Genomic DNA, 55,342 nt, shown 5'->3' with positions numbered 1-55,342 from the left:
CAGGCCGGATGCCTGCCCGTCCTGCCGAGCGTCCCGCCTCGCGCTGGACGGTTGCCGGGCAGGCGCTGGGCGGGCCTTCCCATCGGTCTCCCATCGGCTGCCAAGGGCCGCCGGCTCACCCTCTCCGCGGGACCGCTCAGCCGGGCGCCACGGGCCGTTCCACCGCCGGAAGGCTCGGACGGCAGAGCGCCGGATCACCATCGCGGAGAAAGCCGAGCGCGGTCTGGAGCAAGGTCGCCGAGTCACCCCGCCACGGCAGGTGGTCCTTGCCGTCCAAGGCTATGAACGACGCGCCGGGGATCCGCCGCGCCACGTCCTGGCCGAGCGTGAACGGTATGGCGCGGTCTTCGCGACGATGCAGGACGAGCGTCGGCGCGCGCACGCCGCCGAGCCGATCGCGGACGTCGTAGCCGTAGACCATGCGCAGCGAGGTCTCCAGGATGGCCGGTGTCACGGACGCCCGGAGGAACGCGGCGAACTCGTCGCGTTCCCCGGTGGTCCCGTCCGGGACGAAGACGTCGGCGAGCAGCCTGGAGCCGACACCCGCGTGGGCGCCGACGATCGAGAGGAGCGACTCCCGCGCCTGGCGTTCGGTTATCTCCGCGCCGTAGGCGTAGCAGCCGTACAGGACGAGCCGCTCAACCCTGTCCGGGCGCATCGCCGCATAGCCCGCCGACACGCATCCTCCGGACGAGCCGCCGAACAGCGCCACCCCGTCGTCGGGCCCGGCGACGTCGTCGACCACGGCCGCCAGGACGGCGATCTCATCGTCCAGGTCGGTGCTGGGCAACGCGTCCCGGTCGGACAGGCCGCTGCCAGGGCTGTCGTACCGGACCACGGTGAAACGCTCCGCGAGCGCGGTGACGAACCGCCGGAAGCGCGGGTTGCGCCATTCCAGCTCCAGGTGGCTGCAAAACCAGCCGCCGATCACCAGGAGGGGCCCCGACCCGACGGCGGACCATGCGGCCCGGCGACCGTTCACGGCGGTGAAGCGCACCAGCTGCTCGGCCGGACGCGCCGGTCCGCGATGGCGCGCGTGGCCCCGGCCGGCCCGGCTCCTGCCGTCGGGACGCGAGGTGCCGGCGGGGCCCCCGGGGCTCCGGCGCGGCGGCCGCGCCGGATCGGCGAGCGACCCGGCGTTCCGTCCGGGCGCAGGGTCGCCGTTGATCGAGGCGGCGATGTCGCTCGCGGCGGTGGGCGCCTCGGTTCCGGACAGGATCTGCCGGTGCAGCGCCTGCAGCGAGGCCGACGGCTCGACGCCCAGCTCGTCCACGAGAGTCTCGCGGAGCCGCCGGAACGCGGCCAGCGCGTCGCTCTGGCGTCCGGCCCGCGCCAAGGCGGTCATAAGCGACGCCCAGAAGCGCTCGCGCAGCGGATGGAGGCGTACGTAGGACCGCAGCTCACCGACGACGTCGGCGTGCCGGCCCAACCGCAGATCGATCTCGACGCGGTCCTCGAGTGCCGCGAGCCTGTCCTCCTCCAGGCGCAGGGCCTCCGGCCCGCACGCGTCCAGCGAGAGCCCGTCCAGGACGGGACCGCGCCACAGCGCGAGAGCCTGCGTCAGCAGTGCCGAACGCTCGTCCAGCGCGGTCATGGAACCGTCGCCCGCGAGCGCGTGCGCGGCCGTGGTCAGCTCCTCGAACCGATCCCGGTCGAGCTCGCCCGGCCGGGCCTCCAGCACATAGCCGGGCGCACGCGTGAGGATCGGCGGCGGCCGGCCGTCCGCGGACAGAACCCGGCGGAGCCGCGCGACACATCCCTGCAACAACTCGCGCGCCGCGGAAGGAGGCTGATCCGCCCACAAATGCTCGATCAACCGATCGGTGGAAACGACCCGGTTGGCGTGTAACAGAAGCACGGCCAGCAACGCCTGCTGCTGCGGTCCGCCAATCGCGAGACGCGCTTCACCGTCCGTCACCTCAAGTGGGCCGAGAATCCGAAACCGCACAACGCCCCCCAGAAAAGCGCTCGCCCGCATTTCGAGGCTACAGGCGCAAACCGGGCACGATCCCGCACTGGCTTAATGCGGACTTCGGCGCCGCGCGGCGGCGGTGGCGCGGCTCGAATATCCCGCTCCCCGGACGATCCCGGCCTCGGATCGGCCGGACCGATCGCGTCGCCGCCTGAGCGGTCTTGATAGCTTGACCGGCGTGAAGGTGGCATTGATCGACTCGGGACTCGGACTCCTCTCCACCGCCGGCTGGCTGCGGCATCTGGCCCCGCAGCTCGATCTGCTCCTCCTCATGGACCCCGAAGGCGCGCCCTGGGGCCCGCGGACCACGTCCTTCATCACCGACCGCCTGTTCAGCGCCGCCCGCACCGCGATCGACCGGGACGCGGAGGCGATCGTGGTGCCCTGCAACACCGCCACGGTCACCGCGATCGACGTCCTGCGGCGGGAGATCGAGCCCGCGGTGCCGGTGATCGGGACCGTTCCCGCCGTGAAACCGGCCGCGGCGGCGGGACGGAGCATCGCGGTGTGGGCGACCGTCCGGACGACGGCGAGCAGCTACCAGGCGCGCCTGATCGCCGAGTTCGCGAACGGCAAGCCGGTCGAGCAGGTCGCCTGCCCCGGCCTGGCCGAGGCGATCGACCACGGGGACGTGGCCGCCGCGTCCAAGGCGATCGACGACGCGGCCGAGCGAACCCCGGATCACTGCGACGCCGTGGTCCTGGGCTGCACGCACTATCCGCTGGTGGCGCCAGAGATTCTGCAGCGGTTGCCCGCAGGCACGACCCTCTACGACAGCGCGGAGGCGGTCGCCCGCCAGACGCTGCGGCGTCTCCCCCGGCCCACCGTCCCGGACGGCACAGTCGGCGGCGTCGACGTGATGCTCAGCGGCCGGAGCGGAGATCTCCCGGCGAGCGCCCATGCCTACCCCGTGGGCCGCGCTCTCGCTGCCGCAGGAGAGGTATCCAGGGAGACCCTCCTCCCCGAGTCGTCTCAGGCCCCGCCCGTGGAGGAACGGGCCTAGCCGGGTTCTGCGAGCAGGGTGATCGCGGCGTTCAGGGCCATCCCGATGCCGATTCCGCCGACCGTCCAGCCGACGGCTTTGGCGCTGTTGCGGGTGAACCAGTCGTTGATCCGCCGCAGCACCGGCTCGGCCCGGTCGTGCGCGGCGATCCGGACGGCGCCGAGCAGCACGGCCGGGAGGATCATCACGACGCAGTAGCCCGCCAGCGCCCCGCCGGTGACCTGCCACGTCACGTCGGCGTTGGCGATGAGCCCGACGGCCGCCAGGTAGGGCACCATCGTGGCGACCTCCAGCGTGGTGGCCACCAACGCGAGGCTCATCAGCCCGCGCACGCCCCGTCCGCCCACGCCCTCGCCTTCCGGGGCGGTCATGGCCGCCGTCCGCCAGCGTTGCAGCCGGCCCGGCTCGCCCGCCCGGCTGCGGGCACGCGCCTCCAGCCGGTAGCTCCACGCGATGACGGCGACACCGGCGACGAGCTGCGCGATCCGCAGGTGCGTCGGCGGGACGTCGGCGAACGCCTCCCGGACCGCCTCCAGCGCGGCACCGGCCCCCAGCACCAGCAGGACGCCGACGCAGAAGTAGAACGCCGCGACCGTGGCCAGGTAGATCGCGATCCGGCCGGTGCGCACGCGGCCCGGGGTGAGCAGCAGCCAGATGGGGATCAGGAGGGTGCCGAAGCTGGTGCTGTCCAGCAGCGCCAGCCCGGTCAGTGCGAGCGCGAGCGTCGTGCTCATCGGTCGAACAGCCGGTCGACGTAGGCGCTCAACGCGGCGCTCATGCTGGACGCGTCGAACCCGTCCCCGGTCGCCGCGTGGTGCAGGCACAGGCCGTCCACGAATGCGACGAGTGCCATCGCCTCTGCTTCGACGTCAGCGTCCGTGGCCAGTTCGCCGGCGCGCTGCGCGCCCCGAAGCGCCTCCTCGACGCCCCGCAGGAGCCGCGCGGTGGCGTCCCGGTGGATGGCGGCCATGCCGGGGTCGGTGAGCGACGCCTGCACGAAGCTCAGCCAGACCCGCAGTTCGGCGCGCCGCTCGTCCGTCAGCGGCAGGAACGTCTCCATCAGCCGCATGACGAACTCGCGGATCGGCGGCTGGACCGGCACGGCGGCGGTGCGCTCCTCGGCGCGCCGGTAGACGTACTCGATGCCGAACCTGAGCAGCTCGTCCTTCGAGCGGAAGTAGCGCTGGACGAGGCCCACGGAGACACCGGCCGTCCGCGCCACGTCGGCGAGCGTGGTCCGCGCGAGCCCCCGTTCGGCGACCACGCTCACCAGCGCGGAGGCGACCTCACTGCGCCTGGTGTCGGCGTCGGCATGGCGCGTCATACAGAAAATAATACCGCAATATTTTACTGCCCGGCGAGGTCGGCGAACGGCAGCGGGCAACCCTCTTCGGCGGCGCAGGCGACCAGATCGTCGCACCCGGCCTCCAGGGCCTGGCGCAGCGTGCCCGCGATGACCTGCAAATCAGCGATCTTGGCTTCGACCTCGGCCAGCTTGACCTGGGCGCTCTCCCGCAGCCCGGCATCCGGACGCCGCCGACGGTGCCGATGTCCATGACCCGCCTCCAGGAGTTCGGCGACCTCCTCCAGAGTGAAGCCCAGCCGCTGCGCGGTCTTGATCACCCGCAGCAGCGTCACCGCCTCGGCCGGATACAACCGGTGCCCGCCCGGCGTCCGCTCCGGCGCGCGCAGCAGGCCGCGCCGCTCGTAGTAGCGCAGCGTCTGCTGGTTCACCCCGGCCGCGGCCGCGACCTGCCCGCTGCGCAACGGGCCGCCATCAGCGGTGGTCACGGCCGCGTCCCGCCACTGATGCGGGTGGCGCGGGCGGCCAGCGCGTCCAGCACCTCGACGTGGCGCTCGTCGACGCCGACCTGCAATGCCAGTGCGCCACCGGTCGCGGTCAGCGTGAAGGTGAAGAACGAGCAGCACCCGGTCTCCCGGGCCGCCAGCTCGGCGGCCCGTCCGGCCACCAGCGGGTCGGCGCGCAACTCCAGCCGCACCCGGCCGGGCCCCTCCGGCTGGACGGTGGTCACGGCGTCGGCGAACAGGGCATCGAACTCGGCCACCCGCAAGGGCCGCTCGGCGGTCGGCAGACTGCACGCCTGCGGCGTCCACCCATCACCGTCCGGCCCCGTCGATACTTGCGTCAGCTCCATGTCTTCACGGTAAGCCTGTACCCCGGTACCGGATTCAACCGCCGAGGAGAACCGATGACCGGCCACCGCGTTCGGTGCGCACGGCATCGCCGCGAACCTCGGCGGTTCTCCGACCACGCCGTGACCTCGCTGCTCGCCCTGTACGACCGCGCCTTCGGCGGCTACGGGCCGGGCTCCTCGTCGCACTCCTCCCACTGGCGGACGCCCTGTGCCGCCTTGTCCCGGCCGCGTCCGACACCACCACTTGATGTCAGGCCCGCACATAGCGCAGGAACATGGTCCCCGAGGCGAACGAACGGTGCTCGACCAGGCGCAGCGGCAGTTCCTTCCCCACGGGCAGGAACGGCTTGCCGCCCCCGATCATCACGGGGAACGCGTACACCCAGAACTCGTCGATCAGGTCCACCATGGACGCGGCCAGCTCCGGGCCGCCGATCTCCAGGTTGCCGTCGACCTCCTGCTTGAGGCGCGTCACCGTCGACCGGGCGTCCTCGCGGCGGACGAGCGTGCACCCTTCAGGGACGCTCTGGAGGGTGTCGGAGAAGACGTAGCGCGGCGTCTCCTTGTACAGCCCGGCGAACTCGCGCTCGACGGCCGGGGCGCCTTCCTTGCCGAGCTGCCGCGTCCAGGGCTCCTCCATCATCTCGTACAGCCGCCGCCCGAACAGGAGCGCCGAGGCCCGCCGGATCTGGTCGTTCGCCGCCTGGTGGACGTCCTCGGCCGGCGTCAGGAACCCGAAACCGCCGCCGGAATCCTCGACGTAGCCGTCGGCCGACGTGTGCATCCCGTAGATGACCTTCCCCATGAACCTCTCCTAGCTCGTAGAACCCGTCTAGAGAGTGAGACCCGGCAACCCCCCGAAACTCATCACACCCAGGGACTGCCCGCCCGGCCACCCGACCACGGCCCTCCCCTGTCCCGGCCTCGGAGGCTCGGACCCCGCGATGGGTGACCGTGAGACTGACCCCCACCAAGGTCACCACCGGCTGACGACGCGATCAGTGAAGGTCACACGCGGGGCGCCACCTCTAGGTGCTCCCACAGGATCTCGATCGGGAACGGGTCCGTCGCGGTGACGGCGACCGGGCCCATGTCCCGGTGCGTGGTCGCGATGTGCGTGTACCGGTGCGAGCCGTCCGTCAAGGCATAGCGCTCGATGGAGAGTGCGCCCACCTTGTCGAAGGCCACCAGCCAGTAATGCGGAATGCCCGCATCGGCGTAGTCGCCCATCTTGTGCACGCGGTCACGCCGTCCCGACCACGTCGACAGCACCTCGGCCGCGATCAGGACGTGCTCGGCCGCGAGCTGCTCGAACTCAGGAATGCAGCGATGCAGAACCGCATCCGGCTTGCGCGCTGTGGGTGGCACGTCCCATAGAAGGGCATCGACCTCGGTGTTCGTCTCATAGCACTCTGCCCGGCCGCTCCGCCGGATCTGCTCCACCGCCGCTTGTTCGAGAGCCATGGAGAGCCGGGTGCCAACCTTCTGATGATCGCGGCCACGTTGTTCGCGCGGCACGACGTAGCCATCGACGACCTCCATGTCCCGCCGGATGTCTTCGTCGATCTCGAGGAACATCTCCCAGGTGATCGGCTCATGTTGCTGCTCATGCCAGACGGTCATGGTCACGCTTTCCAACTCGGCGGACGGCGTCACCGATCCTACGGGCCGTGACCTGCGCTCACCTTCGCATCACCGGCGACACGTTCGCTGGAGCGGGCCGCGGGGTGGATGTCGGTGGTCTCGGGCGTCTCGGCCATGGGTCCCTCCCCGGGTCCTGCCTTGACGATCGGCGTTCGCGGTGGGAATTCGACCGGGCCTGAGGTCAAGGGACGATCGCGAAACCCCGTGGAGACAGGGCGTTGACGGGGGTGGGCTTCCGCTGGATGCTGGCGATCATGAACGTGTTACGCGGGAGAGTGGTCCGGGGCGGCATGGGTGAGCACCTCTACGTCCTCGACAAGGACGCGGACGGCTACTCCGTGCACGCCAAGCTCCAGCGCTGGACGAAGATCAACATCGGTGACATCTGGGACTGGCGGGACTTCCGCACCGGCTGCTACGACACGACCGGCATTGGCAGCCCGGACCGGCACTGCAACTACTCGTTCGGCGAGAACCGGGGAATCCGCGTCTGCGTCGTGCGGAAGAAGAACGGTGACCGCTACGGCTCCTGGCAGTGCAGTCCCCGCACCAATTCCTGAAACCGGGGTCGGTGATCGGCGGCGGCCGGGGGACGCTCGCCGCCGTCGAGCTGAGGAGGGCGTCCCATGAGGGTGTGCGTGTTCGGGCTGGGTGCGGTCGGCGGGCTGATCGCGGCGCGGCTGGGCCGGGCCGGTGTCGACGTGGTCGCGGTCGCGCGCGGGGAGACGTTGAAGGCCGTCCGGAAGCGGGGCGGGCTGCTGCTCCTGGACGAGGCCGGACGGTCCGAGCCCATCCCGGTGGAGGTAGTCGAGGACCCCGCCGAGCTGGGCCCGCAGGACGTGGTGGTCACCGCGGTCAAGGCGACCGCGCTGCCCCGGGCGGCCGGTGCGATCGCGCGGCTCGTCGGGGAGTGGAGCGTGATCGTGCCCGTCATGAACGGGATCCCGTGGTGGTTCTTCTACGGCCTCGACGAGGACATCCGGCTGAACTCGATCGATCCCAGAGGGATCGTGTCGGCCAAGCTGCCGCCGCGGCAGGTCGTCGGGAGCGTCCTGCACCTGTCGGTGTCGTGCCCGGAGCCGGGCGTCGTCCGGCATTCGGCGGGTGAGCGGGTCATCCTCGGCGAGCCGCGCGGGGGCGGGTACGAGCGGGTCGAGTCGATCGCCGGGCCGCTGCGGCGGGCCGGGTTCGAGGTGGAGGTCGCGGAGCGGATCCAGCGGAGCGTGTGGTTCAAGCTGTGGGGCAACATGACCCTGAACCCGCTGTCGGTGCTGACCGGGGCGACCATGGACCGGATGCTGGACGATCCGCTCGTGCGCGCGTTCGCGACCGCGTGCATGCGGGAGGCGGCGGAGGTCGGCGCGCAGATCGGGCTGCCGATCTACACCGACCCCGAGGACCGGCACGCGATCAGCCGCGGGCTCGGCGCGGTCCGGACCTCGATGCTCCAGGACGCCGACGCCGGCCGTCCCATCGAGCTGGACGCGCTGGTCACGGCGGTGACCGAGCTGGCCCGCGAGGTCGGCGTCCGCACGCCCTCGATCGACGCGCTGCTGGGACTCGCCCGGCTGAACGCGCAGGTGCGGGGTCTCTACTCCGCCGGGTGACCTACCGTTGGAACCGTGACGGATCGTCCCGAGAACAGCACCGAGCGCGGCGAACTGGTGGCCGCGCTGCGGCGGGCGGGGATCGGCGGGGTCGACGACTCCGCGCTCGCCCGGTCGATGTACTCCTCCGACGCCTCGCTGTACCGCGTCCCGCCGCAGGTGGTGGTGACGCCGCGGGAGGCCGGCGAGCTGCCGGAGGTGCTCGGCGTGTGCCGGGACGCGGGGGTGCCGCTGACGATGCGGGGCGGCGGGACGTCCATCGCGGGCAACGCGGTCGGGCCGGGCGTGGTCGTGGACGTCAGCCGGCACCTGAACCGGGTGCTGGAGATCGACCCGGAGGCGGGGACGGCGCTGGTCGAACCGGGCATCGTGCAGGCGCGGCTGCATCAGGTCGCGGCGGTGCACGGGCTGCGGTTCGGGCCCGATCCGTCGACGCGGACGCGGGCGACGCTCGGCGGGATGATCGGCAACAACGCGTGCGGGTCGCGGGCGCTCGGCTACGGGCGGACCAGCGACAACGTGCTCGGGCTCGACGTCGTCGCCGGGTCAGGCGAGCGGCTGCGGCTCGGCGACATGCCGGGCGCCGGGGCCGAGAGCGCGGTTCTGGAGAGGCTTCGAGGGCTTGTCGGCGAGCGTCTCGCGGTGGTCCGGACGGAGTTCGGGCGGTTCGGGCGTCAGGTGTCCGGCTACTCGCTTGAGCATCTGCTGCCCGAGAACGGGTTCGACGTCGCGCGGGCCCTGGTGGGCAGCGAGGGGACCCTTGCCCTGACGATGGCGGCGCGGATCCGGATGGTGCGCGAGCCTGAATGCCGGCTGCTGGTCGTGCTCGGGTACGGGTCGATGGCGGAGGCCGCCGACGCCGTCCCGGCGATCCTGCCGTTCGGGCCCGTGGCGTGCGAGGGTCTCGACTCGCGGATCACCGGGGTGGTGCGGGAGCGGCGCGGGCCGGACGCGGTGCCGCCGCTGCCGCGCGGGTCCGGGTGGATGCTCGTGGAGCTGGCGGGGTCGGAGATCGGGGCCTTGCGCACCACCGCGCGGCGGGTCGTGAAGGAGTCGGGCTGTGTCGACTCGATGTTCGTCGAGGACATGGCGCTCGGCGACGCGCTGTGGCGGATCCGGGAGGACGGGTCCGGGCTCGTGGCGCGGACCCCCGGCGGCGAGCAGGCCCACGCCGGCTGGGAGGACTCGGCCGTCCCGCCGGAGCGGCTCGGCGAATACCTGCGCGAACTCGAGGCGCTGCTGGACGGCTATGACCTGTTCGGCGTTCCCTACGGGCATTTCGGGGACGGGTGCATTCACGTCCGCATCGACTTCCCGTTCGGGCGAGACGGCGAAGCGGGCACGCGTGTTTTCCGCAGTTTCCTGAACGAGGCGGCGACGCTCGCGGCGCGGCATGGCGGCACCATGTCCGGCGAGCACGGCGACGGGCGGGCGCGGAGCGAATTGCTGCCGCACATGTACTCGGCCGAGGCGCTGGCATTGTGCTCGGCGGTCAAGGACGTCTTCGACCCGGATGATCTGCTGAATCCCGGGATCATCGTGCGCCCGGCGGCGGTGGACGCGGATCTGCGTCCGGCGCAGGTCGTCCCGCTGAAACGCGGGCTGGGTCTCGCCTTCCGGGACGATCGCGGTGACCTTTCGCGGGCCGTGCACCGGTGTACTGGAGTGGGCAAATGCCGTGCCGACAACACCGGCGCGGGCGGGGTGATGTGCCCGTCATACCTGGCGACGAGGGAGGAAAAGGACTCGACGCGGGGACGGGCCCGGGTGCTGCAAGAGGTCGTCAACGGGAAACTCGGCCCGGACGGCTGGAAATCCGAGGCCCTGCACGACGTGCTCGATCTGTGCCTTTCGTGCAAGGGATGCGCCTCGGACTGCCCGACCGGGATCGACATGGCGTCCTACAAGGCGGAGGCGCTGCACCGGCGCTACCGGCGGAAGCTCCGGCCGCGCTCCCACTACGCGCTCGGCCGGCTCCCCCGCTGGACGCGCCTCGCCGCCAAGATCCCGGCGGTCATCAAGATCATGAATGTGGCGATGCGGGCGCGGGTGGTGAAACCGCTGGTGGCGTGGGGTGCGGGCATCGACCGGCGCCGGACGCTGCCCGCGTTCGCGCCCGTGACGTTCCGCCGCTGGTTCGCGTCCCACACGAGCGCGCAGGGGCGCAACGGTGAGGTCGTGCTGTTCGTCGACAGCTTCACCGACGCCTTCTCCCCCGAGGTGGGGAAGGCGACCGTGAAGGTGCTGGAGCACGCCGGGTACCGGGTGTCCGTCACCGAGCGTCCGGTGTGCTGCGGGATCACCTGGATCTCGACCGGGCAACTGGACGGGGCGCGCGCGCAGGCCAGGCGTACCGTCCGGGCGCTGCTCCCCCACGTCCGGCGCGGCGCCAAGGTCGTCGGGATGGAGCCGTCCTGCACGGGCGTGCTGCGCTCCGACGCGGAAGAGCTGCTGAGCGGGGTGGACGCGGCCGCCGCCCGCGAGGTCGCCGCCGCGACCCGCACGCTCGCCGAACTCCTCGCCGAGACCCCCGGCTGGACGCCGCCCGACCTGTCCGGCGTCGAAGGGATCGCCCAGCCCCACTGCCATCACCACGCCGTCATGGGCTGGACGAAGGACGCCGCCCTCCTCAAGGACGCGGGCGCTGCTGTGGACCGCCTCGGAAACTGCTGCGGGCTCGCTGGAAACTTCGGTGTCGAGAAGGGGCATCACGACGTGTCGGTCGCGGTCGCCGAGCAGCAACTGCTCCCGGCCGTGCGGAAAACAGGAGAAAACGGCGTCGTGCTGGCGGACGGGTTCAGCTGCCGCACCCAGCTCCGCGAGCTCTCCGACCGCGACGGCGAGCACCTCGCGCAACTCCTCGCCCGCCATCTGCCGGAAGGCGATGGCTAAGGCTCGCCGCCCAGCGTCCGCGACAGGGTGAGCGCGGCGGTGTGGACGGCCGGGGCGACCACGGCCAGCCGCATCTTCGTCGACCAGCCCGACACCGACAGCGCGCCGAGCGCCAGCCCGTCCGGGCCGAGGACGGGGCTCGCCGCGCACACGATGCCCTTCCCCGACTCCTCCCGGTCGTAGGCGACGCCCTCCCGCCGGATCCGCTCCAGCTCCTTCGCGAGGAGGCCGGGCGCGGTGACGCTCCGCTCGCTCGTCTTGACGAGATCAGACTCCAGGACGGCCTTCGCCACGTCCGGCGGGGAGAACGCCAGGATCGCCTTCCCGACCCCGGTCACGTGCGCGGGCAGCCGCCCGCCGACCTGGGACGGCAGCCGCGGCCCGCCCGGCGAGCCGAGGATCTCCACGTAGACGACCTCGCCGCCCTCCAGCACCGCCAGGTGGACGGTCTGCCGGGTCGCCTCCCGCAGGTCCGACATGTAGGGGACGGCGGCGTCGCGCAGCACCCGCTGGCGCGGCACCCGCTGCCCGATCTCGAACAGCTTCAGCCCGAGCCGCACCCGCGTGCCGCGCCGCTCCAGCAGCCCGGCCTCCACCAGGTCGAGCGCGATCCGGTGCGCCGTCGACTTCGGCAGGCCGCTGCGGCGGGCCAGCTCGGCGGCGCCGAGCCCGTCGTCGTCGGCGCGGAACGCGCCCAGCACGGCGACGGCGCGGCGCAGGAACGAGTCGTCGCCGGACGTCATCGAGCCCTACCTTTCTGGGGGACGGCCCCCAGCCCCCCGGAGAGTCGGCCCGAAGATCCTCGCTCCGCTCCGGTCATCGAGCCTCCATGAAACAAGTGTCCCACCACGCGGGACGCGCGCGTTGCCCGCATCGCCCCAGGTGGGACAGGCTCGTCGCGTACCCCAGACGATGTGCGCGACGACGAAAGGACGGTCCATGGACCCGGGTTCCGTGGAGAAGGCCGCGGCCGCGCTGCTCGACGCGTACGCGACCCGCACCCCCATCGCGCCGCTGACGGCGGGCCATCCGGACATGACGGTGGCCGACGCCTACGCGGTCCAGCTCGCGCAGGTCGAGGCGTGGACGCGGGCGGGCGCGCGGATCAAGGGCCACAAGGTCGGGCTGACGTCGGCGGCGATGCAGCGCCAGATGGGCGTGGACCAGCCGGACTTCGGCGTCCTGCTGCACACGATGTTCTTCCAGGACAGCGCCCCGATCGACACCGGGCGGTTCCTGCAGCCGCGGATCGAGCCGGAGATCGCGTTCGTGCTCGGCCGCCCGCTGTCGGGGCCGGGCGCGACGGCCGCGGACGCGGTCGCCGCCGTGGAGTACGTGCTGCCCGCGCTGGAGGTCATCGACTCGCGCATCGCCGACTGGAAGATCACCCTGCCGGACACGATCGCCGACAACGCCTCCAGCGGCGGCGTGGTGCTCGGCACCCGTCCGGTCCGGCTGGACGGCCTGGACCTGTCGCTGATGGGCTGCCTGCTCCGCCGCGACGGCGACCTGGTCGACACGGGTGCGGGCGGCGCGGTGCTCGGGTCGCCGATCAACGCGCTGGTGTGGCTGGCGAACGTCCTCGGCGAGCGCGGCGTGGCCCTGGAGGCGGGGCACGTGGTGCTGCCCGGGTCGGTCACCGCGGCCGTCCCCGTCGCGCCCGGCGAGACGATCACCGCGACGTTCGCCGGGATCGGTACCGTCACCGCCCGGTTCGGAAAGGAGGAGGCATCGTGAGCAAGCTGACGGCGGCGATCGTCGGACCAGGGAACATCGGCACCGACCTGCTGGTCAAGCTGATGCGCAGCGAGCTGATCGACGTCCATTCGATGGTCGGGGTCGTCCCGGAGTCGGACGGCCTGGAGCGCGCCCGGAAGCTGGGCGTCCCGGCGTCGGCGGAGGGGGTCGACTGGCTGCTGGACCAGCCGACGCTGCCCGACCTCGTGTTCGAGGCGACGTCGGCGAAGGCGCATCTGGCGAACGCGCCCCGCTACGCGGAGGCCGGGGTCACCGCGATCGACCTGACGCCCGCCGCGACGGGCCCGCTCGTGTGCCCGCCGGTGAACCTGGACACGCTGTCGGACGCCGCCAACCTCAACATGATCACGTGCGGCGGGCAGGCGACGATCCCGATCGTGCACGCCGTGTCGTCGGTGGTGCCGGTGCCGTACGCGGAGATCGTCGCGTCGATCGCGTCCCGGTCCGCCGGGCCGGGCACCCGCGCGAACATCGACGAGTTCACGCAGACCACGGCCCGCGCGATCGAGAAGGTCGGCGGCGCCGGGCGCGGCAAGGCGATCATCATCCTGAACCCGGTGGTACCGCCGATGATCATGCGGGACACGGTGTTCTGCGCGATCCCGCCGGACGCCGACGCCAAGGCCATCGCCGAGTCGATCGGGAAGATGGTCGCCGAGGTGCAGACCTACGTGCCCGGCTACTCGCTCCGCGCGGAGCCGCAGTTCGACGAGCCCCGCGACATCTGGAACGGGATGGCGCGCGTCGCCGTGTTCCTGGAGGTACGCGGCAACGGCGACCACCTGCCGCCCTGGGCGGGGAACCTCGACATCATGACCGCGGCCGCCGCCCGCGTCGGCGAGCAGCTCGCGCGCAGGAAGGCCACCTCATGACGGACATCCAGAAGATTCGCATCACCGACTCGACGCTGCGGGACGGCAGCCACGCGATGGCGCACCGCTTCACCGAGGAGCAGGTCCGCGGGGTCGTGCACGCGCTGGACGGCGCCGGGGTCGAGGTCATCGAGGTCACGCACGGCGACGGTCTCGGCGGCTCGTCGTTCAACTACGGCTTCTCGCTGGAGGACGACGTCAAGCTCGTCGCCGCCGCCGTGGACGAGGCGACCCGCGCGAAGATCGCCGTCCTGCTGCTGCCGGGGCTCGGCACGGTCGAGGACCTGAAGCTGGCGCACGACGCGGGCGCCTCGGTGGCGCGGATCGCGACGCACTGCACCGAGGCGGACGTGTCGCTTCAGCACTTCGCCGCCGCCCGCGACCTCGGCATGGAGACGGTCGGGTTCCTGATGCTGTCGCACCGCGTCGGGCCGGAGGAGCTGGCGAAGCAGGCGCGGATCATGGTGGACGGCGGCGCGCAGTGCGTCTACGTCGTCGACTCCGCCGGGGCGCTCGTCCTCGGCGACGCGCAGGAGCGGATCAGCGCGCTGGTGAAGGAGATCGGGCACGAGGCGCAGGTCGGTTTCCACGGCCACCAGAACCTGTCGCTGGGCGTGGCGAACTCCGTGCTCGCGCAGCAGAACGGCGCGCTGCAGATCGACGGGGCGCTGTGCGCGCTCGGCGCGGGCGCCGGCAACTCGCCGACCGAGGTGCTCGTCCCGACGTTCGAGCGGCTCGGCGTCCCGACCGGGGTGGACGTGCAGGGCGTGATGGCCGCGGCCGACGAGGTGGTGAAGCCGTTCCTGCACCGGCTGCCGTTCGCCGACCGGGGCGCGATCACGCAGGGCTACGCGGGCGTGTACTCCAGTTTCCTGCTGCACGCCGAGCGGGCGGCGGAGCGCTACGGCGTCCCGGCGCACGAGATCCTGCAGAAGGTCGGCGAGGCCGGGTACGTCGGCGGCCAGGAGGACATGATCATCGACGTGGCGCTGCAACTGGCCGCCGAGCGCGACCGCGTGTCCTGACCAGAAGTCAGGACAGCCAGGCGTGGAGTTCGTCGATGGCGTCGTGGACGGACGGGCGGGTCTCCAGGACGGCCCGTCCGGCGAACGCCTCGCACGCGTCGGGGTAGTTCGCGGCGATGAGGAAGCCGCCCGACTGGCGGATGCGCCCGGCGCCGTCGACGAGCGCCTCGACGCCCGTGGAGTCGCAGCCCACGACGCCCCGCAGGTCCATGGCGACGAGGACGCGTCCCTCCAGCCGCCCGATGCGGTTCATCCAGCGGTTCAGCCGCGGGACGTTGTCGTTGACGAGATGGCCGCCGAGCCGGACGACGATGCAGCCGCGCTCGATCGTGATGTCGATCGACATGGGCAGGGCGGCGGACACCCCGTCGTCGCTCACCTCACGCCTCCGAGCGGACCGCGCTCCAGATCTTGAAAGGGCCCCATCCTTGCACAGTGCAACGAGGTCGCGTGGCGCATCCGGCCGACTCACCGCCATTCAACGGACGAGCTCCGCTCGGCCGACCGCCGGTGATCTTTGCACGGTGCAACCGTTGGGATAGCTTGAAAGGCATGACGCAGGAGGACCCGCCCGGCGCCCGGGGCCCGGCGACTCCTCGCGGCCGGGCGCGCCGTGACCAGCTCGTCCGGATCGGCCTGGATCTGCTCGCCGAGGGCGGCTGGCCCGCGATCACGGCCCGCGCCGTCGCGGACCGCGCCCGGATCAGGCCGGGCCTGCTGCACCACTACTTCAACGGGCTGCCCGGGCTGCATGTCGCGGTGGCGCAGCGGGCCGGTGAGATGATCATCGATCCGGTGCTGGACGCGCTGCTCGCCGCGCCGGACACCCCGGCCGCGGTGCAGGCGCTGCGCGAGCTCGTCCCGGACATGATCGCCGGTGAGCGGAACCTGCGGCTGGCGGCGGAGCTGCTGGTCAGGGCGCTGCGCGATCCGCGGATGGGTGCGGAGCGGCGGGACTGGGCGCGGGCCGTCCGGGGGCGGGTCGCCGCGCGGCTGGCGGAGCTGTGCCCGGACTGGCCCGCCGAGCGCCGCGAGGGCACCGCCATGCTGGTCACCGCGCTGCTGGACGGACTGATGCTGCAGCTGATCCTCGACCCGGCCCTGCCCGCCGACCCGGCGCTGGCCGCCACCGCCGCGCTCGTCGGAAAACCATGATCGTTTCTCCCCGGTTCCGCCATGGAACGGGACATGGACCGCTATTCTGAGATGCTGGACAATTCGCTTTTCGGACGGTCGGGAGTACGCCGTGGCTGCAGACGAGGTCATCCCCGTGGAGATCCACCACGACGTGCCCACGGCCGCCCGCATCTACGGATGGGCCCTGGGCGGCAAGGATCACTACGAGGCCGACCGCCAGTTCATGTTGCAGAACCTGCCGGACTTTCCCGAGTTCATCGACCTCGCCAGGCAGAACCGGCAGTTCCTGTACCGGGCGGTGCGGTACCTGGCGCAGGAGGCCGGGATCCGGCAGTTCATCGACATGGGGTGCGGGCTGCCGACCAACGACAACGTGCACCAGGTCGCGCGGCGGTTCGCGCCGGACGCCAACGTCGTCTACGTCGACATCGACCCGATCGTGCTCGTGCACGCCCGCGCGCTGCTGGCCATCGACGGCTCCACGGCCGTGATCACCGCCGACATGTCCGACCAGGAGGCCATCCTCGCCCACCCGGACGTGAAGCGCCTCATCGACTTCAGCAAGCCGGTCGCGGTGCTGTTCCTGTCGGTCGGCCACCATCTGGTCGACGCCGACGACCCGCCCCGCATCCTGCGCACCATCATGGACCGCGCCGTCTCCGGCAGCCATCTGGCGTTCACCGGGATCGTCTGCTCCGACCGCGAGCGCGCCGCCGACATCGACTCCCGCTCGAACGGCGCCGGGCTGCGCTGGCAGACCCGCGACCGCGCCCAGACCGACGCGCTCCTGCCGAAGGGGCTGGAGCCCGTCGAGCCCGGCATCGTCGACATCGTCGACTGGCGTCCCGACCCGGAGCAGCCGGCGCTGGCGCCGGTGCCCGCCGAGCTGCAGCCGTACGACGGCGCGTCCCGGCTCAACCGCGACCTCACCGAGTACGGCGGCGTCCTCCGCAAGCCGTAGCGCACCCCGGCGCCCGTCCCCCGGCCGGGCGTCACCCGGCCCTGCGGCCGGGGACGATCGCGACGGGGCAGCGGGCGTGGCCGAGCATCCGGGTGCTGGTCGCGCCGAGCGGGCCCGAGCCGGTGCCGCGGTCGCCGAGGACCAGCAGACCGGCGTCGCCGACCGCGTCCCGCAGCGCCTCGCACGGGCGCTCCAGCAGCAGCGACACCCGCATGCCGATCGCCGGGTGGCGCTCCCGCCACGGCGCGACGGCCTCCTCCAGCTCGGCGGCGCGCGTCTTCTCCAGCAGCTCCCGGTCGTTGAACAGCGCCAGCTCGGCCTCGGCCACCGCGCCCGGCTCCCAGCAGCCGTAGACGACGTGCAGGTCCCAGTCGCGCAGGGCCGCCTCCTCGAAGGCGAACCCGAGCGCGGCGTCGCAGCGCGCCGTCCCGTCGACGCCGGCCACGACCAGCTCGTGCCGACCGCCGCTGCCGTCCGGGACGACGATCACCGGCCGGTCCGCCCGCGCGGGGACCTCCAGCGCCGTGGCCCCCTCGTCCGGCCGCTCGTGCGCGCCGATCACGACCAGCTCCGCGGTGGCGGACGCGCGCAGCAGCGCCTCGGTCACGGGCCCGCGCATCAGCCGCCCGTGCACCGCCGCCGCGCCGAGCTCGCGGGCCCGCCGGACGCCCCGCTCCAGCAGGTTCTCCCCCGCCCGCTTCCTGATCGCCTCCGCGTCGCGGTCGACGTGGCCGCTCGCGTAGGGCCAGTGCCAGCAGTGGCACATCACCAGGTCGAGGCCGCGCCGCCCCGATTCGTCGACCGCCCAGCGCAGCGCGGCGTCGTTCTCCGCCGTCCCGTCGAAGCCGAACAGGACGTGCGGTCGCTGAATCCTTTCTGCTTCGTCCATGTGCCTGCCCTCCTTCTGCCAAGTCTGCGCGCTCACCGCGCGTAGTAGAAGAGGGACCCCTAGACTCCGGCGACATGATCATCCGCAGCCTCGGGGTGGCCGTGCCGCTGGCCGGGAGCCTGGTCGTCGGCGGTGCCGCCCCCGCTCCCGCCGACGTCGCCCCTGGTGAGAGCCGTGCCGCCGGGCTGGACGGCGAGCTCGGCAGGGATCTGGACGCCGCCCTCAAGGACCGGCGCCTCAAGGGCGCGAAGGCCGGGGTGGTCGTGCGCGACGCCCGGTCAGGGAGTGTCCTGTACGACCGCGACGGCGGCGGGAGGCTCATGCCGGCGTCGAACAACAAGCTGCCCACGTCCGCCGCCGCGTTCGGCATCCTCGGCACGGATTATCGGTTCCGGACGACGGTCAGCACCGGGGGCGGGAACCTCTACCTCAAGGGCACCGGCGACACCACCATGCGGGCCGCCGACTATGGACGGCTCGCCGCCGCCGTCGCGGAGAAGGGCGTCAAGGAGGTCAAGGGCGACCTCGTCGCGGACGACACCTGGTTCGACGCCGACCGCGTCCCGGACGGCTGGGAGCCCGACGACCTGCAATACGCGTACGCGGCGCGGACGTCCGCGCTGACCGTCTCCCCCAACGCCGACTTCGACGCGGGCTCGATCGAGGTCAGGGTGGCCGCCTCCCGGCCGGGGAGGCGGGTCAAGGCCGGGCTGCATCCGGCCACCGGCACGGTGAAGATCGATAACAGGGCCACGACGGGGCCGCGCGGGTCGTCGCCCACCCTCGCGGTGAAGCGGCGCAACGGCTCCGGCACGATCAGGATCACGGGCAGGTTCCCGGCCGGCGCGCCCAAGGCCCGCGTCCTGCGGACGGTGGAGCGGCCCACGCTCTACGCGGGGGACGTGTTCCGCCGCGCGTTGAAGGCGCACGGCGTCCGCGTGGCGGGCGAGACGAGACGGGGCCGGACGCCCGCGGACGCCGAGACGCTCGCGACGCGCACGTCCATGCCGCTGTCGCGGCTCGCCAAGCCGTTCATGAAGCTCAGCAACAACGTCATGGCCGAGACGCTCGTCAAGGCGATCGGCCGTAAGGTGGCTGGCGAGGGCAGCTGGGCGGCCGGGCTGCCCGCCGTCACCGCGCACGCCGGACGGCTCGGCGCCGACACGTCGCAGATCACCATGACCGACGGCTCGGGCCTCGCCCGCTCGAACCGGGTGACGCCCAGGTTTCTCAGCACCCTGCTGGGAAACGCGCGGGAACAGGCGTGGTTCGACGCCTGGTACGCGTCGCTGCCCGTCGCCGGGAAGCCCGGCAAGCTGACCGGCGGGACGCTCGCGAAACGGATGCGGGGCACCGCCGCGGAGGGGAACGTCCACGCTAAGACGGGCACGCTGACCGGCGTCACGGCCCTGTCCGGCTACGTCCGGGGCCGCGACGGCCGCCTGCTCGTGTTCTCCACCGTTTTCAACGGCTACGCCGGGAGCGCCCCCAAGGACATCGAGGATAAGATCGCCGTCCGCCTCGCCGGCGTTCGCGGCTCCTAGGGGCGGCGGGCCGTGGCGGTGCGGAGGGCGCGGTAGAGGAGCCCGGCGTCGCCGAGTCGGTGGCGGAGGAGCTTCTCCAGGCCGCCGATCGGGACGAGGTTCTGCGGCGCCCGCGGATCCTTGTAGTCGACCCCGGCCAGCCCGGGGATGATCGCCGCGCTGTGGTCGGCGAGCTCCACGACCGCGTCGCGGGGCAGGTCGGGGGCGGCCTCGCAGCGCGCGATGCCCGCCCACGGGGCGGCGGACGGCGTCGGCAGCCGCAGATACCAGGAATGCCGCGCCCAGCTCGTCGTCATCAGGAACACGGGCGTGCGCTCGCCCGGCCGCAGCGCCGTCAGGACGGCCAGCTCGGCGCCCTTCAGGTAGGCGGCGTGGTGCGTCTTCACGTAGCCGATGGTGCGCGGGAGGTGGGCGCGGCCCCTAAGAGGGCCGTCCACGATAAGGAGGTCGCCGTCGTGGCCGGACGCCGTCCGGTAGCGGGTCGCGAGACCGACCTCGATATCGGACAGCTGCTGCTGGAGCGCCTGTGACAGCTGCTCGGCGGCGCCGCCCTTGGCCCGCACCGCGGTGTACGTGCCCGCCCAGGTGGTCAGGTCGGCGGCGTGCGGCGACGGCGTGAACAGCGAGCGGCGCACGTCCACCTCGGCCAGCTCGGCCGGGCCGCCGGGCGTGCAGCGCACCAGCCCGGCGGCGCACGACGCGGCGATCCCCGGCGCGGGCATCTCCCCATCGGGAGCGCCTTCCGGGTGGCCGACCCAGACGCGGGCCTCGATGCGGCGCACCCCGTCGGCGACGAGCAGCCCGGCGGGCGGGAGCCCCTCGGCGGCGGGGGCGATCGGACGCCACCGCCCGGACGGCAGCTCCACGTCCAGGTCGAGCTGGACGGGCGACGCGTCCAGCTCGCCGATCGCCTCCGCGGTCAGCGAGGTCGCGTACCCCGGGTCCCAGGGGTCGACGGTGATGGCGGGGGCGGGGACGGGGGCGGCCGTCCCGGCCGGGGGTGCCGTGGTCACGTGCTCTTCTTCTCCAGATGCGAGCCGGTGTGGTCGCGCGACACGTCGAACCGGACGGGGACGCGCTCGGCGAGCGCCGGAACGTGCGTCACGATGCCGACCATACGGTCACCCCCTGACGTCAGCCGTTCCAGCGTCGTCGCGACCGTGTCGAGCGTCGCCGGGTCGAGGGTGCCGAAGCCCTCGTCCAGGAAGATCGAGTCCAGGCTGCGGGCAGCGCCGCCGCCGAGCCGGGCGATCTGGTCCGAGAGCGCCAGCGCGAGCGCGAGGGACGCCTGGAAGGTCTCGCCGCCGGACAGCGTCCGCACGCTGCGCCGCAGCCCGGCCTCGGTGTGGTCGGTCACCTCGATCGCGTTCTTCTCGTCGAGGACGAACTCGAACTGCCCGCCCGACAGCTCCCGCAACGTCTCGGACGCGGTGTCGACCAGCAGCGACAGGGCCTCCCCGCACAGCCAGTTCTCGAAGTTGTTGGCGCGCAGGTGCCGGGCGAGTTCCTGCGCGACGGCGGTCTCCTGCCGGTGCTTGCGGATCTCGTCCGCCAGCTCTTCGGCGCGCCGCCGGTCGCGCCGCACGTCCGCCAGCCGGTTCTCCGCCTGGTTCCGGGCGTTCAGGACGGCCTCGCGGACGGTGTCGGTGTCGATGGTCGCGGGCACGGCGATCTCGTGGGCGTCCAGCTCGGCGGCGAGCGCGCGGCGCCGGTCGTCGCGCCGGGCCCGGAGGTCGCTCAGCTCGTTCGCGAGGGTCTCGGCCGCTTCGCCGCGGCGGCCCGCCTCCTGGTCGCGCCAGGCGAGCAGGGACGTCCAGGCGGCGTGCAGGTCGGCCCGGTCGACGACGGCCGGGGCGCCGAACGCGACGACGGTGTCGCGGGCCTCGTCCAGTTCGCGCTGTGCTCTGCTCGCCTCCTCGTTCAGCCCGGCGAGGAGGCGTTCGGCCTTGGTCAGGTCGGCGCGGGCGGTGAGCAGGTCCTGCCGTGCTTGCCCGGCTTCCTCTTCGGCCGTGCGGATCGCGTCGAGGCGGCGCTGGACGTCACCGGCGTCCGGGTGCGCGCGGATGTGCTCGTCCTGCGCGTCGAGCTGCCGGCGCAGCCCGGCCAGCTTCTCGTCGCGCCGGTCCGCTTCGCGTTCGAGTCTCCGGTGCGCGTCCTGCGCGGTGTCGAGGTCGCGGGCACGGGCCTTCACGTTGCGGTCGGCGGCGCCGAGCGCGGGCGGGGCGTGCCGCTCGGGCGGTTCGGTGACCTCGCGCAGGCAGACCGGGCACGGTTCGCCGACGGCGAGCCGCTGGACGAGATCGGCGGCGGTGTGGGCGTCGCGCGTGCGCTGCAGCTCGTCCTGCGCCTGCTGGAGGTTCGCCTGCGCGACGGCGACGTCCGCTTCGGCGTCGGCGGCCGCTCCGCGCGCCTCCTCCGCCTCCACGCGGACGGCTTCGATCTCCTCGGTGAGCCGGGCGTGATCGCGGTGCGCCCTGGCCGCCAGGTCGAGGGCGGCCTTGTCGCCGAGCCCGGCGAGCCGTTCCCGGGCGGCCGACTCCGCCTCCTCGTGCCGGGCGGCCTCGCGCGCCGCCCGTTCCGCCGCGCCGGTCGCGGTCTTGAGGTCGTCCGCCAGGGTCGGGACGTCCTCGGGCATGGCGAGGGCGGCCAGCGCGCCGAGCGAGCGCGCGGCCTCGGCGGCGCCGGCGTCGCGGTCGCGGATGGTCTCGTCGGTGCGGCGCAGCTCGTCCAGTGCCGAACGGACCTGCTCACCGAGTGTTTCCAGCCGTTCCACCCGCTGCCGCGCCGCCGTCTCGGCGGCCTCGTCCGCGCCGCCGACCTTCGCCAGCTGCGCCTCGGCCGCCTGCGCCCGCGCCTCGGCGACCTTGGCCTCCTCCCCCGCCCGCTTCATGATGACCTCGAAGGTCCCGGCGTCGAGGAGCTGGACGAGGAGGTCCTGCCGCTTCCTCGGTTCGGCCTGGAGAAAGTCGGCGAAACGGCCCTGCGGCAGGACGACGCACTGCGTGAAATAGCGGAACTCCAGGCCGGTGACGCGCTCGACGGCGGCGGTCACCGGGTCGGGGCCGTCGGCGATCGTCCGGACCTGCGCGGCGAGCATCTCCTCGATGCCCTCGGCCGGGTCGACGGACGGGTCGAGCTCGTCCAGCCGCGCCTCCTTCGTCGTCACCGACTGCTTGGTGCGCGCCAGCGCCCGGACGACCCCGTACCGGCGGCCCGCCGCCTCGAACACCAGCGCCACCCGGCCGGAGTTGGCGGACGGCGCCAGCGCCAGCCGGATCACGTTCTCCTTCCCCCACCGGGGCACCGACCCGTAGAGGGCGAAGCAGATCGCGTCGATGACCGTGCTCTTCCCCGACCCCGTCGGCCCGACCAGGACGAAGTAGTCGACGTCGTGCAGGCTGACGGACGTCGGCTCGCGGTAGCTGCAGAAGTCGTCCATGTGGACGCACAGCGGACGCATCAGCCCTCCCGCTCGTTGAGTTCGCCGTCGAGCTCGTCGTAAAGCCGGTCGAACAGCGCGACGACCCGTTCGTCCTCGTGCCCTTTGTGGTCGAGGTAGGCGCGGAACAGCTCCCGCGGCGTCGGGGCGTTCGCGCCCGTGACGGTCGTGCGCCGCCGGGAGGCGGTGGGCCGGAACGCCTCGTCGACGTCGACGGTCAGCGCGTTCGGGAGGATCTCCCGGACGTCGTCGGCGAGCCCGGCGCGCGGCTTCTCCGCGACGACGGCGCGCAGCCAGGCGTCGCCGAGCCCGCCCGCCATCGCCTCCAGCTCGCCGAGCGAGCCGGTGACCGTGCGCAGGACGCGGGCGCTCTTCAAGGCCACCTCGCGGACTTCGGCGGGGCGTCCCGGCGACGCCTCCACCACAAGCGCGCCCGGTGTGTTCTCCTCCTCGCCGAAGTCGACGGCGATCGGCGACCCGCTGTACCAGATGGGGCACGGGCCGGGCATCCGCTGCCGCCGGTGCAGGTGGCCCAGCGCGGCGTAGTGCGCGGTCGGCGGGAACGCCGCCGACTCGAAGTAGTACGAGAAGATCGTCTGCGCCTCGCGCTCGCCGCCGCCGAGCCGCCCGCCCGGCAGCGTCCCGTGCGCCGCGACCAGGTTGACGGTGTCGGCCTCGAAGCCCTCGGCGAGCGCCTGCGCCAGCAGCGCGAACCGGTGCGCGTAGTCGCGATTGTGCTGGTCGGGCGTGCCGGTGAGCGCCTCCAGCGCCCGGACGACGTACCGCTGCGACAGGAACGGCATCGCCGCGAGCCTGACCGGCTCCCCGGTCCTGGCCGTCCACGACAGGAGGCCGCCGTCGTCCGGGCGCCGGATCTTCCCGATCACGCGGATGCCGAGCTGCCGCAGCACCGGCCGGTACACGTCGTCCAGCAGGCGGGGATCGTCATGGTTCCCGGCGAGGACGACCACCTCCCGGCCGCCCTCCTGGAGCGCCAGCAGCGTCCTCATCACCAGCGCCTGCGACGGCGGCGTCGGGACGGCGCCGTCGAACACGTCCCCGGCGACGATGACCGCGTCGACGTCCTCCTCGCGGGCGACGCCGACCAGCTCGTCCAGCACCTTCACGTGCTCGTCGAACCGCGACCGGCCCCGGAGCACCTTGCCGACGTGCCAGTCGGCGGTGTGCAGGAACTTCATCTCCGCTCCAGGTGCATCAGAAGGGGGGAACCTCGTCGTCGTCGCCCGCGTCGCCGAGCCCCGCGAACGGATCGCGCACCACCCGTGCCGTCGTTCGCGACGGCGCGCGCGCCTCGGCCTCGGCCGGGCGGGTCGCCCAGGCCGGGAACGGGAACTCGACGGCGAGCGGCACCGGGATCTCCGGCTGCCCGACGAACATCGTCCCGGGCTTGGCGATCGTGGCCCGCGCCCGCGCCGCCGGGGGCAGCCAGCCGTACTCGCCGCGCGCCGCCTCCGCCGCGTCGAGCCGTCCCGCGACCCGCACCGCGCAGTTCGCGACGATACGGCGCTCCACCTCCGACGCCGTCTGCTGCGCGCCGATGAGGATCACGCCGAGCGACCGGCCGCGCTCGGCCACGTCCAGCAGGATCTCCTTGATCGGGGACCCGCCCTCGCGGGGCGCGTACTTGTTCAGCTCGTCCAGCACCACGAACAGCAGCGGCCGGGCGCTGCCCGTGCTCTCCTTGCGCGCGAACTCGCCGCGCAGCACCACCCCGACCACGAACCGCTGCGCGCGCTCGGGCAGGTTGTGCAGGTCGACGACGGTGACCTGCGCTTCGGTGTCGATGGACGCGTCGGACGACAGATCGCCCCGCACGATCGGCGACAGCGGCCGGACCGACGAACGCAGCCGCCGCAGGAACGCGTTCACCGTCCCGAGGCCCATGAGCCCGGCGCCCCACGCGTGGCGCGTGCCCTCGTCGGTCAGCGTCTCCTCGATGAACCGGACGAAATCGTCGTAGGTGCGGCAGACGACGGGCTCGGCGTCGTCGGAGGCCCGCAGCTTGACGGCGCCGCCGACCGGTTCCGCGAGCCTCGCCAGCCGGGCGGCGACCTGCCCGATCAGCATCGTGTACTGCGCCCGTTCGTCCTCGGCGTCGGCGAACACGAACCGGAGCAGCTCCTGGCGGCAGAACTCGGCGAGCGTCCAGTAGAACGGGCTGACGTCCTGGGTGCGGGCCGAGACGTGCGGGGTCCCGTTGGGGTCGCCCGGACGCGGCGGCGCGAACACGTGCACGCTGCCGAACGGTCCCGGCTCCAGGCCCAGCTTCCGGTACGCGGCGCGGGCGTTGTCGTCGAGGCGCTTGTTGGCGTGGTCGAGGAAGAGCAGATCTTCGCCCTTCACGGAGAAGATCAGCGCCTTGGTGTTGTGCGCCTCGGCGCCCAGCGCACCCGAATTGAAGATCGAGTAGAGCAGGAAGGTCGCGAAGGACGTCTTCGTCGCGACGCCGGAGATGCCGGAGATCGATACGTGGGCGCCGCGAGTGCCGTCCAGGAACTCCAGGTTGACGTGGATCGGCTCGCCGTCGCGGCCGAGCCCGACCGGCACCCGCCGCTCCATGACGTCGAAGTACAGCGCCCGTTCCCGCTCCTTCTCCCCCGCCCGGCGCGCGACCGTGCCGGGCAGCGGCGGCACGTACACCTCGGGCTCGACGCGCGTCACCGTGACCTCGGCCGACTCCACGACCGCCGCGGGCAGCACGCCCTGGACGATCAGGAACACGTCCGAGTCGTACGCGGCGCCCTCGTGCCTCGCCTCGACGTTGGTGACGACCCCGGCGATGAGGACCTCGCCGCGTCCGGGCACCTCCCGGGTCGTCGCGACGACCTCGTCCAGCTGGAGGACCGTTCCCGGTTCGAGCCCGACCCAGAACGACAGCGGCGTCGCCGTCTGCGTCCCCAGCACCCGCCCGACGATCCGTCCCGCCGCCTCTTCGCCCATGCACCCCACCCGGACACCACGTGAACCACCAGATCACGGCAGGGTAACCACACCCCGCGACAGTCTCGCACCACCCTCACCGACTGACCGCATCCAGCCACCCACCGTCACCGGTCGATCAGCGGCTCGAAGGCGGCGCGCACGTCCCCCTTGGACGGGTTCACGTACCGGTCGGGATCCGGGCCGAAATCGTCGAGAAAACCCGAGCTGTACTTGATGACCGACGGGCAGCTCCTGCCGCCGATCTGCACTCTCCGGTCGGCCACGAGCCTTCCCGTCCGCAGCTCGTACACCTTCACCGGAAGCGCGACCTTGTGAAAGCGCACCTGGTACAACTTCCCGGAGCTCCTGCTCCGATAGGTGCATGACTCGACGACGCTCCCCTTTTTCCGCTCCCCCACGCAGACGACGAGCACGGCACTGGCAGGATCCCTGACGCGCCATTTTCCGGGGAGATCGTCCGTGTAGCCGTCGTTCCCGTAGAACAGCGCCCGGTTGATTCCCCTGCCGTAGGGGCGGGCGCCGCTGTATTTCGCCGGCGAACTGCAATAGGCGGGTTGCTCGTCAGTCGACGACCCTTCAAGCAGGCTCCGGACGTGCGCCAGCTCAATCGAAAGCGTGGCCTGCCTGACCCCATTCCTCGCCGCGCCCGCATGCCCGTCCTGGGGATATTGGTCGAGCAATTGCTGATACCGCGCGCGGGCGTTCGTCCATTCCTTGGCCTTCATGAGATCGTCACCGCAGCCGACGAGCGCCGCGGGCGCGGCCCGGGTGACGGCGCCCGCCGACCGGTCCAGCGCGTCATGGCTGGGCCGCCGGTTGTGGAGCCAATCCGTCACCGCCACCGTGCGGCACGCGTCGTTCGTGGGCAGGCGGCCGAGGAATCCGTCGAGGACCGTCCCGGCCGTCCTCCCATGGCCGGGCTCGGCGAGCACCGAGGCGAGGATGTCGAATCCCGCCTTCACCGAGCCGGTGTCACCGCCTGCTAATCCGGCAGCGAGCTTCGCCTCGGCCGTCCGCAACCGCCGGCACGCCTCGACGGCCTCGTCGCTGCGCAGCGCCACGGGCGCACCCGCGACGCGGTGCCCGAACCAGACGCTCGCCCCGTCGTTCAGCACCCGCGCGCAGTCGCCGCCCTCGCGCGCTTCGGCGACGCGCTGCTCGATCCTGGACGCGTCGAACCGCAGCAGCCCGACGGCCAGCAGCACGGGCACCGTGACACCGGCCGCGACCATCCGCTGCCGGGGAACCGTGGCCCCTGCGCCGCGTCCGCCCGCCGCGGACCATCCATGCGCGATGACGGCCGCCCACCACACAAGCACAAGGGCTTCGCACCACCACCGGGCCGCCGAGACGAGAACGGAGGCGAGGACAAGGGTGACGATCCCGGTGCCCACGGCCGTCTTGCGCCGCCCCAGGATGAGGTATCCGACACCCAGCAGAGAGGCGTTGCCGAGGGCGACCGCCAGCGGGTCGTGAACGCGCACCGGCGGCGCGGGTTCCGGCGAGGCGTACATCGGACGATCCACCATGGGCACTCCCCATCAGCCGCGAATTGCGCCCATTGTTCGCCCGCACTTCCGGGAGGGGTCTCAGACCCCGGCCAGGCCCGGGCTCGGCGAGCATCGCATGCGCGCAAGCTCGGATGGTCGGCACGCACCTGCCGCTCGGCCTGCCGGAACCGACATGAATCCGTCGCGCGCGTGACGACCTCACCGCCGCAGCCGGAGTCTGTAACACGACGGCTACCGTCGGAGATCATCTGATATTGCCCTGAACGCGGGGAGGTCGTTATATGTCGGGGCATGGACCATTCGGCCCGCCCGGTCCGTCTGGTCCGGGGCCCCTGGCGCCGCCCCGGGCGGGCGGTGGAGGGATCACCGGTCTGGCGCTGGCCCGGTCGGCGGCCGCCGCCGCGGGCGCGCTGGCCGGTGCGGCGGTCGCGGTTCCCCTCGCCGCCCTCCTGTTCTTCGTTCTCCTGATCCATGTCGGCTTCCCGGCCATCGGGGAGATCGTCTCCGGCGCGCTGCCCCCGGAGATGTCGTTCATCGAGAAGGTCGCCGCCGGGTTCCTCCTGCTGCTCGCGGTCTCGGTCCTCGTGGTCTTCGTGATCCTCGCGCTGGTGGCCCCGATCTTCGTGCTGGTGCCGATGCTGTCGACCGCGATCGCACTGCGCCTCGCGGGCGGCGGCGCCATCCTGCGCTCCCTCTGGCTGATGCTGGCGATGATCGCCGCGTCCACGGTGGTGGCCCTGCCGACCGCCTCCGCCGCCGAGGTCGACGTGCAGTGGTGGGCCTGGGCGGGAATCGTCGCCTTCAGTGCCTTCGGGAGCAGGCTGCTCGTCGAACTGTGGAGACCCGACCTGGCCGGCAGCCCGCAGGGTTTCGGGAACCTCTGGAGGCGCTGGAAGACCCTCATCCTGGCCTGGCTGATCACGCTCGTGGTCGCGACGGGCGTGAGCCTGGCCCTGTTCGCCGTCAAGATCGGCTAGGCGCCGTCAGACGAAGGCCGTCACGCCCTCGTACTCCGCGACGGGGGCCGCGCCGACGGCCTCGTACTGGAGCAGCAGCACGCCGTTCACCGTCACCTCGTGCTGGACGAGCCGCAGCCCCACCGGCACGCCCGGATGATCGAGGAGCCGCCGCCCGGCCCCGACCACGGCCGGCGCGACGGCGAGCCGCAGCACGTCGACGAGCCCGGCCGCCAGCAGCGCATGGCCGAGCCGCGCACTCCCGTGAATCTGCAGCTCCCGTCCAGGCCGCTCCTTGAGCTCCCCGACCGTCCGCACCGGGTCACCGCGCAGCACCGTCGTGGGCTTCCAGCTGCCCTCGCTAAGGGTGCTGGTCACGACATACTTCGGCAGCGAGTTCATCCGCTCGGTGTAGGGATCGTCGGGGTCGGTGATCTGCGGCCAGTCGCGCGCGAACGCCTCGTAGGTCCGCCGCCCGAGCAGCAGCCCGTCGGCGAGGTCCAGCCATTCGGACGTCCGCCGGACGAACAGCTCGTCCATGTGCGGCACCAGCCAGCCGCCCCTGGTGAATCCGTCACTCGTGTCCTCGGACGCCGAGCCGGGCCCCTGGCTGACCCCGTCGAGCGACACGAACTCGGTGAGCACGATCTTCATCCCGGCACCTCGCTCTCCGCGAACTCGGCGAGCTGACCGGCGACCGTCCCCCACCCCTCGGCGAAGCCGAGCTTCTCGTGCCGGGCGCGGGCCTCCGGGTCGCCGTGCCGGACGACGATCCGGTAGTCCGTGCCGTCCGGGTGATCGCTCAGCTTGATCTCCGCCGTCATCGGCACCGGCGCGGGATCGGCGGGACGCCAGGCGCTGTCGATCGCGTTCGTGAACACGATCCGCTCCAGCTCCTCCACGGCGAGGAAGATCGCGTCGACCTGCGGGACGAACTCCGTCCCGTCCTCGCTCATCCGCGTCACGAACGCCCCGCCGGGCCGGACGTCCAGCCGGTCGACCCGGCACACCGCCGGGGCCGGGATCCACCATTTCGCCAGCCGGACCGGGTCGGTCCACGCGTCCCACACCACCCCACGCGGCGCGCGGATGACCCGCTCCAGGGCCAGGTCAAGATCGGGGTTCATCGGTGTCCTCCATCTCATCGGTGACGAGGCGTTCGAGCCGGTCGGTCCGCCCCTCCCAGATCCGGCGCTGCTCGGCGAGCCAGTCGTCCACGAGGGCGAGGCGCTCCCGGTTGAGCACGCAGGTGCGCACCCGCCCGGCCTTCTCGGTGCGGATCAGGCCGCTCGCCTCCAGCGTCCGCACGTGCTTCATGAACGACGGGAGGGTCATCGGAAAGTCGCGGGCCAGCTCGCCCACGCTCGTCGGCCCGCGCCCGAGCCGCCGGATGACCCCGCGCCGCGTCGGATCGGCCAGCGCGACGAACACCCCGTCGATCTCCGCCGAATACTGTGCCATGAAGCTAAGTATCAGCCTACAAAACACTTAGCGCAAGAGCAAAGTATCGAGCCCGGACGCCGCCGCCCGCCCAGCTCAGCCGCGACGCCGCCGACGAGAACGGAACCTCCACCGGCCACCGCTCGCCTTGCCGCCGCTCTCCCCCGCCGCGCCCTGTGACCGCTCCACACGCGCGCTCTGGGCTTCCCGCCACTGCGCCACGACCGCGTCGACGTCGATCGGCCGGTACCCGAGCGCCGGACCCGGCGGCGGAAACCGCAGGTTGGCGGCGATCTTCTCGTTGACCGGCTCCAGCATCCGCCGCACGCTTCGCTCGGACGGCGCCTTGAGCGCCGCTTCGAGAACGTCCTCGATCTCCCTGCGCAGCGACAGCGTCGGATGGATCATGGCCACGAGCCCCTCGCCGGCCAGCTTCTGCTTGATCCACCAGTTGTCGTCGAGCGGCCTTCCCGCGTCCGGCAAGGGCTTCCCCGAGCCCGGCAGCCCGTCGAACTCGCCGCGCTCCTCCGCTTCGCGGATCTGCCCGTCGATCCAAGACTCAAAGCTGAGCCCAGCGGGCTTTCGCTCAGTCATGCCCCCATTGTCCCACCCTCGCTCCAGCCCCCCGAGGACGGGACGTTCGAGCGCGACGACGGAGCCTCAGAACTCGCCGGTCGGCAAGACGCCTTCGAGCGGTGCCGGAACGTGCAGGTCTTCCCCGAGCGAGACCGAGGCGCTATGGGTGTAGTCGTCAAAGCCCGGCATCACATCGAGCGCCGCGAACGCCTCGCGCAGATCGGCGCGAACATGCGGCGGCTTCTCGGGCATCGCCGTGATCGGACGGCCCTCCTGGCTGAACTCTCGGATGGACGTGAGTGATGGTCCCTCAACCTATCGCCGGCGGCAGGGACCACGCCGCCTACCGACGTCGGGCACTGCCGGGCGCGGTTCACTGCTCCTGCGGGGTCTGCTCTTCCCGCAGTTCCTTCTTGGCGCCCAGGATGTTCCCCAGCACGACGCCGGCGCCGATGGCCACGGTGACGGTCACGGCGCTGAGGAGTTGCAATCCCGCGTGGGACGATCCCGCTCCCGCGGTGTAGGCCGACAGGCTGCGGTACATGTCGGGGCCGGGCAGCAGGGAGGCGCTGATGGCCGGTGTGATCAGCGCGCCCGGAGGGAGGCGGAACCGGGACGCGAGACGTCCCGCGACGGTACCCAGCACGATGGCGGCGAGCAGCACGGCCAGCGGCGGCGGCAGGCTCATGTACTGCCTGCCGACGACCCGGATGGTGATGGAGAGCGTCCCCATCAGGGCGGCGAACGGCAGCAGCCGCAAGGGGGCCTGCGAGGCGACGCCGCTGGCGGTGGCGCCGACCGCGGCCGCCAGGACGGCGAGCCAGATCGGCAGGCTGGGGAACTGGACGCCCTGCGCGTGCCCGACGACCTGCACGTCCCTGGCGACGAAGGCGACGGTGGCGATCCCGGCGAACAGCGCGCCGAATTCCATCACCACGTTGATCAGCCGCACGGCGGCGGTGGTGCCGAAGCGGGTGATGGCGTCCTGGGAGAGGGAGACCACCGAGCGCACCGGCAGCAGCAGGACCAGGTTGGCCGCTGTCGCGCTGGCGTAGGCCCGCAGCGACAGCATCTCGAAGTCGAGCGCCAGGATGCCGAGTCCCGCCACCAGCGCCGCCTGCACGAAGGTGGCGTAGTAGCCGGGGACGCCGCCGCGGGCCAGTGTCCGGCCCACGCGCTCGATGACGACCATGACGACCACGGCGAACAGCACGCCGGCGTAGGTGCCGTTGGCCTGCAGGGTGACGGACGAGACCAGCACCGCCCGGCCCGCCAGCCGCACACCCAGGGGCCAGCGCGATTCCAGGCGCTTGATCTCCTGAAGGGTCCGTTCACCGCCGGACAGGTCGAGGCGGTGCCGGACCATGTCGTCCACCATGTGGTGGAGCCGCACCGACCGGGACAGGTCCCGGCCGCCGGTGGACCGGGCGACCTTCATCATGACCCGTGGATCGCTGCCGGGCGGGGCATGCTGGAGGACGACCGTGTGGCCCACGATGCTGAGCTCCAGCGGGTGCAGGCCGCAGGAGGCGGCGACCGCGATCACGGAGATCTCGATCTGCCTCGTCTCCGCCCCGACGCGGAACATCTGCTCGGCCAGGTCGAGGAGGAAGGCCATCGCGCGCCGCGCCTGCTCGGCGGACATAGCGTTCTCCTCCGGCGGCAGCCCCGCGAACCGGCTGCCGGCCAGCAACCCCACCAGCGCGGGGTCCTGTGACGCCGCGCGCCTGCTGCGCTGGCGCAGCAGGCGGCGGAGCGCACGGCGTAGCCGGCCCTTGACCATGTGCGCCCCCGGTCCGATGCGTCCTCGCCGATGTCGTGGCCAGCATCGAGCACGCCGGGCACCGCTCGCCCCGGACAGGCCCCGAGTCGGCGGCCCTTAGAGCGAAATATGGCGTGCCCCTGTCAAACGGCTGAAGTGTCGGCGGCGGACTGTAGCTTCCCGCCATGACCGAGGATGAGTTCTGGGGTTTGGTCGAGGGTGCCCGCCGGGACGGCGGAGGTAGTTTGGCTCGCCAGGTCCAGTTGCTGCGCGAGTTCTTCCGGGCGAACTCGGTCGACGTCCTGCTGGCGTATCGCGATCGGTATGCGGACGTCAACGAGCGGGTGTTCACCTGGCCGATCTGGGATGCCGCCGGGGTCCTGCTGGGGTTTGTCAGTGACGACTTCTTCAGCGATGTCCGCGCCTGGATCATCAGCCATGGCCGCGCGGTCGTGGATCGAATCGCGGCTGATCCCGATTGCCTGGCCGACCTGGCCGAGGACGCCGAAGAGGCCCGTCGCGGCGATGCCGAGGAGTTCGGCATGCTGGTCTGGGAGATGTGGGAAGAGCTGACGGGTGACTGCGGCGGCGGCCTTCCTCCGACCGGCAAGCCCGGCATCGACCCGACCGGCGACCGGATCGATCTCACGGACCCGGCGGCGGTCTGGTCGCATTTCCCGCGCCTGGCCGAACACACAGGCGTGCCCCGTCCACCGCAGTAGCCGCGTGCGCGATCACTTAGGACGAATACTCGCCTTCAGGGCTGATCAGCGTCTTCGCGCATCGCCGTCGTTGGCTGCTCTCCAAGTACGAAGCCCCCGGTCCGTCGGGTGGACGGAGGCCGGGGGCGCTGTCTGGTCGGGGGGTGGTGGTTAGGCCAGGTCTAGGGTTCCGGCTTTGACCTTGGACGCGAACGCCTGCCACGCGGCGGGGCCGAACACCAGCTTCGGCCCATCCGGGTCCTTCGAGTCCCGCACGGCCACCGCCGCCGCCAAGTCCGCCACCTCGACGCACTGCCCCCCGGTGTTGTCACTCCGACTGCTCTTCTTCCATTCCGCAGAGGAGATCGGCACCATCGGTGCTACCTCGACGCACTGACCACCGGTACCAGTGCTGTGGCTGCTCTTATGCCATTTCACTGGGATCGAAGCCACTTCAACACACTCCGCACCCGACGAATCGCTGCGACTGCTCTTACGCCAGATGCAGGACGACAGGTTGACCACGTTCATAGACCCTCCATGACCGCGCGAACGAAACGCACGGAGTCGCCGGCCGGTAGTGCGGCAGATCGCACTTGATCGAAGGCTACGGCACGCTCGTCCACGTCGCGAGGGTTCTCCAGAAGGGGACCGTATCCGCCTCCGCTGTCCATATAGCACATGCTGGCGCGTTCCTTGAACTCCAGAAGCACGAATCCGCTCGCCTGGTAGACGGGGGCATCGTCTCGGACGACCTGAAGCGTGATATGCGGCTGGCTTGCAAGGTCCTGGAGCCGTTCGAGCTGCCCACACATGACCTCGCGGCCTCCGACCTTCCGTCGGAGAGCGTACTCGCCCAGCACGAAAAGGAACCATGGCGAGTCTTCCTTGGCGAGCAGCTCTTGGCGCTCCATGCGGACCGCAAGCAACTCCTCAATCTTCCCGGGCCGCTGACCGACCTCCAGCACCGTTCGAGCGTAGTCGGGCGTCTGCAATAGCCCTGGAACCAGCAAAGGCGCGAACGCCTTGACGTAGGACGCGTCACCCTCGGCCTCGGCATAGGGACGGAACCCTGGAGGCAGCACCTGCAATCTGCCGAGTTCCTGAATCCACTTCCAGATGCGGTGGAACACCCCGTTCGTCCCGAAGAACGTGTCGCAGGCTTCGGCGAATTCCTCGGAAGGTGCGGAATTGCCCGATTCGACCTGGCCGATCCACTGCGGGGTGAATCCCAGCCTCTCGCTGAGCTGCGGCCGGGACAATCCGGACGCTTCACGATAAGCCCGCAATTCCGTACCGAAGTACTCGGTCGGCGAGCACGGGACACCGGGGTCGCGGGGGCGACGGGGCATGGGAGCCTCCAAGATCCGAAAGCGCTGCGACTTTCTCATCGCACGCGGGGGCTTTCTCGCGCCGGGCTTCTTGCTCTTCTTGAAGATAACCCGATTACAGGAAGATTGGGAGCGGTAACGCACAGAAATCAGAGCGAAGGTTCAGCCGATCATGAACTTGCCCGTTAACGCCGCTGAGCAGGCGTTGGCTCGGCTCCGGGAGGACTTCCAGGGGCATCGAATCTGGCGTGCTACGCGCCACGACGGACTACTCGGAGATTGGGTCGCCACTCTGCACGACCCTAAGGCCGGTGTAGACGCGACCATTGTTCGTAGCACTGCGGAAGAGCTTCGTAAGGCTCTGGCCACCGAACTCAGTCGCGCGACCGGTCGAACCACGGGTCAGCGCAGTAGGTGGGACCGGTGCTAGTCCAATGGAACTGGCCGCATCGCGCCTACGCGACCGTTCCCGCTAAGCCAGTAACGGCCCATCTCGACCGACTTGTAGAGGAACTCACGCGAAAAGGGTGGAAGGCCGTCCCTTGCTACACGGGGACCCAGCCGCTCGTGCGCGTCACCGAGGCGTCCATCCCGGAGTTCGGGGAGAGCGTCAGGCTCGTGCCCGGCACGAAGAGCGGCCTCTGGTGGTTCCGGTCGAGCACGGGTGAGGATCTGGCGCCGCACACCAGGCCGGACGTCGCCGCGGCCAGGGTGATCCGGATTCTCATCCCGTATGTGACGACGATCCTCGCGGCCCGGTCGCATCAGGGCCCGGGGGCGGGCGGGGCGCGGCCCGCTCCCCCGGCCCAGCCGGATCGGTCGGACGGCGCCGTGATCGCCGAGCTGCAGGCGCGGTTCGACGGCGTCGTCTGCTGGTGGGGCGCGTCGACCAACGAATGGTGGGCCGTCGTCCCCGGCGGGACGCGGTGGCAGATCGTCCACGCGGCGGATCCGCCCGGCCTTGCGCGGGCCGTCATCGAGGCGTGGTCCCATCGATGACGTTGCGCGGTGAGAAGGGCCTCGTCCGAGCATCGGACGAGGCCCTCGGTGTTCGCGGCGGGTCAGAGCAGCGGGGTGCCCTGGAGGCCCCAGGTCTTGTTGCCGTCACCATCGTCGTTGACGTTGGCCACGACGTGCCCGTCGGCGCTGTTGCCGCTGATGTTCACGTAAGACCCCGAGCCGGGAAGCCGGCAGGTCGCGGAGCCAGAGCTGCTGCCGTTGATCGCCGAGGTGAAATCGCAGGTCTTCGTCTTGACGTCGGAGTCGTTCTGCTCGATTCGAACCTGCACGTCGAAGTTCTCGAACTTGCCCGACCCCGAATCGCCCCAGCTGACCTTTGCGGTCGCCCACTTGTAGCTGTTGCTGCCGCCCGGGCCGCCCCAGTTGCGGTTGAAACAGAGTTCGACCTTCACGTCGGCGTTGAACCCGTTGGTGGGGTACTCCTTCGTGCTGGTCGCGCACCTGCTTTCGGCGTTGGCCGGGCTTGCCAGCACGAGCGTGCCGATCCCGGTCAGCGACGTCGCGACGAGGCCCGTCGCGAGAATCCGGCCCATGCGCTGCTTCACGTACTCTCCTTGTTCCCCAGTGAAACGTGAACTTTTGGTCCACTGCAAAAGAACTTACCGGACGTCCGTTTTAAAGATCAACTTGAGTCTTCTCCGTGATCAACTCCTCACCGATAGCCAGCGTTGAAAGCGCCGCCGCATCCGTTCGGGGGCCGGGGCGGGGCGCAGGTTGCCGGGGCGCACCGGTGTGCGTTAGGCAAGGTGCTCATGGACCTGAAGCCGCTGGCGCGGGACGAGCGCGCCGAGCTCGCGGCGTTCCTTGAGACGCTGACGCCCGAGCAGTGGGAGGCGCCGTCGCTGTGCGCGGGATGGCGGGTGCGCGACGTCGTCGCCCACATGATCAGCTACGAGGACCTGGGCGTCCGGGAGCTCGCGGGACGGATCGCCCAGGGGCGCTTCACGGTGAGCCGGACGAACGCCGTCGGCGTCGCCGGGGCCGGCACGCGGACGCCTGAGGAACTCCTGGCGATGCTGAGGCGGCGCCTCCAGCCGACGGGGCTGACCGCGGGGCTCAGCGGCCTGATCGCGCTGACCGACGGGGTCATCCACCACCAGGACATCCGCCGCCCGCTCGGCAGGTCCCGCGAGATCCCGGCGGAGCGGCTGCTGCCCGCGCTGCGGGGCGCGCTGAGGTCGCCGGCGATCGGCGGCTTCTGGAGGGCGCGGGGCGTGCGGCTCGTGGCGACCGATCTCGACTGGTCGCGGGGGTCCGGGCCGGACGTGCGCGGGCCCGCCGAAGCGCTGCTGATGGTGATCGCGGGACGGCGCGGCATCGTCCCGGAGCTCTCGGGGCCGGGACGGCAGCGGCTCGCCGACCGCGTCGAACGACCGCCTAGGGACGGCTGAGACCGTCCCAGGGCGGATCGCTCAGACGGCGCAGTAGGGCGGCGCCTTGTCCGTGTTGGCCTTGGTGACGACCAGCTGGGGAACGTTGTCGATCTTCTTGGCCGACGGCTCCTTGCGGAGCAGCGCGACGACGTTCTCCACCGCCATCTCGCCGATGTCCTTCGGCGTGTTGCTGACCGTCACGGCGAACCGCCCGGCCTTGATCGCCTGGACGCCGTCGGGGGTGCCGCCGTTGCTGAGGATCTCGATGTCGGTGCGGCGCGCGGCCCGGAACGCCGCCTCGGCGCCGAAGGCCATGTCCTCGTTGTGGACGAAGACGTACTTGACGCGCGGCCGGGCCTGGAGGAGGTTCTCCGCCACGTCCTGCGCCTTGGCGCGCTGCCAGAACGCGGGCTGCTCGAACACCACTTTCGCCTGCGTCCCGGCGCTCTTCTTGAACGCGGCGGTCATCAGCTCGGCGGCGCCGCCGGGGGCGCCGCCGATGACCGCGACCTCGGCGGGGCGGCCGCCGGTGTCCTGGGCCAGCCAGGCGCCGAGCGAGCTTCCGACCTGGTTGACGTCGGCGACGACCGCGCCGAGGATCTTCGACTGGTCGATGCCGCCCGTGACGCCGGTGAGGAAGATCGGGATGCCCGCCCGGTTGGCGCGGCTCACGCCGCCCCGGAGCGCGTCGACGTGCACGGTCTGCACGACGATGACGTCGACCTTCTTGACGATCATGTCGTCGATGTTCGCCAGTTCCCGGGTCGGGTCCGCCGCGGAGTTCGCCGTCACGACCTCGACGCCCTTCTGGGCGGCCCGCGCCTGCAGCGCCTTCTCCAGGCACATGTGGAACTCGATGCGGTTGCCGTTGACGAACCCGATCCTGATCTTCTTCCCGGACGGGACGGCGCCCTGCTTCTCGCCGTCGTCCACCGAGCAGGCGGTGAACCCGAGGGCGACGGCGAGCGCCGCGGTCAGGACCGCCGTCCGGCGGAGGCGTCCGCGTGAGACATCGATCATGAAAACCCTTTCAGCGAGATTCGACCGCGCAGATGGTTGGTGATGGCCGCGACGAGCAGGACGCCGCCGACCGCGACGTCCTGGTAGTGCGCGTCCACCTGGAGAAGGTTGAGCGCGTTGGCGACGACGCCGAGCAGCACGACGCCGAGGACCGTCCCGGCGACGGTGCCGCTGCCGCCGGTCAGCGCGGTGCCGCCGATCACGACGGCGGCGACGACGGTCAGCTCCAGCTGGAGCCCGCCGGTGCCGGGGCTCGCCGCGCCGAGCCGGGCGACGAGCATGACGCCGCCGAGCCCGGCGAGCAGGCCGCCGAGCGTGTAGAGGAGGAGCTTGGTGCGCGCGACCGGGATGCCCGCGAGACGCGCCGCGTTCTCGTTGCCGCCGATGGCGAAGGCGTTGCGGCCGAACGCCGTCCAGCGCATGATCAGCCAGGCGCCCAGGCAGACCAGCGCCGCGACGACCACCGTCGCCGGGACGAGGCCGAGCACCTCGCCGAACCCGAGCCCGACCAGATGGTCGCCGATCGACACGCTCTGCCCGTCGATGATCAGCAGCGCCACGCCGCCGAGCACGGTGGACGTCGCGAGCGTGACGACGAACGGCGCGACGCCGAACACCGTCACGGCCGCGCCGTTGCCGAACCCGATCGCCGCGCCGACCGCCAGGCCCGCGAGCACCGCCGTCCACTCCCCCGTCCCGGACGCGATCAGCCGCGCGACGATGCCCGCGGTCACGGCCGCGATGGAGCCGAGCGAGAAGTCGATCCCGCCCGCGGTCATGAGCAGGGTGAGCCCGGCGGCCAGGACGGCGGTGACGGCGACCTGCTGCGAGACGTTGAGCAGGTTCGCGCCGGTCAGGAACGCGGAACTCTTCAGCGCGGCGAACAGGCCGATCAGCAGGAGGACGGTCAGGAGCCCGAGGTGCCGGGTCAGGCCCGCCGGAAGCGTCACGGTGGTGGCACGGGCGCGGGCACGGGCGCGGAGGGCGCCGAGGGAGATCATGGCGTGCGCCCTCCCGCGATCAGCGCGAGCAGGTCGTCGCGGGTGACCTGGGCGGTGGGGCGGTCGGCGACCGTCCGGCCGTCCCGGACGACCACGACCCGGTCGGCGAGCCCCGCGACCTCGTCGACGTCGCCGGACACGAGCAGGACCGCCGCGCCGCGCGCGGCCAGCCCGCCGATCAGCCGCTGGACGTCGGCCTTCGACGCCACGTCCACGCCGCCGGTCGGCTCCTCCAGCAGGCACGCGGTCACCTCGGTGCCGAGCCGGGCGGCGAGCAGGACCTTCTGCTGGTTGCCGCCGGAGAGCGCCGCGACGGGCGGGTCTGCGTGCAGGGCCGTGATGCCGTACTGGTCGCGGGCGGCGCGCCCATGCGCGCGGATCCGGCTCCACCGCACCAGCAAGGTGCGGCGGAGGCCGCGGCGGACCAGGTCGAGGTTCTCGTCCACGCCGAGCCCCGGGACCAGGCCGTTGCCGAGCCGGTCGCCGGGCACGCAGCGCATCCCCGCCGCGAGCGCCGCACCGACATTGCCGGACGGGACGTCGCGCCCGCCGATCCGCACCCGTCCGGACTCCGCCCGGCGAAGCCCGCTGAGCAGCGGGAACAGCTCGGACTGCCCGTCGCCGGACGGCCCGAGCACCGCGGTGATCTCCCCGCCGCGGACCGCGAGGTCGAACCCGCGCAGGCGTCCGGTGGTCAGGCCGCTGAGTTCGAGAACGGGCTCGTCGGTGACGGCCGCGCGGTCGTCGTGGCGGTCGGGGCGGTCGTGGGTCTGTTTGCGGAGCCTGTCGCCGGCCATGGCGCGGACGAGGGCGGGCAGGTCGAGGTCCGCGGCCGGGACGGTGACGACCCGGCGCCCGTCCCGCAGGACCGTGATCCGGTCGGCGAGGCCGAGGACCTCGTCCAGGTCGTGGGAGATGTAGACGACGCCGGTGCGGCGGGCGCGGAGCGTGCGGACGAGGTGGTGGATCCGCGCGGCGTCGGCGGCGCCGAGTGTGGCGGTGGGCTCGTCCAGGATCAGGATGCGCCTGCCCCGATGCACCTCCCGCGCGATCTCGACGAGGGTCTGCTCGGCGGGATCGAGCGATGAGGCGATTCGTTCGACGGGGATCTCGATGCCGAGTTCGGCGAGGGCACGCGCCGCCTTCCGCCGCGCGTCCCGCCACGACACCACGCCTAACCGGGTGGGGAGGCGGCCGAGGAGCAGGTTCTCGGCGATCGTCAACCCCGGGACCAGCGACCGTTTCTGATGGACGATGCTCACCCCGGACGCGAGGGCCCGGCGGGGGGTCAGCGCGGTGTGGCGGCGCCCGGCGACATGGACGGTGCCCCGGTCGGGAACGATGGCGCCGCACATCGTCTCCACAAGGGTGGACTTGCCCGCGCCGTTCATCCCGACGACGGCGTGGACCTCACTCGCCGATAACGTGAAATCGACGTCGGTGAGGGCGTGGGCGCCGCCGAACGTCTTGCACACGCCGCGCAGCTCCAGCACCGGCGCGGCCGACCCCCGCATGTCAGGCACGGCCCGTCCGGGCGAGGGCCTGCGTCCCGGTCTGCGTCTGGGAGGCCGTCTCACCGGCGATGCTCACGACGCGGCCTCCGTGACCTCTGCGGCGCGGACCCCGGTGTCCGGCGCCGACCGACCCGGCGGGCATCGGCCGTGGATCGGCCGGCTGTTCGATTGCTCGCCAACGCCCATAATTTCGGCGATTTGGTCGCCCCATCCTAGAGCTACAACCACCCCGCACGACCGCCGAGATCGCACACAGTGACCGGATGCGGACAAGGAGCACCTCGGGCCGGGGCCGGGCCTGCTTCGCTGTCATCCGGACGGCGAGCGGGAGCGTCATCTCTAGCGCATCCGCGGGGGCGCTGAACGGGACGAGGGGGCTCAAGGTGTCATGGGTGGCCGGAGAGGGCGTTGGACAGGCGGTTGAGCAGGCTGGTTCGGCCGGCCGATGGTCGGCGCCCGGGCAGACGTGCCGGGTCGCGGGGCGCACGCTGCCGGGCGGCATGCTGTACGTGGGCACGGACCTCGCCGCCGCGTCCGGGCATGACGTCGAGCCCGCGCTGATCGACCCGCGGCTGCCGGTCGACTTGGGGTCGCCCGACTGGACAGGCCGAGACCTCGGTTACTGGCCGTCCTATTCTCAGATCGCCCCGGGTTGCCGCGCCGCCTACCTGCGCTGGCTGGAGGCCGGACGCCGGCATCGGGACGTGTCCGTCGGGTACGCGTTCCTGTTCCTGTACGGCCTGGAGCGTCGCGTCCTCGTCGACCTGCGGCAGGACGAGACGGCGCGCGCGGCGGAGCTCCCGCTCATCCAGGCCGAGGTGGAGCGGCTGCTTGAGCTGTTCGGATCCGACGCCTCATTCCAGGGCTACGCCACCGGATTCCGCAGGCTGATCGAGGCCGTTTCGGTGGCGGCGGCGGACGGAGCCGCGTGCGCCGGTCCCGCGCCGGAGGCCGACCGGCGGCGGCCATCGGCGCGGCTGCGCGTCGGGCTCGGCGAGTTCGCGCGCGGCAGGCGTCCGGTGCCCGCCGAATGGGCTCTCGCCTGGGTGACGTCCCACCCCGCCCACTCGCCGCGGACGGCCGCCAAACGATGCCCCGGGGAGTTCGCCGAGCTCTTCGCGGTGCGCTACGACGACCGCCATCTCGGCGGGTTCCACATCAAGCCGGCGGGGCCGCCGCCGGCCTTCGCCTACCGTCCGGCGAGCGGCGGCTTCCGCGGACCCGTGACGCTGGAGGTCCCGGGCGTCCCGGACGTGTTCGACCAGGCCCTGCCGCTGCGGCGGCTCGCCTCCCTCGCCGACGAATGCGCCGAGAGCCTGGACGCCTACAGCCGCGTCATCGGCCGCGACCCCGGCCTGCGCGGCACCCTGGCCGCCGCCGCCCTCCTGCCGGAGGAGCTGCTGGATCTCGGCTCGGGGGACGCCGGCGCGTTCACGGAATGGGCCCGGTCGCGGCTGGGCGGTTTCGCCATGTCGGCCGTCCCGGCGGCCGACCTCCTCCGCTGGTCGGGAGCGGACGAGCCCGCCAAGAAGGACGTCATCGCGCTGGCCCGCCTCCTCGGTCACGCGGGCATCGGCCTGGAGCCCGACCCGCGGTTCGGCGGCCCGGTGCCGAAGGGCGGCTCCGTGGTCTTCTTCCACGTCGACGACGCCGTGGACGCCGCGCCGTCGCACGCCTACCGGGCCGCGTCCCTGCTGCTGCACCTGGGAGCGGCGGTCAGCCTGGCGGACGGTCACGTCGCCGTCGAGGAGAAGGAACTCCTCATCGGGCACCTGGAAGAGGCGCTCGACCTGACCCGCGCCGAACGGACCCGGCTGCGCGCGCATCTGCGCTGGCTGCTGGCGACCGAGGTGAAGCTCACCGGGTTGGCGCGGCGCATCGAGACCGTCGAGGAGAGGCAGCGCGAGCATCTCGCCGGGTTCCTGTCCGCCGTGGCCGCCGCCGACGGCCGGATCGACCCCGCCGAGGTGAAGACGCTGCGGCGCATCGCGAAGCTCCTCGGCCTGGCACCGGAGGTCATGGACGAGCACCTCCGCGCCGCGGCGTCCGAGATGAACGGGGCGCCCGCGGTTCCGCCGCCCGCGTCCGATCCGGTGGTCGTGCGTCCGGGCCGGCCTGAGCGCGGACACGCCGTCCCGCCCCCGGCCGCCGAACCCGCCGCCGCTGGGCCTGGCGTCCACCGGGGACACGGGCTCGGCCTGGACGAGTCGCTGCTGGCCGCGCGCATCGCCGAGGCCGCCGAGGTCTCCGCGCTCCTGGGTTCGGTGTTCGGCGACGACGACCCCGCGCCCGCGCCGTCGCCGCCCCCGCCGGGTGTCGCGCCGGTGGCCGGGCTGGACGGCGGCCACTCCCGGCTGATCAGGGCGCTGCCCGCGCACCCGACCCTGCCGAGGGCCTCGTGGGAGGAGCTGGCGGCCGCGCACCGGGTGCTCCCGGACGGCGCGATCGACCGCCTCAACGAGGCCGCCTACGAGACGACCGGTGAACCAGTGATCGAAGGAGACGACCCGTTGGAGATCAACCGCGAGGCGCTGGAGGCGATGCTGTGACGACGCACGAGGCCGACGCGGCGCAGGACCCGCGCCCCGCCGCGCCGGTCCGGATCCGGCCGCGTGAGCGCGACGCCCTGCTGCAGAGCCTGCGGGCGGGCGTCGTTCCCCGGGTCGGGCAGCAGCACGTCCAGGTCGGCCGCGTGGCCGAGGTGCGCGCGATGCTGGCAGACGTCGAGCGCATCGCCGACGGCGGCTCGGCCCTGCGCTTCGTGATCGGCGACTACGGGGCCGGCAAGACGTTCTTCCTGCACCTGGTCCGGTCGATCGCGATGGAGAAGCGCCTCGTCACCGCGCACGCCGACCTGAACCCCGACCGGCGGCTGCACGCCACCGGCGGCCAGGCGCGCGGGCTGTACGCCGAGCTGATGCGCAACCTCGCGAGCCGGTCCAAGCCCGACGGCGGCGCGCTCCCCGGCGTCGTCGAGCGCTTCGTGTCCACGGCGCTGGCCGAGGCGGAGCGGACGGGCGAGACGCCCGACCAGGTCATCCGGTCGCGCATGCGGCACCTGTCCGAGCTCACCGGCGGGTACGACTTCGCGGAGGTCGTCGGCGCCTACTGGCGCGGCCACGACAGCGGCGACGAGCATCTGAAGTCGGCGGCCGTCCGGTGGCTGCGCGGCGAGTACGCGACGCGGACGGACGCCCGCGCCGCGCTCGGCGTCCGCACGATCATCGACGACGGGACGATGTACGACCATCTCAAGCTGATGAGCCGCTTCGTCCGGCTGGCGGGCTTCGACGGCCTGCTCATCTGCGCCGACGAGATGGTGAACCTCTACAAGCTGGCCTCGACGAGGGCGCGCAACGCCAACTACGAGCAGATCCTCCGGATCCTCAACGACACGTTGCAGGGCAGCACGGGGCATCTGGGCTTCCTGTTCGGCGGCACCCCCGAGTTCCTCCGGGATTCGAGGCGCGGGCTGTTCAGCTACCCGGCGCTCCAATCGCGGCTGGCCGACAACGCCTTCGCCGCCGACGGCCTCGTCGACCTGACGGGCCCCGTCCTGGAGCTGCAGCCCCTCACCCAGGAGGACTTCTACGTCCTGCTGACCAAGCTGCGTCACGTCCACGCCGGGGGTGACGCCGGCGCCCACGTCCTTCCCGACGAGGCCGTCATGGCCTTCATGCGGCACTGCTCGGAGAAGATCGGCGACGCCTATTTCCGCACCCCGCGCACGACGATCATGGCGTTCTGCGACCTGCTGGCCGTCCTGGAGCAGAACCCCGGCACGGACTGGCAGAGCCTGGTCGGGTCGGTGACCCTCGCACCGGAGCAGAACCCCGACCTGGCCCCGCTGGACGAGGACGACCCCGACGACGACCCGCCACCCGGTGACCCGCAGCGCGATGACGACTTCACGACCTTCAAGCTCTGACGGCGGCTCACGCTCCTTCGACCTGCTGCACCCGGCCGTCCAGCGATGGATCTGGCAGAGGCGGTGGATGGCGCTGCACGACGCGCAGGAAGCGGCCATCCCGGCGATCCTCGCAGGGAAGGACGACATCCTCATCTCGGCGGCGACGGCGGCGGGAAAGACCGAAGCCGCCTTCCTCCCGATCTGCTCCGCCCTGGCAGGACCGCGCGACGAGGGAGGCGGTTTCGGAGCCGTCTACGTCGGGCCGCTGAAGGCGTTGATCAACGACCAGTTCGAGCGTCTCGAAGAGCTGTGCGGCCACCTGCAGATCCCGGTGCACCGATGGCACGGGGACGTGGGCGCCGCCCGGAAGGCACGGCTCGTCCGGCAGGCCACGGGCATCCTGCTGATCACGCCCGAGTCGCTGGAGGCCCTGCTCGCCAACCGCGGAAGCCGCGTCCTCGCGATGTTCGGCAGCGTCCGGCACATCGTGATCGACGAACTGCACTCCTTCATCGGCACCGAACGGGGAGCCCAGCTGCGCTCGCTGCTGCACAGGCTGGAACTCGCCGTCCGGCGGCGGATCCCGCGCGTCGGCCTGTCTGCGACGCTCGGCGACATGGACACGGCGGCCGAATTCCTCCGCCCCGGCGGCGGAGACCGGGTACGCCTCATCGACTCGGCGTCCGACGGCCAGGAACTGCGCCTCCACCTCAAGGGTTTCTTGAACGACACGCCACGCCGTCCCGAACGGCCGGAACCGGGACCGGGCTCGGAACCGGGACCGGGCTCGGAACCGGGACCGGGCTCGGAACCGGGACCGGGCTCGGAACCGGACGACGAAGCCGCCGGCGGTGGCATCCGCGCCATCGCCGACCACCTGTTCGCCGTCCTGCGCGGCTCCAACAACCTGGTCTTCGCCAACTCCAGGGGGAACGTCGAGCTGTTCACCGACCTCCTCGTACGGCGAGGCGAGCAGGCGAGGGTGCCGAACGAGTTCGTCCCGCACCACGGCAGCCTCTCCAAGGAGATCCGGGAGGACACCGAGGCCCGGCTCAAGGACGGCTCCCGGCCCGTCACGGCCGTCTGCACGTCCACCCTGGAGATGGGCATCGACATCGGTTCGATCGTGTCGGTCGCGCAGATCGGCCCGCCGCCGGGCGTGGCCGCGCTCCGCCAGCGCCTCGGCCGCGCGGGCCGCCGGAGCGGGCCCGCGACGCTGCGGATGTACGCGTTCGAACCCGAGCTCACGTCCACGTCCCCGCCGCAGGACGAGCTGCGCACCCAGCTGGTCCAGATGATCGCCGTGGTCGGCCTGCTGCTGGACCGCTGGTGCGAACCGCCCGAGAGCGGCGGGCTGCACCTGTCCACCCTCGTGCAGCAGATCCTGTCGTTGATCGCCCAGCACGGCGGGGTGCTCCCGGAGGACGCCTACCGTGCCCTCTGCGCACGCGGCCCGTTCCAGCACGTCGAACCGGTCCTCTTCAAGGCCCTGCTCCGCGACCTCGGCGAGGCCGACCTGCTCCGCCAGGACGGCAGCGGGCTCCTCCTGCACGGCGGCGAAGGCGAACGCATCGTCAACCACCACTCCTTCTACGCGGCGTTCCACGCACCGGAGGAGTACCGGCTGGTCACCGCCGGGCGGACGCTCGGCTCCCTGCCCATCGCGTTCCCGCTCACCCCCGGCGACTTCATGATCTTCGCCGGGCGGCGCTGGAGGATCGTCGACGTCGACCCGGCGGGCAAGGTCGTCGAGCTGGCACCGTCCGGCGGCGGGAAGGCGCCCCAGTTCACCGGCGGCCCCGCCGACGTGCACGACCGGATCAGGCGCGAGATGAGGCTGATCTACGAGTCGGAGACGATTCCGGCCTACCTCGACGCCGGCGCGCAACGCCTGCTCACCGAGGCCCGCACCGCCTACCGGCGCCTCGCCCTCGCCGCGACGCCCGTCATCGGCTGGGGCGACGACACCCTCCTGGTCCCGCTGCGCGGCGACACGATCATGAACACGCTGTCCCTCGCCCTGCACCAGCGCGGCGTCCCGGTCGACCGGCAGGGCGCCGTCCTCGTCCTGGCCGGCACCGCACCCGGCGACGCGATCGACCACCTGACCGCCCTCGCCGCGGACCCGCCCCCGGAGCCGGGCGCGCTCGCCGTTGTCGTCCCCGACAAGGTCATCGAGAAGTACGACGACGTCCTCGGCGAGGAACTGCGCACCCTCGCCTACGCCGCCCGCAAACTCGACGTCCCCGCGACCTGGGCCGCCCTCCCGAGCATCGCCGCGTCCGCCGCGAGTTCGACCGGCACGCCGATGGACGATGCGTGACCTGCTTGGCTTAGCGCATGCTCATCCTCGGATCCATAGTTCTAGGAGCGTCGGACGTACGCCGCGCAGCCGCGTTCTGGATGGAAGCTCTGGGATACGTCCCACGCGACGAAGTAGACCCCGCGTGGACGGTCCTGGTCCCGCCAACCGGAAACGGCCCCAACCTCGCACTCGGGCTGAGCGACACACCCGTCCAGGCACATCCCCGAGTACACCTAGACCTCTACGCGGAGAACGCAGCAGACCAGGCCGCCGAAGTTGAACGACTGGTGTCCCTGGGCGCCAGTCACGTCGACTGGGACCTCTATCCCGAGAACCCCGACTTCATCGTCCTGGCCGACCCTGAAGGCAACCGCTTCTGCGTAATAGACACCAGCCACACCTGACCGGCTAGGACTCTTCCGCCGGCTGCATGGAACGCAGAACGACTCGCCGAATGAGCTGCACATCGGTGAGAGGCCCCGTAGAGGCGGCGAAACCGAACTTGAAGGTATCCGGCATGGGCTGAGGCGCGGCGAATCGCAGAACCCGCTTGAAGCCGCCACCATCCCGAAAGTCGATATCGACCGTCACGACCGGATCCCGTCCAGCCGGCACCGCCACCCTGACGACCCTCTTCACCGGCTCCAGCAGCCGTTCGGCTCGCTTCGCCGTGACGTTGGCGGGCATCGCTCTCAGATCCCCGTGCAGCCGCCCAGGAAGCGACGATGACCAGACCCCACTCGCTCTCTTGTGGCTGGTCGTGGCGTCGAGCAGGCAGTACCCGGTGACACCGTTCCCCGGCCCACGCGCGCTGACGACGTTAGGGCCGGGAGCGGGCGGGCGGAACGACGTCCCGGCCGGGGAACGCCGCTCGCAGCCGTTCCCGCGCCCTTCCCCGTCGCCGAAGTACTCGCCGAGCACGTCGAGCCCGATGCCGAGATACCCACCGTCCACCCCGGGGACGAACTGCGCATCGGGTCTGCCGCCCGGCAACTTCTGCGCGTAACCGAGGCTCCCGCCGAACGCACCCGGCGTACTGAGCCGCCGAGCACCGTCCGTCAGGAAGAACGAGATCCCATCAGCGGGCGCCCGAGTGGTATTCCCGTACTGCCACTGCTCGAAGATCACCTCCAATCCCTCCCGCGCAGGGATCGGCGAGTCGAACAGAACAGCACCGGTCACTTCGTCGTGCGCATCAGTGAGCTGTAGATATCCACGCGGCGCCGCATTACCGGGCGGCACTGGCCCGACCGGATCCCGGCGACACCCCCTGAGCGGATGATTAGTGGCCTCCGCCTCCAACGTTCCGCGCCGCGCGCCTGTCAGGCAGGCCGCCCCGTACCCGATGAACCGCGAATCCGCGGTAGCCCCAGCGAACGACTCCTCGACCAGAACCGAACCGGGAACCCGCTCCGCGGCCCCCGCATGCCCGATCGAGACCGCGCCGACAGCAGCGACCCCGAGCGCCACCGCACCCCGAACCCACCGATACCTCATCCCGCTGCCCCCACAGATTAGAAGCGACCCGTCCTACCGCCCCCAATCTGAACACACGCTTACCGCAAGAACTCCCCATTGCCACCACCACAACAATAACCAAACCCAACCCTTAAAGAAGGACCCACCAATCAAGCTGCCAGCAAAACTGACCCCACACTAAACCAGATCAACAAGAGAAGCGCATCACCCAATAATGATGCACAACCGAACACAAATAAAACGAATACGGAGAATTCAGGCGAAGACCCATCCCGCCCGTCAGAGGACGTCCTTGCGGCCGCGCTGTGCGTCAGTGCGGGATGACCGTGAAGTCGTCGCACACCTCGTACACCGTCACCTGGAGCAGATCACGGACACGCCGTGGGACTCGCAGTGCGGCCTTCAGCGCCGAGGAGGGCACCACCACGGCGTACTGGACACCTGCGTCGGGGCTGGTCATCCGGCGAAGCAGTTGGCCGTACGCGGTGTCGCAGTCCAGACCGGGGGCGGACGTCGTGCCCTTGGCTTCGCGGATCAAGCGCTCCTGGCCACGAACGGCCTCGATGTCGGTGGGGCCGGTTCAGGCCGAGCGCCAAAGTGTTGGAGTGTCCTGCGGCTGCCAGTCGGCCTGCGCGGTGTGGGCCTGCCGGCAGACGTAGTCGCCGCCGCGGTGGGTCACCGCGTCGCCGGGACGGTAGTGGACACCCGGCGTCCATGCCGCAGTGCCGGGCCTTCTCCTGGGCGGCGTAGGCGTCGGCGTATCGCGTCCACTACTGGACGGCGTGGGCGTGGCGGACGACGGCGTCGGTGTCGCGGTCGATGGCGACTCGGACGGTGTGGCGGTGCTCTTCCGTCCCACCCCGACCGAGTCCGGCGGTCCCAGGCTCTGTGCCGGAGCCCCGGCCTCCGGGCCCACACCCGTGGTCGCCGGAGCGGCGGACGGACCCCCGCCGTCGGACGGCCTGGCCGCCGCGTACCCCACGGCCACGAAAAGCACGATCGCTGAGACGGCGCCGAGCACGACGTACCGGCGCCGCGCGGAGGACCTGGAAGGAGGACGCGCATGGGCCATCAGTCAGCCCGTCCTCGCCCGCGCACATCCGCGACGACCACTCGATCTCCCGTTCCCCGTAGCCCGGACACGAGCCGCCGGTACCGGCTCCCGAGCGCGGACAATAGTTACACACCCCCGCGAAGCGTGCCACCTGGACATTCCGACGCCCGAGCCGGTCCACGAGCCGGTACCCGCCTCCCAGCACCTCTCCAGGGCTCCGGGCACCGCCCCCTTCCCCTTCGCTCCTCGCCCGTCCCCGGCGATACACCACCCAGGCGGGTGAAGGCCTGCTAGCGGGCCATAACCACCCCGACCAGATCTTTTCAGGAATCAGACCGATACCACCCGGGATCGCGAAGCCTGACGTCGCCCGGAATTCCTGGGAAGATCACCGTCCCGGAAGTTGCGAAGCCGCGGCACGATCCTGGCGAGTTCGCGGCCGAGACCAGTACAGAGCCGGACGTGGCTGATGCGCGCCCGCAAGGTCCGTCGGATGAGCCGCTCAGACGATCAACCTTCAGCGTCGATCGACGTGATCCTTAAAGCGCCGCGTGCTTCCCCACGGATTGGACGGACGAGTGGGCGTCCAGGGCGTGCCGGACGGCGGTCAGGTGAGGACTGCGGATCCCGGCTCGGGTCAGGGTGTCTGCGGCGTCCCGGGCAAGCGACCGTGCCCGGTCGGACGCGCCGGCGCGGAGCTCGAAGAGGGCATGCGCAGTGAGGTATTGCCCCACTCGCAGGGCCCTCGTCCGCCTGTCCAGCCGGTCCCGCGCCTGGTCCAGGTGCCGCTCGGCCGCGCCCCAGTCCGGCCGGGCGGTGCCGAGGGCCAGCCGGCAGGCGAACACGTGCCGCGCCACCTGCATGTCCGGAGTCTCGTGTGCCGCCGACAGCGGCAGGACCCGGCGGGCCACCAGCTCCCGGGCCGTGGCGAGGTGCCCGCGGTCCTCCAGGACGCGGGCCTGCCAGAACGCGACCTCGATCGCCATCCGCCGGTCGCCGGTGGCGGCCAGGCCGGAGTGCTCCGCCCGGAGGAGCCGCTCGGCGCACCCGGTGCGTCCCTCGTTCATCAGCGACACCACGGCGCCCATCACGGCCGTCCCGTAGCGACCGGGATCGCGGGCCGCGCGGCTGAGCGTGACCAGCCGCCCGTAGACCGGCACCGCCGCGCGGCCCCGTCCGCTGTCGCGCAACGTCACCGCCCGGACCGCGAGGCAGCGCCGCCACAGTTCGCCGCCGTGCCCGAAGCCCCGCCCGGCCCCGGCCCCGGCCGCGAGCTGCGCCAGCAACCGGCGGGCCGCACCGATGTCGGTGACGTCGACCGCCCGTTCCGCCCGCGCCAGCAGGTCGACCGCGGCGTCCCGGGCGTCCGCGGGCCGCGCGACCGGCGCCAGCACGGCACCCGCCAGCAGGAGGCGCCGTTCGAGGACGGCCGGGTTCGCGTTCGCGTTCGTGTGCTGCATTTCAGTGAGCCCCCTGGTCGCCGTTTTCAGTGTCCTCGGATTCGTCGAGCGGCTCTGTCAGACGGTCCAGAATCGCGCCAAGGGCCGCGATCGCGGCGGCGGCACCCGCCGCGAGCCAGCCCGGCTCGACGGCACTGGCCAGCTCGACCGTCGCGGCGCCCAACGCCGCCGCCACGGCCGCGTTGCGGCACCGCGCCGCCCGGTGCCGCCGTGCCAACGATGTCGTCCGTCTCATCGCTGCTCCCATGTCCGTTAAGACTTGGTGCAGATTCCACAGGTCACCTCCACCCGGAACCAGCGACGGCGGAGAACTTCGCGAATGTGGGACACCCTGGCTCAGCGGCGATGTTCGGGCCGCGGATAGACCATGAGGCCCGTCGCACGGCGCGGAATGGCTCCCGGGTTGCGGAACGGGCTCGCGACCCCGTGCAGTGGAGGGATCTCCTCCAGCGCGGGCCACGCCTTCGCCGACGCTTTGATCCGCTGGTCGATCCGGTACAGCAGGTTCGCGTACCCGCCCTGCTCCGACTGGACGGACTCGAACTGGGACACGAAGTAGCGCACCGCGCCGATGTCGCGGTCCCGGATGCCCCACAGCACCCCGAGATCGGCCCCCGCGAGCTTGCGGTTCAGCATGACGGCCCCGTCCGTGATGCCCAGCAGCCCCTCGAAGTCGCGCATGACGGCACGCGCCGTGCGCCGGGCCACCGGCTTCGCCACGATGCGGGCATTCTCCGTGCTCTCCGCGACGCCCAGCTCGAAGCGGCGCCGGGCCAGCCCGAACTGGATCTCCAGGTTGCCCGGCACCTCGTCGGCGATCGCCCCCATCCGCGCCAGCGCGACCCGCAAGACGTCCCGGGAACCGCCCCGCAGCACCCCCGAGAAGACCACCTGCCCCAGCCAGTCGTTGACGTTCTGGAGGATCTGCTCCCGCTCGCCTGACGGCGGGTACAGCGTTGCCCGTTCCACCACGCCGCGATAGAGGTCGAAGGCGGTCTGGTAGTGGCCGAACATCTGGTGGATGTGGGCCTGCCCTGCGCGGGCCACGAGGACGTTCAGGTGCCTCGCCCCATGATGCTCGATCTCCTCCGCCTCCCACGCCTGGGCGTAGCGCAGCGCAGTGAGGTTCTCCGCGTCCCGCAGGACGGTGTACGCCGCGCGTAGAAACCGAAGCCTGGTCTCGGCCCCGGCCGACGCCGCGTCGGGAACCAGCCGGCTCGTGTGGGCGACCAGGAACTCGAACAGTTCCGGCCGGCGCGCGGCCACCGAATGCTCGAGCTGCGCCACCGCCTGGTGCGGATCGTCGGTGAGGGCGACCCCGTCGGCCGCGTACACCGTCGGACGCCTGCGGTCGGGTGGCAGCGCGGGACGGTGCGCGATCGTATTCAGCCGCTCGGTCACACGGAAGGAGTCGCGGTACCGCTTGTCCTTGTCCGAGGTGACCGGCGCCTGGCGCAGGCCGCCGCGAAACTCTGGAGACCGCTGCTGGTGCGCGTGAATGGCGTCCAGTTCACGCTCCGGCTCGCGCGCCATCAGCGCCTGCGCCCGCAGCGCGAGCATCGCGCCCGGCGCGGCCAGTGCGGTGTCGCCCAGGGCGGGCAGCCGCCCGTTCATCAACCGGGCGACCCGCCCGTCGATCCGGTCGAGCCGCCGGTTGATCGTCTTGGTGCTGACGTCCGCCTCGGCCGCCAGGGTGGCGATGGGAACCGGGTCACCGGTGAGGCCTATCGAGTCCAGCCACAGCCAGGCGTCATCCGCGCCGATCCCCTCGGTGGCGCGGTGCCGGATCAGCCACCGGCTCAGCGCGGCCCGCACCGCCGCCGCGCTCCCCTGCCCGACCAGCGCGCCCAGCGGACCGTCCAGGTCGCCGGGATCACCGCGCCACTGATCCCGGAGATACTTCCGCAAGGCCCTGACATCGGCCTTCGTAATGGCGGTGGCCGACGTCTCGCCCATGCGGCGCCTCCCGAGAGTCGCCTCGATTATCCGTAGTGCCCTGACGCGCGCCGAGCCCCTGACCGCATCCGGCGCCCCGTTGCGTCCGCCGTTGTTCCCGAGGAAGGTGTGGGGTATGGGCGACGGAACGCGCTGGCGGGCCGGAGGTTACGCCCACGCCAACGGTCCGTCACCCCCACAGGCGATCAGCGTGCTGCACGAGCTGCACGGCGGTGACGGCTCCTGGACTAACCACCCGGACTGGGCTCGCAGAAGTAGCAGCTGACACGCGAGGGCCCGCGTCCATCAAGCAACTGAAATCTGCCCACCAGGCGACGGCCTGACTAGGCGCTCACCATCGAGCAGGCCCATGCCGAGTTCGCCTCAGTCAGTGGTCGGATCTCCGCCCGGAGTCGCGAATGCGGATCAGATCATGAACTCGAGGGGCCTACGACCTGGGCGCTCATCCACGGAAGACTGCATGCTGGACAGCCGCGCCCGGGTTCTCAACGTGTACCGCCCTGACACCCTGGCCAGTCGGGCCTAGCTCGACCTCGTACTCGACGCGCTGGGACGTCCCGACTCGTGATCTCATCTCGGCTCTCGTGATGCACGCAGAACGCGGAAAGGGGGGCGTGGTCGCCGGTGTGTCGGTGTTTCACCGGCGACCATGAGTGTGCCCGGTGGTCACCGGGACGGGCGGAGGGTGCGGGTCGGGGTGTAGCGGGTGAAGGCGGGCGGCATGACCTTGTTCTCCTTGCCGTACTCCGCGACCTGGTGGAAGTGCGGATCGAACCGGTTCGCGGCGGCGTTCAGGTGCCGGGTGCCGGTTCGCGGCCAGTCACCGGTGTCGATCTTGGTCAGCAGGGTGCGCAGGGCGGTGATCTCCTCTGCGGCGTTGAACGAGCAGTGCCCGCCGCGTTCCACGTACAGCTGGCGCAGCAGGCTCGGGTGGCCGTTGCCGCGGACCTGTCCGGCGTACCAGCGGTCCTGGTCCGGGGGAACACCGGCGTCTCCCGTGGTGTGCAGCGACACGACCGGCACCCGCATGTGCCCGGTCGGCACCCCGTACCGGTACATGTAGCCGAGCGCGTTCTTCTCGGGTGCGATGCGCGGCGCGTCGGCCAGCTTGGCCAGGTCGGTGCGAAGGTTCAGGCCCGCCTCCCGGTACGCCCGCTCGACGACGCGCCGCTGGCTGGAGCGGGCGAGTTGCCCGGAGTAGTTCACGCTGGCGTTCCAGAGCGGATTGCCGCCCGCCCGCTCGGCGATGTCGGCGAACGCGGCCGTGCCGTTGCCGTGCACCTTCGCCCATTTGACCCATTCGGACTGCTGCCGGGTCCACTCGGCCATGTCGGTCGGCTCGGGCTCCTGCGGGTGGAACCAGCCGGTGACGTTGCCGAGCGCGGCGGCCAGCGTGAGGCGGGCGCGTCCCGCAGGGGTCTCGCGGGCCTGGTCGATCGCGGCGACCAGCGCGTCCCGTCCGCCAGGCGGGTCGGCGGAGTTCACCAGGTCGATGTCCTGGCCGGGAGCGAGGAGCGTCTTGACCGCGAAGTTGACGTCCAGAGCGGTGTTGAAGGTGTTCAACGGGTCGTAGAGGGCGCACAGGTTCAGCACGCCGTCGAACCGCTGCGGATACCGCTCGGCGAGCAGCGTCGCGATCGCTCCACCCATTGACTGGCCGCTCAGCACGGTCCGCCGTGGCCGTCCGACGTTGGCGTTGAACCAGTCCAGCAGCGCGAGCTGGTCGTTCATCGCTTCCTTGACCAGGTAGCCGACGCCCTTGTTCTGGTACTCCGAGGCGGCCAGCGCATAGCCGTTGTCCAGCAGCCATTCCCGGGTCTGCTCGTTGTTGGAAACGAACACCTGGTTGAAGACGAAGCCCTCCGGCTGGTAGCCGTGGCTGTAGAGCACCAGCGTGCCGTTCCAACGTTCCGGCATCTCAACTCGGTAGCGGGCACCGTTGATGGTGCCTTCGTGAGGAGGCGGCTCCTGCGCCACCGCCGGCGTTGCCGGGCCGACCGCCGCTGCGCAGACCAGAACGCCCGCGAGGAGGGCGGCAAGCAATCTCTTCATGATCATCAACTTCCTGGCTCGTCGTCCCGGAGTCCTTCCACTCACAGGTCGAACGGGCGGCCCGCGGATCGACACGACCGGAAGATCACTTCGCACGAACGTCGTCCGGCGAGGTTCCCTCGCTTCTCGCCGCGGTGGAGCGCGGCGATCACGGTCGCGGCGTTGGGCACCGAGCCGACGTAGTCGAGTTCGACGGCGATGTCCCGGGTGGTCGCCGCCTCCGGTGCTACGACGCTCGCCGGGCCCGGAGAGCGCGGGGCGGGCGAAGCCGGTCACATTCCGTGGTCGCGGAGCCTTCCGACGACGTCGTCGGGGTCGGCTCCGGCGCGTTCGAGGACATCCAGCGCGGCCGGCGGCGGCGTCCGGACGAGCGGTACCGGCCCGGCGACGAGACCGGCCCGCGGCGGCCCCTCGGTCCCGGTCAGCCGTGACTCCGGCGTCCCCGACGGCGGTACCTCGTACACCCGCCAGCCCGGCCACATGGTCCGGGAACCGGCGACGACGAGCCGGGGCCGCCGCCACGCGACGAAGGTCCATCGGCCGCCGGTGACGGCGTGGACGAGGACGGTCTCCAGATGCCGCCCGAGGAGGGTCGCGACGCGGGCGGCCACCGGGACGGGGTTGGTGAACCTCCCGGTGACGCGGTAGATCCCGCGGTCGGCTTCGAGCGTCAGCTCATCCTCGGCCAGCTCCGCGATGATCAGCGCAACCGGGTCGTCGGAGCGGGCCAGGTCGAGCAGGCGCTCCCACCCCGAGCGGCCCAGCACGGTGGCGTGCGCCAGCCGGGGCGGGATGAGCAGGTCGCCCGCCAGGTCGGTCTCCGCGGCCGAGACCCGGTCCTTGACGGCCTGCCAGGTGCGGGCCGCGAGGAGGTCGCGGGGGCTCCCGCCGGTGAGCGAGGCGCCGCCGAGCAGCAGCCCCATGCACACCGCCGTGACCGCCGTGACGTGCTGGACGGCCCCGTCCGGCACCTCGTCCTCGGCGCGGGGCGCCAGGCCCTCCGTCAGCCGGGCGAGCGGCGCGCGCCAGGAGTCGTCGTCGAGTTCCCAGACGCCGTG

General features: G+C 71.8%; 53 protein-coding genes (1 of these 53 only partly in view). 18 read left to right on the top strand and 35 right to left on the bottom strand.

What is annotated here, in order from left to right:
- Positions 1-136: 136 nt before the first annotated feature.
- Positions 137-1,978 carry an alpha/beta fold hydrolase gene (locus ACH34S_RS20770; protein WP_395954340.1) on the bottom strand — a complete coding sequence of 614 codons (1,842 nt, stop codon included), beginning with the start codon at positions 1,976-1,978 and terminating at the stop codon, positions 137-139.
- Positions 1,979-2,150: 172 nt separating this feature from the next.
- Between ACH34S_RS20770 and ACH34S_RS20765 the strand changes: the two genes are divergently transcribed.
- Entirely contained in the window at positions 2,151-2,975 is an 825-nt protein-coding gene (locus ACH34S_RS20765) for a glutamate racemase (protein ID WP_395954339.1), read from the top strand.
- On the opposite strand, the gene ACH34S_RS20760 is transcribed toward ACH34S_RS20765, so the two are convergent.
- The 6 genes from ACH34S_RS20760 to ACH34S_RS20735 form a co-directional block, all read right to left on the bottom strand.
- Entirely contained in the window at positions 2,972-3,709 is a 738-nt protein-coding gene (locus ACH34S_RS20760; protein ID WP_395954338.1) for a GAP family protein, read from the bottom strand. The two genes, ACH34S_RS20765 and ACH34S_RS20760, sit on opposite strands and share 4 nt — an antisense overlap.
- Positions 3,706-4,299 carry a TetR/AcrR family transcriptional regulator gene (locus ACH34S_RS20755; RefSeq protein ID WP_395954337.1) on the bottom strand — a complete coding sequence of 198 codons (594 nt, stop codon included), beginning with the start codon at positions 4,297-4,299 and terminating at the stop codon, positions 3,706-3,708. The genes ACH34S_RS20760 and ACH34S_RS20755 overlap by 4 nt, the downstream gene beginning before the upstream one ends.
- A 23-nt stretch (positions 4,300-4,322) precedes the next feature.
- Positions 4,323-4,766: a MerR family transcriptional regulator gene (locus tag ACH34S_RS20750; RefSeq protein ID WP_395954336.1), complete on the bottom strand. Its 444-nt coding sequence runs from the start codon at positions 4,764-4,766 to the stop codon at positions 4,323-4,325.
- Positions 4,763-5,131, bottom strand: a complete 369-nt coding sequence (locus tag ACH34S_RS20745) for a hypothetical protein (protein ID WP_395954335.1) — start codon at positions 5,129-5,131, stop codon at positions 4,763-4,765. The genes ACH34S_RS20750 and ACH34S_RS20745 overlap by 4 nt, the downstream gene beginning before the upstream one ends.
- A gap of 250 nt (positions 5,132-5,381) precedes the next feature.
- Positions 5,382-5,936: a dihydrofolate reductase family protein gene (locus ACH34S_RS20740; RefSeq protein ID WP_395954334.1), complete on the bottom strand. Its 555-nt coding sequence runs from the start codon at positions 5,934-5,936 to the stop codon at positions 5,382-5,384.
- Between the two features lie 203 nt (positions 5,937-6,139).
- Positions 6,140-6,787 (bottom strand): Uma2 family endonuclease, encoded by a 648-nt coding sequence (locus tag ACH34S_RS20735; protein ID WP_395954333.1) that lies wholly within the window; start codon positions 6,785-6,787, stop codon positions 6,140-6,142.
- 242 nt (positions 6,788-7,029) lie between these two features.
- Between ACH34S_RS20735 and ACH34S_RS20730 the strand changes: the two genes are divergently transcribed.
- From ACH34S_RS20730 to ACH34S_RS20720, 3 genes are all read left to right on the top strand, one after another.
- Entirely contained in the window at positions 7,030-7,335 is a 306-nt protein-coding gene (locus ACH34S_RS20730; RefSeq protein ID WP_395954332.1) for a hypothetical protein, read from the top strand.
- A 66-nt stretch (positions 7,336-7,401) separates the two neighbouring features.
- Positions 7,402-8,382, top strand: coding sequence for a 2-dehydropantoate 2-reductase (locus ACH34S_RS20725; RefSeq protein ID WP_395954331.1), 981 nt, complete (start codon positions 7,402-7,404; stop codon positions 8,380-8,382).
- Between the two features lie 117 nt (positions 8,383-8,499).
- A complete protein-coding gene (locus ACH34S_RS20720; RefSeq protein ID WP_395954548.1) occupies positions 8,500-11,274 on the top strand; it encodes an FAD-binding and (Fe-S)-binding domain-containing protein in 2,775 nt (924 codons plus the stop codon).
- On the opposite strand, the gene ACH34S_RS20715 is transcribed toward ACH34S_RS20720, so the two are convergent.
- Positions 11,271-12,017 (bottom strand): IclR family transcriptional regulator, encoded by a 747-nt coding sequence (locus ACH34S_RS20715; protein WP_395954330.1) that lies wholly within the window; start codon positions 12,015-12,017, stop codon positions 11,271-11,273. The two genes, ACH34S_RS20720 and ACH34S_RS20715, sit on opposite strands and share 4 nt — an antisense overlap.
- Positions 12,018-12,213: 196 nt before the next feature.
- On the opposite strand from ACH34S_RS20715, the gene ACH34S_RS20710 reads away from it, so the two are divergent.
- The 3 genes from ACH34S_RS20710 to dmpG are packed head-to-tail and all read left to right on the top strand — an operon-like array spanning position 12,214 to position 14,929.
- Positions 12,214-13,011: a 2-keto-4-pentenoate hydratase gene (locus ACH34S_RS20710; protein WP_395954329.1), complete on the top strand. Its 798-nt coding sequence runs from the start codon at positions 12,214-12,216 to the stop codon at positions 13,009-13,011.
- Positions 13,005-13,904 (top strand): acetaldehyde dehydrogenase (acetylating), encoded by a 900-nt coding sequence (locus ACH34S_RS20705; protein ID WP_395954547.1) that lies wholly within the window; start codon positions 13,005-13,007, stop codon positions 13,902-13,904. The genes ACH34S_RS20710 and ACH34S_RS20705 overlap by 7 nt, the downstream gene beginning before the upstream one ends.
- Entirely contained in the window at positions 13,901-14,929 is a 1,029-nt protein-coding gene (dmpG, locus tag ACH34S_RS20700; RefSeq protein WP_395954328.1) for a 4-hydroxy-2-oxovalerate aldolase, read from the top strand. Before ACH34S_RS20705 ends, dmpG begins: the two co-directional genes overlap by 4 nt.
- A 7-nt stretch (positions 14,930-14,936) precedes the next feature.
- On the opposite strand, the gene ACH34S_RS20695 is transcribed toward dmpG, so the two are convergent.
- Positions 14,937-15,308, bottom strand: coding sequence for an STAS domain-containing protein (locus ACH34S_RS20695; protein ID WP_395954327.1), 372 nt, complete (start codon positions 15,306-15,308; stop codon positions 14,937-14,939).
- A 173-nt stretch (positions 15,309-15,481) separates the two neighbouring features.
- On the opposite strand from ACH34S_RS20695, the gene ACH34S_RS20690 reads away from it, so the two are divergent.
- Both ACH34S_RS20690 and ACH34S_RS20685 read left to right on the top strand, forming a co-directional pair.
- Positions 15,482-16,084, top strand: a complete 603-nt coding sequence (locus tag ACH34S_RS20690; protein ID WP_395954326.1) for a TetR/AcrR family transcriptional regulator — start codon at positions 15,482-15,484, stop codon at positions 16,082-16,084.
- Positions 16,085-16,175: 91 nt separating this feature from the next.
- Complete coding sequence (locus tag ACH34S_RS20685; RefSeq protein WP_395954325.1) at positions 16,176-17,027, top strand: SAM-dependent methyltransferase; 852 nt, start codon at positions 16,176-16,178, stop codon at positions 17,025-17,027.
- Positions 17,028-17,058: 31 nt separating this feature from the next.
- On the opposite strand, the gene ACH34S_RS20680 is transcribed toward ACH34S_RS20685, so the two are convergent.
- Positions 17,059-17,916, bottom strand: a complete 858-nt coding sequence (locus ACH34S_RS20680) for a universal stress protein (protein ID WP_395954324.1) — start codon at positions 17,914-17,916, stop codon at positions 17,059-17,061.
- A 74-nt stretch (positions 17,917-17,990) separates the two neighbouring features.
- Here ACH34S_RS20680 and dacB point away from each other — a divergent pair, with 74 nt between their 5' ends.
- Positions 17,991-19,460 (top strand): D-alanyl-D-alanine carboxypeptidase/D-alanyl-D-alanine-endopeptidase, encoded by a 1,470-nt coding sequence (gene dacB, locus ACH34S_RS20675; protein WP_395954323.1) that lies wholly within the window; start codon positions 17,991-17,993, stop codon positions 19,458-19,460.
- On the opposite strand, the gene ACH34S_RS20670 is transcribed toward dacB, so the two are convergent.
- The 5 genes from ACH34S_RS20670 to ACH34S_RS20650 all read right to left on the bottom strand — a co-directional run bounded on the left by ACH34S_RS20670 (position 19,457) and on the right by ACH34S_RS20650 (position 27,392).
- Positions 19,457-20,473, bottom strand: a complete 1,017-nt coding sequence (locus ACH34S_RS20670; protein WP_395954322.1) for a hypothetical protein — start codon at positions 20,471-20,473, stop codon at positions 19,457-19,459. The genes dacB and ACH34S_RS20670 overlap by 4 nt on opposite strands.
- Positions 20,470-22,920 (bottom strand): AAA family ATPase, encoded by a 2,451-nt coding sequence (locus ACH34S_RS20665; protein WP_395954321.1) that lies wholly within the window; start codon positions 22,918-22,920, stop codon positions 20,470-20,472. The genes ACH34S_RS20670 and ACH34S_RS20665 overlap by 4 nt, the downstream gene beginning before the upstream one ends.
- Complete coding sequence (locus ACH34S_RS20660) at positions 22,920-24,098, bottom strand: exonuclease SbcCD subunit D (RefSeq protein WP_395954320.1); 1,179 nt, start codon at positions 24,096-24,098, stop codon at positions 22,920-22,922. Before ACH34S_RS20660 ends, ACH34S_RS20665 begins: the two co-directional genes overlap by 1 nt.
- 16 nt (positions 24,099-24,114) lie before the next feature.
- Positions 24,115-25,860 carry an ATP-binding protein gene (locus ACH34S_RS20655; RefSeq protein WP_395954319.1) on the bottom strand — a complete coding sequence of 582 codons (1,746 nt, stop codon included), beginning with the start codon at positions 25,858-25,860 and terminating at the stop codon, positions 24,115-24,117.
- Positions 25,861-25,967: 107 nt separating this feature from the next.
- Positions 25,968-27,392 (bottom strand): tol-pal system YbgF family protein, encoded by a 1,425-nt coding sequence (locus tag ACH34S_RS20650; RefSeq protein WP_395954318.1) that lies wholly within the window; start codon positions 27,390-27,392, stop codon positions 25,968-25,970.
- A 263-nt stretch (positions 27,393-27,655) separates the two neighbouring features.
- Between ACH34S_RS20650 and ACH34S_RS20645 the strand changes: the two genes are divergently transcribed.
- Positions 27,656-28,351, top strand: a complete 696-nt coding sequence (locus ACH34S_RS20645) for a hypothetical protein (RefSeq protein ID WP_395954317.1) — start codon at positions 27,656-27,658, stop codon at positions 28,349-28,351.
- 6 nt (positions 28,352-28,357) lie between these two features.
- Here ACH34S_RS20645 and ACH34S_RS20640 read toward each other — a convergent pair whose 3' ends face one another.
- The 6 genes from ACH34S_RS20640 to ACH34S_RS20615 form a co-directional block, all read right to left on the bottom strand.
- Positions 28,358-28,984 (bottom strand): dihydrofolate reductase family protein, encoded by a 627-nt coding sequence (locus tag ACH34S_RS20640; protein ID WP_395954316.1) that lies wholly within the window; start codon positions 28,982-28,984, stop codon positions 28,358-28,360.
- The gene (locus tag ACH34S_RS20635) at positions 28,981-29,457 is read right to left on the bottom strand and encodes an SRPBCC domain-containing protein (protein ID WP_395954315.1); all 477 of its coding nucleotides are present in this window, start codon (positions 29,455-29,457) and stop codon (positions 28,981-28,983) included. The genes ACH34S_RS20640 and ACH34S_RS20635 overlap by 4 nt, the downstream gene beginning before the upstream one ends.
- The gene (locus tag ACH34S_RS20630) at positions 29,441-29,791 is read right to left on the bottom strand and encodes an ArsR/SmtB family transcription factor (RefSeq protein ID WP_395954314.1); all 351 of its coding nucleotides are present in this window, start codon (positions 29,789-29,791) and stop codon (positions 29,441-29,443) included. Before ACH34S_RS20630 ends, ACH34S_RS20635 begins: the two co-directional genes overlap by 17 nt.
- 75 nt (positions 29,792-29,866) lie before the next feature.
- Positions 29,867-30,364: a DUF1992 domain-containing protein gene (locus ACH34S_RS20625; RefSeq protein ID WP_395954313.1), complete on the bottom strand. Its 498-nt coding sequence runs from the start codon at positions 30,362-30,364 to the stop codon at positions 29,867-29,869.
- A 66-nt stretch (positions 30,365-30,430) separates the two neighbouring features.
- Positions 30,431-30,598 carry a hypothetical protein gene (locus ACH34S_RS20620; RefSeq protein WP_395954312.1) on the bottom strand — a complete coding sequence of 56 codons (168 nt, stop codon included), beginning with the start codon at positions 30,596-30,598 and terminating at the stop codon, positions 30,431-30,433.
- 121 nt (positions 30,599-30,719) lie between these two features.
- Positions 30,720-32,129 carry a threonine/serine exporter ThrE family protein gene (locus ACH34S_RS20615; protein ID WP_395954311.1) on the bottom strand — a complete coding sequence of 470 codons (1,410 nt, stop codon included), beginning with the start codon at positions 32,127-32,129 and terminating at the stop codon, positions 30,720-30,722.
- A 164-nt stretch (positions 32,130-32,293) separates the two neighbouring features.
- On the opposite strand from ACH34S_RS20615, the gene ACH34S_RS20610 reads away from it, so the two are divergent.
- A complete protein-coding gene (locus ACH34S_RS20610) occupies positions 32,294-32,830 on the top strand; it encodes a DUF4240 domain-containing protein (RefSeq protein ID WP_395954310.1) in 537 nt (178 codons plus the stop codon).
- A 150-nt stretch (positions 32,831-32,980) separates the two neighbouring features.
- Here ACH34S_RS20610 and ACH34S_RS20605 read toward each other — a convergent pair whose 3' ends face one another.
- Both ACH34S_RS20605 and ACH34S_RS20600 read right to left on the bottom strand, forming a co-directional pair.
- Positions 32,981-33,340, bottom strand: a complete 360-nt coding sequence (locus ACH34S_RS20605; protein ID WP_395954309.1) for a DUF397 domain-containing protein — start codon at positions 33,338-33,340, stop codon at positions 32,981-32,983.
- Entirely contained in the window at positions 33,337-34,161 is an 825-nt protein-coding gene (locus tag ACH34S_RS20600) for a Scr1 family TA system antitoxin-like transcriptional regulator (RefSeq protein ID WP_395954308.1), read from the bottom strand. The genes ACH34S_RS20605 and ACH34S_RS20600 overlap by 4 nt, the downstream gene beginning before the upstream one ends.
- 546 nt (positions 34,162-34,707) lie before the next feature.
- On the opposite strand from ACH34S_RS20600, the gene ACH34S_RS20595 reads away from it, so the two are divergent.
- On the top strand, positions 34,708-35,139 hold the full coding sequence (locus tag ACH34S_RS20595) for a hypothetical protein (RefSeq protein ID WP_395954307.1): 432 nt from the start codon (positions 34,708-34,710) through the stop codon (positions 35,137-35,139).
- Positions 35,140-35,201: 62 nt separating this feature from the next.
- Here the strand turns inward: ACH34S_RS20595 and ACH34S_RS20590 are convergent, their stop codons facing one another.
- Positions 35,202-35,705, bottom strand: coding sequence for a hypothetical protein (locus ACH34S_RS20590; RefSeq protein ID WP_395954306.1), 504 nt, complete (start codon positions 35,703-35,705; stop codon positions 35,202-35,204).
- A gap of 207 nt (positions 35,706-35,912) precedes the next feature.
- On the opposite strand from ACH34S_RS20590, the gene ACH34S_RS20585 reads away from it, so the two are divergent.
- A complete protein-coding gene (locus ACH34S_RS20585; protein ID WP_395954305.1) occupies positions 35,913-36,551 on the top strand; it encodes a maleylpyruvate isomerase family mycothiol-dependent enzyme in 639 nt (212 codons plus the stop codon).
- Positions 36,552-36,572: 21 nt separating this feature from the next.
- Here the strand turns inward: ACH34S_RS20585 and ACH34S_RS20580 are convergent, their stop codons facing one another.
- The 3 genes from ACH34S_RS20580 to ACH34S_RS20570 are packed head-to-tail and all read right to left on the bottom strand — an operon-like array spanning position 36,573 to position 40,068.
- Complete coding sequence (locus tag ACH34S_RS20580; protein ID WP_395954304.1) at positions 36,573-37,553, bottom strand: sugar ABC transporter substrate-binding protein; 981 nt, start codon at positions 37,551-37,553, stop codon at positions 36,573-36,575.
- The gene (locus ACH34S_RS20575; protein WP_395954303.1) at positions 37,550-38,554 is read right to left on the bottom strand and encodes an ABC transporter permease; all 1,005 of its coding nucleotides are present in this window, start codon (positions 38,552-38,554) and stop codon (positions 37,550-37,552) included. Before ACH34S_RS20575 ends, ACH34S_RS20580 begins: the two co-directional genes overlap by 4 nt.
- Entirely contained in the window at positions 38,551-40,068 is a 1,518-nt protein-coding gene (locus tag ACH34S_RS20570) for a sugar ABC transporter ATP-binding protein (RefSeq protein ID WP_395954546.1), read from the bottom strand. The genes ACH34S_RS20575 and ACH34S_RS20570 overlap by 4 nt, the downstream gene beginning before the upstream one ends.
- Before the next feature lie 263 nt (positions 40,069-40,331).
- Here ACH34S_RS20570 and ACH34S_RS20565 point away from each other — a divergent pair, with 263 nt between their 5' ends.
- From ACH34S_RS20565 to ACH34S_RS20550, 4 genes are all read left to right on the top strand, one after another.
- Complete coding sequence (locus tag ACH34S_RS20565) at positions 40,332-42,617, top strand: TerB N-terminal domain-containing protein (RefSeq protein ID WP_395954302.1); 2,286 nt, start codon at positions 40,332-40,334, stop codon at positions 42,615-42,617.
- On the top strand, positions 42,614-43,996 hold the full coding sequence (locus ACH34S_RS20560) for an ATP-binding protein (RefSeq protein WP_395954301.1): 1,383 nt from the start codon (positions 42,614-42,616) through the stop codon (positions 43,994-43,996). The genes ACH34S_RS20565 and ACH34S_RS20560 overlap by 4 nt, the downstream gene beginning before the upstream one ends.
- Before the next feature lie 67 nt (positions 43,997-44,063).
- Complete coding sequence (locus tag ACH34S_RS20555) at positions 44,064-46,301, top strand: DEAD/DEAH box helicase (RefSeq protein ID WP_395954300.1); 2,238 nt, start codon at positions 44,064-44,066, stop codon at positions 46,299-46,301.
- Between the two features lie 17 nt (positions 46,302-46,318).
- A complete protein-coding gene (locus ACH34S_RS20550; protein WP_395954299.1) occupies positions 46,319-46,687 on the top strand; it encodes a VOC family protein in 369 nt (122 codons plus the stop codon).
- Between the two features lie 4 nt (positions 46,688-46,691).
- On the opposite strand, the gene ACH34S_RS20545 is transcribed toward ACH34S_RS20550, so the two are convergent.
- From ACH34S_RS20545 to ACH34S_RS20510, 8 genes are all read right to left on the bottom strand, one after another.
- The gene (locus ACH34S_RS20545; RefSeq protein WP_395954298.1) at positions 46,692-47,753 is read right to left on the bottom strand and encodes a hypothetical protein; all 1,062 of its coding nucleotides are present in this window, start codon (positions 47,751-47,753) and stop codon (positions 46,692-46,694) included.
- 319 nt (positions 47,754-48,072) lie between these two features.
- Positions 48,073-48,300: a hypothetical protein gene (locus tag ACH34S_RS20540; protein WP_395954297.1), complete on the bottom strand. Its 228-nt coding sequence runs from the start codon at positions 48,298-48,300 to the stop codon at positions 48,073-48,075.
- A gap of 42 nt (positions 48,301-48,342) precedes the next feature.
- Positions 48,343-48,834, bottom strand: a complete 492-nt coding sequence (locus tag ACH34S_RS20535; RefSeq protein WP_395954296.1) for a carbohydrate-binding protein — start codon at positions 48,832-48,834, stop codon at positions 48,343-48,345.
- Between the two features lie 521 nt (positions 48,835-49,355).
- Entirely contained in the window at positions 49,356-50,276 is a 921-nt protein-coding gene (locus tag ACH34S_RS20530) for a hypothetical protein (RefSeq protein WP_395954295.1), read from the bottom strand.
- Position 50,277: 1 nt separating this feature from the next.
- Positions 50,278-50,511: a hypothetical protein gene (locus tag ACH34S_RS20525; RefSeq protein ID WP_395954294.1), complete on the bottom strand. Its 234-nt coding sequence runs from the start codon at positions 50,509-50,511 to the stop codon at positions 50,278-50,280.
- A 101-nt stretch (positions 50,512-50,612) separates the two neighbouring features.
- Entirely contained in the window at positions 50,613-52,232 is a 1,620-nt protein-coding gene (locus ACH34S_RS20520; protein WP_395954293.1) for a hypothetical protein, read from the bottom strand.
- Between the two features lie 666 nt (positions 52,233-52,898).
- Positions 52,899-54,284 (bottom strand): alpha/beta fold hydrolase, encoded by a 1,386-nt coding sequence (locus ACH34S_RS20515; protein ID WP_395954292.1) that lies wholly within the window; start codon positions 54,282-54,284, stop codon positions 52,899-52,901.
- A 272-nt stretch (positions 54,285-54,556) separates the two neighbouring features.
- Positions 54,557-55,342 carry the end of a hypothetical protein gene (locus ACH34S_RS20510; protein WP_395954291.1) on the bottom strand. 1,794 nt of this gene lie beyond the right edge of the window, so only the last 786 of its 2,580 coding nucleotides appear in the window; its start codon lies beyond the right edge, outside the window; it ends in the stop codon at positions 54,557-54,559.

This window comes from Actinomadura sp. 3N508 (assembly GCF_044326375.1).
Classification (GTDB): Bacteria; Actinomycetota; Actinomycetes; order Streptosporangiales; family Streptosporangiaceae; genus Spirillospora.
The sequence above is the reverse complement of the archived record's forward strand: the minus strand, read 5'-3'. Positions and strand labels throughout refer to the sequence as shown.

Bases quoted from the DNA above. Each gene is read 5' to 3' on its own strand.
- ACH34S_RS20535 (WP_395954296.1), bottom strand. From the start codon at position 48,834: ATGGCCCATGCGCGTCCTCCTTCCAGGTCCTCCGCGCGGCGCCGGTAC.
- ACH34S_RS20710 (WP_395954329.1), top strand. From the start codon at position 12,214: ATGGACCCGGGTTCCGTGGAGAAGGCCGCGGCCGCGCTGCTCGACGCG.
- ACH34S_RS20525 (WP_395954294.1), bottom strand. From the start codon at position 50,511: ATGAGACGGACGACATCGTTGGCACGGCGGCACCGGGCGGCGCGGTGC.
- ACH34S_RS20620 (WP_395954312.1), bottom strand. From the start codon at position 30,598: ATGCCCGAGAAGCCGCCGCATGTTCGCGCCGATCTGCGCGAGGCGTTC.
- ACH34S_RS20650 (WP_395954318.1), bottom strand. From the start codon at position 27,392: ATGGTGGATCGTCCGATGTACGCCTCGCCGGAACCCGCGCCGCCGGTG.
- ACH34S_RS20555 (WP_395954300.1), top strand. From the start codon at position 44,064: ATGGCGCTGCACGACGCGCAGGAAGCGGCCATCCCGGCGATCCTCGCA.
- ACH34S_RS20760 (WP_395954338.1), bottom strand. From the start codon at position 3,709: ATGAGCACGACGCTCGCGCTCGCACTGACCGGGCTGGCGCTGCTGGAC.
- ACH34S_RS20575 (WP_395954303.1), bottom strand. From the start codon at position 38,554: ATGATCTCCCTCGGCGCCCTCCGCGCCCGTGCCCGCGCCCGTGCCACC.
- ACH34S_RS20715 (WP_395954330.1), bottom strand. From the start codon at position 12,017: ATGACGTCCGGCGACGACTCGTTCCTGCGCCGCGCCGTCGCCGTGCTG.
- ACH34S_RS20690 (WP_395954326.1), top strand. From the start codon at position 15,482: ATGACGCAGGAGGACCCGCCCGGCGCCCGGGGCCCGGCGACTCCTCGC.
- ACH34S_RS20580 (WP_395954304.1), bottom strand. From the start codon at position 37,553: ATGATCGATGTCTCACGCGGACGCCTCCGCCGGACGGCGGTCCTGACC.
- ACH34S_RS20660 (WP_395954320.1), bottom strand. From the start codon at position 24,098: ATGAAGTTCCTGCACACCGCCGACTGGCACGTCGGCAAGGTGCTCCGG.
- ACH34S_RS20645 (WP_395954317.1), top strand. From the start codon at position 27,656: ATGTCGGGGCATGGACCATTCGGCCCGCCCGGTCCGTCTGGTCCGGGG.
- ACH34S_RS20615 (WP_395954311.1), bottom strand. From the start codon at position 32,129: ATGGTCAAGGGCCGGCTACGCCGTGCGCTCCGCCGCCTGCTGCGCCAG.
- ACH34S_RS20565 (WP_395954302.1), top strand. From the start codon at position 40,332: ATGCGGACAAGGAGCACCTCGGGCCGGGGCCGGGCCTGCTTCGCTGTC.
- ACH34S_RS20680 (WP_395954324.1), bottom strand. From the start codon at position 17,916: ATGGACGAAGCAGAAAGGATTCAGCGACCGCACGTCCTGTTCGGCTTC.
- ACH34S_RS20585 (WP_395954305.1), top strand. From the start codon at position 35,913: ATGGACCTGAAGCCGCTGGCGCGGGACGAGCGCGCCGAGCTCGCGGCG.
- ACH34S_RS20730 (WP_395954332.1), top strand. From the start codon at position 7,030: ATGAACGTGTTACGCGGGAGAGTGGTCCGGGGCGGCATGGGTGAGCAC.
- ACH34S_RS20640 (WP_395954316.1), bottom strand. From the start codon at position 28,984: ATGAAGATCGTGCTCACCGAGTTCGTGTCGCTCGACGGGGTCAGCCAG.
- ACH34S_RS20605 (WP_395954309.1), bottom strand. From the start codon at position 33,340: ATGAACGTGGTCAACCTGTCGTCCTGCATCTGGCGTAAGAGCAGTCGC.
- ACH34S_RS20740 (WP_395954334.1), bottom strand. From the start codon at position 5,936: ATGGGGAAGGTCATCTACGGGATGCACACGTCGGCCGACGGCTACGTC.
- ACH34S_RS20770 (WP_395954340.1), bottom strand. From the start codon at position 1,978: ATGCGGGCGAGCGCTTTTCTGGGGGGCGTTGTGCGGTTTCGGATTCTC.
- ACH34S_RS20665 (WP_395954321.1), bottom strand. From the start codon at position 22,920: ATGCGTCCGCTGTGCGTCCACATGGACGACTTCTGCAGCTACCGCGAG.
- ACH34S_RS20610 (WP_395954310.1), top strand. From the start codon at position 32,294: ATGACCGAGGATGAGTTCTGGGGTTTGGTCGAGGGTGCCCGCCGGGAC.
- ACH34S_RS20720 (WP_395954548.1), top strand. From the start codon at position 8,500: ATGTACTCCTCCGACGCCTCGCTGTACCGCGTCCCGCCGCAGGTGGTG.
- dmpG (WP_395954328.1), top strand. From the start codon at position 13,901: ATGACGGACATCCAGAAGATTCGCATCACCGACTCGACGCTGCGGGAC.
- ACH34S_RS20600 (WP_395954308.1), bottom strand. From the start codon at position 34,161: ATGCCCCGTCGCCCCCGCGACCCCGGTGTCCCGTGCTCGCCGACCGAG.
- ACH34S_RS20755 (WP_395954337.1), bottom strand. From the start codon at position 4,299: ATGACGCGCCATGCCGACGCCGACACCAGGCGCAGTGAGGTCGCCTCC.
- dacB (WP_395954323.1), top strand. From the start codon at position 17,991: ATGATCATCCGCAGCCTCGGGGTGGCCGTGCCGCTGGCCGGGAGCCTG.
- ACH34S_RS20570 (WP_395954546.1), bottom strand. From the start codon at position 40,068: ATGCGGGGGTCGGCCGCGCCGGTGCTGGAGCTGCGCGGCGTGTGCAAG.
- ACH34S_RS20530 (WP_395954295.1), bottom strand. From the start codon at position 50,276: ATGCAGCACACGAACGCGAACGCGAACCCGGCCGTCCTCGAACGGCGC.
- ACH34S_RS20725 (WP_395954331.1), top strand. From the start codon at position 7,402: ATGAGGGTGTGCGTGTTCGGGCTGGGTGCGGTCGGCGGGCTGATCGCG.
- ACH34S_RS20520 (WP_395954293.1), bottom strand. From the start codon at position 52,232: ATGGGCGAGACGTCGGCCACCGCCATTACGAAGGCCGATGTCAGGGCC.
- ACH34S_RS20550 (WP_395954299.1), top strand. From the start codon at position 46,319: ATGCTCATCCTCGGATCCATAGTTCTAGGAGCGTCGGACGTACGCCGC.
- ACH34S_RS20630 (WP_395954314.1), bottom strand. From the start codon at position 29,791: ATGGCACAGTATTCGGCGGAGATCGACGGGGTGTTCGTCGCGCTGGCC.
- ACH34S_RS20515 (WP_395954292.1), bottom strand. From the start codon at position 54,284: ATGAAGAGATTGCTTGCCGCCCTCCTCGCGGGCGTTCTGGTCTGCGCA.
- ACH34S_RS20745 (WP_395954335.1), bottom strand. From the start codon at position 5,131: ATGGAGCTGACGCAAGTATCGACGGGGCCGGACGGTGATGGGTGGACG.
- ACH34S_RS20655 (WP_395954319.1), bottom strand. From the start codon at position 25,860: ATGGGCGAAGAGGCGGCGGGACGGATCGTCGGGCGGGTGCTGGGGACG.
- ACH34S_RS20635 (WP_395954315.1), bottom strand. From the start codon at position 29,457: ATGAACCCCGATCTTGACCTGGCCCTGGAGCGGGTCATCCGCGCGCCG.
- ACH34S_RS20625 (WP_395954313.1), bottom strand. From the start codon at position 30,364: ATGACTGAGCGAAAGCCCGCTGGGCTCAGCTTTGAGTCTTGGATCGAC.